This is a genomic window from Pseudomonas sp. PS02288 (genome assembly GCF_029959715.1).
Lineage (GTDB): Bacteria > Pseudomonadota > Gammaproteobacteria > Pseudomonadales > Pseudomonadaceae > Pseudomonas_O > Pseudomonas_O kuykendallii.
In genome coordinates this window covers 1-55,733 of the sequence record NZ_JASCPA010000004.1, presented here as the reverse complement: position 1 = coordinate 55,733, position 55,733 = coordinate 1, and the positions used below count along the sequence as shown (strand labels likewise).

Annotated in this window: 52 protein-coding genes, 2 tRNA genes and 2 pseudogenes; 21 read left to right on the top strand and 35 right to left on the bottom strand. The window is 65.8% G+C overall.

The window, feature by feature from the left end; translation table 11 throughout:
* Positions 1-22: 22 nt before the first annotated feature.
* The 13 genes from QMX85_RS03345 to QMX85_RS03285 all read right to left on the bottom strand — a co-directional run bounded on the left by QMX85_RS03345 (position 23) and on the right by QMX85_RS03285 (position 13,222).
* Positions 23-1,006, bottom strand: a complete 984-nt coding sequence (locus QMX85_RS03345) for a FecR domain-containing protein (protein ID WP_282338786.1) — start codon at positions 1,004-1,006, stop codon at positions 23-25.
* Between the two features lie 5 nt (positions 1,007-1,011).
* Positions 1,012-1,536, bottom strand: coding sequence for a sigma-70 family RNA polymerase sigma factor (locus QMX85_RS03340; RefSeq protein ID WP_282338871.1), 525 nt, complete (start codon positions 1,534-1,536; stop codon positions 1,012-1,014).
* Between the two features lie 156 nt (positions 1,537-1,692).
* A complete protein-coding gene (locus QMX85_RS03335; protein ID WP_282338784.1) occupies positions 1,693-3,426 on the bottom strand; it encodes an ABC transporter ATP-binding protein in 1,734 nt (577 codons plus the stop codon).
* 151 nt (positions 3,427-3,577) lie between these two features.
* On the bottom strand, positions 3,578-4,525 hold the full coding sequence (locus QMX85_RS03330) for an acetamidase/formamidase family protein (protein ID WP_282338783.1): 948 nt from the start codon (positions 4,523-4,525) through the stop codon (positions 3,578-3,580).
* 1 nt (position 4,526) lies between these two features.
* A complete protein-coding gene (locus tag QMX85_RS03325) occupies positions 4,527-6,134 on the bottom strand; it encodes an ABC transporter substrate-binding protein (protein WP_282338782.1) in 1,608 nt (535 codons plus the stop codon).
* 61 nt (positions 6,135-6,195) lie between these two features.
* Positions 6,196-7,122, bottom strand: a complete 927-nt coding sequence (locus QMX85_RS03320) for an ABC transporter permease (RefSeq protein ID WP_282338781.1) — start codon at positions 7,120-7,122, stop codon at positions 6,196-6,198.
* Positions 7,122-7,970 carry an ABC transporter permease gene (locus QMX85_RS03315; RefSeq protein ID WP_090231533.1) on the bottom strand — a complete coding sequence of 283 codons (849 nt, stop codon included), beginning with the start codon at positions 7,968-7,970 and terminating at the stop codon, positions 7,122-7,124. The genes QMX85_RS03320 and QMX85_RS03315 overlap by 1 nt, the downstream gene beginning before the upstream one ends.
* The gene (locus tag QMX85_RS03310; protein WP_282338780.1) at positions 7,967-8,563 is read right to left on the bottom strand and encodes an ANTAR domain-containing protein; all 597 of its coding nucleotides are present in this window, start codon (positions 8,561-8,563) and stop codon (positions 7,967-7,969) included. Before QMX85_RS03310 ends, QMX85_RS03315 begins: the two co-directional genes overlap by 4 nt.
* On the bottom strand, positions 8,560-9,699 hold the full coding sequence (locus tag QMX85_RS03305) for a transporter substrate-binding protein (protein WP_282338778.1): 1,140 nt from the start codon (positions 9,697-9,699) through the stop codon (positions 8,560-8,562). The genes QMX85_RS03310 and QMX85_RS03305 overlap by 4 nt, the downstream gene beginning before the upstream one ends.
* Before the next feature lie 261 nt (positions 9,700-9,960).
* Positions 9,961-10,674, bottom strand: a complete 714-nt coding sequence (locus tag QMX85_RS03300; protein WP_282338777.1) for an LrgB family protein — start codon at positions 10,672-10,674, stop codon at positions 9,961-9,963.
* Positions 10,671-11,033, bottom strand: coding sequence for a CidA/LrgA family protein (locus QMX85_RS03295; RefSeq protein ID WP_282338775.1), 363 nt, complete (start codon positions 11,031-11,033; stop codon positions 10,671-10,673). The genes QMX85_RS03300 and QMX85_RS03295 overlap by 4 nt, the downstream gene beginning before the upstream one ends.
* 9 nt (positions 11,034-11,042) lie before the next feature.
* Positions 11,043-11,555: a DUF934 domain-containing protein gene (locus QMX85_RS03290; RefSeq protein WP_282338773.1), complete on the bottom strand. Its 513-nt coding sequence runs from the start codon at positions 11,553-11,555 to the stop codon at positions 11,043-11,045.
* Positions 11,552-13,222 carry a nitrite/sulfite reductase gene (locus QMX85_RS03285; RefSeq protein ID WP_282338771.1) on the bottom strand — a complete coding sequence of 557 codons (1,671 nt, stop codon included), beginning with the start codon at positions 13,220-13,222 and terminating at the stop codon, positions 11,552-11,554. Before QMX85_RS03285 ends, QMX85_RS03290 begins: the two co-directional genes overlap by 4 nt.
* Positions 13,223-13,541: 319 nt before the next feature.
* Between QMX85_RS03285 and ccoN the strand changes: the two genes are divergently transcribed.
* Both ccoN and QMX85_RS03275 read left to right on the top strand, forming a co-directional pair.
* Complete coding sequence (gene ccoN, locus QMX85_RS03280; RefSeq protein WP_282338770.1) at positions 13,542-14,972, top strand: cytochrome-c oxidase, cbb3-type subunit I; 1,431 nt, start codon at positions 13,542-13,544, stop codon at positions 14,970-14,972.
* A 9-nt stretch (positions 14,973-14,981) separates the two neighbouring features.
* Positions 14,982-15,173, top strand: a complete 192-nt coding sequence (locus QMX85_RS03275) for a hypothetical protein (protein WP_282338769.1) — start codon at positions 14,982-14,984, stop codon at positions 15,171-15,173.
* A 124-nt stretch (positions 15,174-15,297) separates the two neighbouring features.
* Here QMX85_RS03275 and QMX85_RS03270 read toward each other — a convergent pair.
* Positions 15,298-15,374 (bottom strand) — tRNA-Asp (locus QMX85_RS03270).
* A gap of 13 nt (positions 15,375-15,387) precedes the next feature.
* Positions 15,388-15,463, bottom strand: a tRNA-Val gene (locus tag QMX85_RS03265).
* Positions 15,464-15,730: 267 nt separating this feature from the next.
* Between QMX85_RS03265 and rdgC the strand changes: the two genes are divergently transcribed.
* The gene (gene rdgC, locus QMX85_RS03260) at positions 15,731-16,651 is read left to right on the top strand and encodes a recombination-associated protein RdgC (RefSeq protein ID WP_273229572.1); all 921 of its coding nucleotides are present in this window, start codon (positions 15,731-15,733) and stop codon (positions 16,649-16,651) included.
* 72 nt (positions 16,652-16,723) lie between these two features.
* Positions 16,724-17,665 (top strand): bile acid:sodium symporter family protein, encoded by a 942-nt coding sequence (locus QMX85_RS03255; RefSeq protein ID WP_282338767.1) that lies wholly within the window; start codon positions 16,724-16,726, stop codon positions 17,663-17,665.
* 245 nt (positions 17,666-17,910) lie between these two features.
* On the opposite strand, the gene QMX85_RS03250 is transcribed toward QMX85_RS03255, so the two are convergent.
* Both QMX85_RS03250 and QMX85_RS03245 read right to left on the bottom strand, forming a co-directional pair.
* The gene (locus tag QMX85_RS03250) at positions 17,911-19,092 is read right to left on the bottom strand and encodes a CaiB/BaiF CoA-transferase family protein (RefSeq protein ID WP_282338765.1); all 1,182 of its coding nucleotides are present in this window, start codon (positions 19,090-19,092) and stop codon (positions 17,911-17,913) included.
* A 159-nt stretch (positions 19,093-19,251) separates the two neighbouring features.
* Positions 19,252-20,565 carry a dicarboxylate/amino acid:cation symporter gene (locus QMX85_RS03245; RefSeq protein ID WP_282338764.1) on the bottom strand — a complete coding sequence of 438 codons (1,314 nt, stop codon included), beginning with the start codon at positions 20,563-20,565 and terminating at the stop codon, positions 19,252-19,254.
* 324 nt (positions 20,566-20,889) lie between these two features.
* Between QMX85_RS03245 and QMX85_RS03240 the strand changes: the two genes are divergently transcribed.
* From QMX85_RS03240 to QMX85_RS03230, 3 genes are all read left to right on the top strand, one after another.
* The gene (locus tag QMX85_RS03240) at positions 20,890-21,885 is read left to right on the top strand and encodes an AraC family transcriptional regulator (protein WP_282338763.1); all 996 of its coding nucleotides are present in this window, start codon (positions 20,890-20,892) and stop codon (positions 21,883-21,885) included.
* 77 nt (positions 21,886-21,962) lie between these two features.
* On the top strand, positions 21,963-22,754 hold the full coding sequence (locus tag QMX85_RS03235; protein ID WP_282338762.1) for a dienelactone hydrolase family protein: 792 nt from the start codon (positions 21,963-21,965) through the stop codon (positions 22,752-22,754).
* Between the two features lie 90 nt (positions 22,755-22,844).
* The gene (locus QMX85_RS03230) at positions 22,845-23,564 is read left to right on the top strand and encodes a 4'-phosphopantetheinyl transferase superfamily protein (protein ID WP_282338761.1); all 720 of its coding nucleotides are present in this window, start codon (positions 22,845-22,847) and stop codon (positions 23,562-23,564) included.
* Positions 23,565-23,573: 9 nt separating this feature from the next.
* Here the strand turns inward: QMX85_RS03230 and QMX85_RS03225 are convergent, their stop codons facing one another.
* The 3 genes from QMX85_RS03225 to QMX85_RS03215 are packed head-to-tail and all read right to left on the bottom strand — an operon-like array spanning position 23,574 to position 26,501.
* Positions 23,574-25,184: an ATP-binding protein gene (locus QMX85_RS03225; RefSeq protein WP_282338870.1), complete on the bottom strand. Its 1,611-nt coding sequence runs from the start codon at positions 25,182-25,184 to the stop codon at positions 23,574-23,576.
* A gap of 23 nt (positions 25,185-25,207) precedes the next feature.
* Entirely contained in the window at positions 25,208-25,747 is a 540-nt protein-coding gene (locus QMX85_RS03220) for a GNAT family protein (protein ID WP_282338760.1), read from the bottom strand.
* Between the two features lie 40 nt (positions 25,748-25,787).
* The gene (locus QMX85_RS03215) at positions 25,788-26,501 is read right to left on the bottom strand and encodes a winged helix-turn-helix domain-containing protein (protein ID WP_282338759.1); all 714 of its coding nucleotides are present in this window, start codon (positions 26,499-26,501) and stop codon (positions 25,788-25,790) included.
* Positions 26,502-27,182: 681 nt separating this feature from the next.
* Between QMX85_RS03215 and QMX85_RS03210 the strand changes: the two genes are divergently transcribed.
* The 7 genes and pseudogenes from QMX85_RS03210 (at position 27,183) to QMX85_RS03180 (ending at position 35,403) form a co-directional block, all read left to right on the top strand.
* On the top strand, positions 27,183-30,074 hold the full coding sequence (locus QMX85_RS03210) for a ribonucleoside-diphosphate reductase subunit alpha (RefSeq protein WP_282338758.1): 2,892 nt from the start codon (positions 27,183-27,185) through the stop codon (positions 30,072-30,074).
* A gap of 401 nt (positions 30,075-30,475) precedes the next feature.
* Entirely contained in the window at positions 30,476-31,723 is a 1,248-nt protein-coding gene (locus tag QMX85_RS03205) for a ribonucleotide-diphosphate reductase subunit beta (RefSeq protein WP_282338757.1), read from the top strand.
* Positions 31,724-31,785: 62 nt separating this feature from the next.
* Positions 31,786-32,367: a hypothetical protein gene (locus QMX85_RS03200; protein WP_282338756.1), complete on the top strand. Its 582-nt coding sequence runs from the start codon at positions 31,786-31,788 to the stop codon at positions 32,365-32,367.
* Positions 32,368-32,378: 11 nt separating this feature from the next.
* Positions 32,379-33,119 (top strand): DUF4145 domain-containing protein, encoded by a 741-nt coding sequence (locus QMX85_RS03195; RefSeq protein ID WP_282338755.1) that lies wholly within the window; start codon positions 32,379-32,381, stop codon positions 33,117-33,119.
* A gap of 277 nt (positions 33,120-33,396) precedes the next feature.
* Positions 33,397-33,531: pseudogene (locus QMX85_RS03190) on the top strand (transposase); the annotation flags it as partial.
* 166 nt (positions 33,532-33,697) lie between these two features.
* Positions 33,698-34,231, top strand: coding sequence for a transposase (locus tag QMX85_RS03185; protein WP_282338753.1), 534 nt, complete (start codon positions 33,698-33,700; stop codon positions 34,229-34,231).
* Between the two features lie 710 nt (positions 34,232-34,941).
* Complete coding sequence (locus tag QMX85_RS03180) at positions 34,942-35,403, top strand: Bro-N domain-containing protein (protein WP_282338752.1); 462 nt, start codon at positions 34,942-34,944, stop codon at positions 35,401-35,403.
* A 484-nt stretch (positions 35,404-35,887) separates the two neighbouring features.
* On the opposite strand, the gene QMX85_RS03175 is transcribed toward QMX85_RS03180, so the two are convergent.
* Positions 35,888-36,631, bottom strand: coding sequence for a class I SAM-dependent methyltransferase (locus tag QMX85_RS03175; RefSeq protein ID WP_282338869.1), 744 nt, complete (start codon positions 36,629-36,631; stop codon positions 35,888-35,890).
* A gap of 205 nt (positions 36,632-36,836) precedes the next feature.
* On the opposite strand from QMX85_RS03175, the gene QMX85_RS03170 reads away from it, so the two are divergent.
* Both QMX85_RS03170 and QMX85_RS03165 read left to right on the top strand, forming a co-directional pair.
* On the top strand, positions 36,837-37,532 hold the full coding sequence (locus QMX85_RS03170; RefSeq protein ID WP_282338751.1) for a GNAT family N-acetyltransferase: 696 nt from the start codon (positions 36,837-36,839) through the stop codon (positions 37,530-37,532).
* 500 nt (positions 37,533-38,032) lie between these two features.
* Positions 38,033-40,027: a U32 family peptidase gene (locus tag QMX85_RS03165; protein WP_282338750.1), complete on the top strand. Its 1,995-nt coding sequence runs from the start codon at positions 38,033-38,035 to the stop codon at positions 40,025-40,027.
* A 168-nt stretch (positions 40,028-40,195) separates the two neighbouring features.
* Here QMX85_RS03165 and QMX85_RS03160 read toward each other — a convergent pair whose 3' ends face one another.
* The 4 genes from QMX85_RS03160 to QMX85_RS03145 all read right to left on the bottom strand — a co-directional run bounded on the left by QMX85_RS03160 (position 40,196) and on the right by QMX85_RS03145 (position 43,657).
* Positions 40,196-40,507, bottom strand: coding sequence for a hypothetical protein (locus tag QMX85_RS03160; RefSeq protein ID WP_282338749.1), 312 nt, complete (start codon positions 40,505-40,507; stop codon positions 40,196-40,198).
* Between the two features lie 219 nt (positions 40,508-40,726).
* A complete protein-coding gene (locus QMX85_RS03155) occupies positions 40,727-41,572 on the bottom strand; it encodes a CAP domain-containing protein (protein ID WP_282338747.1) in 846 nt (281 codons plus the stop codon).
* A 120-nt stretch (positions 41,573-41,692) separates the two neighbouring features.
* Complete coding sequence (locus tag QMX85_RS03150) at positions 41,693-42,883, bottom strand: sugar transporter (RefSeq protein WP_282338745.1); 1,191 nt, start codon at positions 42,881-42,883, stop codon at positions 41,693-41,695.
* 342 nt (positions 42,884-43,225) lie between these two features.
* Positions 43,226-43,657, bottom strand: a complete 432-nt coding sequence (locus QMX85_RS03145; protein WP_282338744.1) for a hypothetical protein — start codon at positions 43,655-43,657, stop codon at positions 43,226-43,228.
* 235 nt (positions 43,658-43,892) lie between these two features.
* Between QMX85_RS03145 and QMX85_RS03140 the strand changes: the two genes are divergently transcribed.
* Positions 43,893-44,174: a peptidylprolyl isomerase gene (locus tag QMX85_RS03140; protein ID WP_282338743.1), complete on the top strand. Its 282-nt coding sequence runs from the start codon at positions 43,893-43,895 to the stop codon at positions 44,172-44,174.
* Positions 44,175-44,252: 78 nt separating this feature from the next.
* Here the strand turns inward: QMX85_RS03140 and QMX85_RS03135 are convergent, their stop codons facing one another.
* Entirely contained in the window at positions 44,253-44,561 is a 309-nt protein-coding gene (locus tag QMX85_RS03135; protein WP_282338740.1) for a putative quinol monooxygenase, read from the bottom strand.
* Between the two features lie 182 nt (positions 44,562-44,743).
* Between QMX85_RS03135 and QMX85_RS03130 the strand changes: the two genes are divergently transcribed.
* Both QMX85_RS03130 and QMX85_RS03125 read left to right on the top strand, forming a co-directional pair.
* Positions 44,744-45,184 (top strand): DUF3597 domain-containing protein, encoded by a 441-nt coding sequence (locus tag QMX85_RS03130; RefSeq protein WP_282338738.1) that lies wholly within the window; start codon positions 44,744-44,746, stop codon positions 45,182-45,184.
* Between the two features lie 85 nt (positions 45,185-45,269).
* Positions 45,270-45,689, top strand: a pseudogene (locus QMX85_RS03125) (NUDIX domain-containing protein); the annotation flags it as partial.
* A 213-nt stretch (positions 45,690-45,902) separates the two neighbouring features.
* Here QMX85_RS03125 and QMX85_RS03120 read toward each other — a convergent pair.
* The 4 genes from QMX85_RS03120 to QMX85_RS03105 all read right to left on the bottom strand — a co-directional run bounded on the left by QMX85_RS03120 (position 45,903) and on the right by QMX85_RS03105 (position 48,540).
* On the bottom strand, positions 45,903-46,730 hold the full coding sequence (locus tag QMX85_RS03120; protein ID WP_282338736.1) for an inositol monophosphatase: 828 nt from the start codon (positions 46,728-46,730) through the stop codon (positions 45,903-45,905).
* Positions 46,731-46,818: 88 nt separating this feature from the next.
* The gene (locus QMX85_RS03115) at positions 46,819-47,382 is read right to left on the bottom strand and encodes an NADPH-dependent FMN reductase (protein ID WP_282338734.1); all 564 of its coding nucleotides are present in this window, start codon (positions 47,380-47,382) and stop codon (positions 46,819-46,821) included.
* 281 nt (positions 47,383-47,663) lie between these two features.
* Complete coding sequence (locus QMX85_RS03110) at positions 47,664-48,239, bottom strand: GNAT family protein (protein ID WP_282338732.1); 576 nt, start codon at positions 48,237-48,239, stop codon at positions 47,664-47,666.
* Positions 48,240-48,360: 121 nt separating this feature from the next.
* A complete protein-coding gene (locus tag QMX85_RS03105) occupies positions 48,361-48,540 on the bottom strand; it encodes a hypothetical protein (RefSeq protein ID WP_090231789.1) in 180 nt (59 codons plus the stop codon).
* 457 nt (positions 48,541-48,997) lie between these two features.
* On the opposite strand from QMX85_RS03105, the gene QMX85_RS03100 reads away from it, so the two are divergent.
* Positions 48,998-49,819, top strand: a complete 822-nt coding sequence (locus QMX85_RS03100; RefSeq protein ID WP_282338731.1) for an HDOD domain-containing protein — start codon at positions 48,998-49,000, stop codon at positions 49,817-49,819.
* A 70-nt stretch (positions 49,820-49,889) separates the two neighbouring features.
* On the opposite strand, the gene QMX85_RS03095 is transcribed toward QMX85_RS03100, so the two are convergent.
* Together QMX85_RS03095 and QMX85_RS03090 are read right to left on the bottom strand one after the other, a co-directional pair.
* Complete coding sequence (locus tag QMX85_RS03095) at positions 49,890-50,186, bottom strand: hypothetical protein (RefSeq protein ID WP_090231791.1); 297 nt, start codon at positions 50,184-50,186, stop codon at positions 49,890-49,892.
* Between the two features lie 271 nt (positions 50,187-50,457).
* Positions 50,458-51,531, bottom strand: coding sequence for an NAD(P)-dependent alcohol dehydrogenase (locus tag QMX85_RS03090; protein WP_282338727.1), 1,074 nt, complete (start codon positions 51,529-51,531; stop codon positions 50,458-50,460).
* Between the two features lie 320 nt (positions 51,532-51,851).
* On the opposite strand from QMX85_RS03090, the gene QMX85_RS03085 reads away from it, so the two are divergent.
* Complete coding sequence (locus QMX85_RS03085) at positions 51,852-52,196, top strand: DUF2025 family protein (protein ID WP_282338726.1); 345 nt, start codon at positions 51,852-51,854, stop codon at positions 52,194-52,196.
* 26 nt (positions 52,197-52,222) lie between these two features.
* Here QMX85_RS03085 and QMX85_RS03080 read toward each other — a convergent pair whose 3' ends face one another.
* The 3 genes from QMX85_RS03080 to pqqA form a co-directional block, all read right to left on the bottom strand.
* The gene (locus tag QMX85_RS03080; protein ID WP_282338725.1) at positions 52,223-53,911 is read right to left on the bottom strand and encodes a NahK/ErcS family hybrid sensor histidine kinase/response regulator; all 1,689 of its coding nucleotides are present in this window, start codon (positions 53,909-53,911) and stop codon (positions 52,223-52,225) included.
* A complete protein-coding gene (ercA, locus tag QMX85_RS03075) occupies positions 53,895-55,058 on the bottom strand; it encodes an alcohol dehydrogenase-like regulatory protein ErcA (RefSeq protein ID WP_282338724.1) in 1,164 nt (387 codons plus the stop codon). The genes QMX85_RS03080 and ercA overlap by 17 nt, the downstream gene beginning before the upstream one ends.
* Positions 55,059-55,289: 231 nt before the next feature.
* Positions 55,290-55,361, bottom strand: a complete 72-nt coding sequence (pqqA, locus tag QMX85_RS03070) for a pyrroloquinoline quinone precursor peptide PqqA (protein ID WP_090231798.1) — start codon at positions 55,359-55,361, stop codon at positions 55,290-55,292.
* Between the last annotated feature and the right edge of the window lie 372 nt (positions 55,362-55,733).

The window sequence follows — 55,733 nt, the reverse complement described above, 5'->3', positions numbered from 1 at the left end:
GCCCTGCGCTGCAAACACCCGATCACGCCGGCTCGAGGCTGCCCCACCAGGGCGTCATCCACTCCAGCCGAACCGGCAGCGCCGCCGCGATCAGACGCAGCGCCTGGTCGGTATCGTTGAGCGGGAAGGCACCCATCACCGGCAACCCGGCGACGGCCGGGTTGCAGCCCAGGTGGCCGTGGCGATAGCGCGACAGCTCCTGCACCAGTTGCCCCAGCGGCATGTCCTCGGCGGTCAGCACGTGGCGAATCCAGGATTCGCCGGCACTCAACGCGGGGGCCGGGGCGCCGATCGCCGCGGCGCTGAATTCGACCCGCTGCCCGGCACCGACGATGCTCGTCGCGCCGCTGGCGGCGGTGTGCACTTCCACCGCGCCCTGGTAGACATTCAGCCGCGTCGTCTCGCCCAGCTGGCGCACGGCGAAGCGCGTACCCAGCGCACGCAGCCGGCCATGCTCGGTATCCACGAAGAACGGACGCTGCGGGTCCTTCGCGGTATCCACCAGGACTTCGCCGAAGTGCATGCGCAGCAGACGCCGCTCGGCGCTGAAGTCGGCGTCGATGGCGCTCAGCGCACCGAGCCAGAGGTGCGAACCGTCGGCCAGCAGGGTTTCGCGGGTTTCGCCGACACCGGTGGCGAAGTCCGCGCCCCACGCGGTGACCAGCCTCGGCAGCGGCGTGCCGCGCCAGGCGCCCCAGCCCAGCAGCGAGCCGCTGGCGAGGATCATCAGCGTCTTCAGCCCCTGGCGACGACCCAGGCGGGCAGGATCGCCGACGCGCCGCAAGACCCCGCTGGACTCCCGCGCGCCCTCCCCCTGCAACGGCGCGAAACGCTGGCCGACGCGCTCGACGTAACGCCAGGCGTCGCGATGCTCGGCGTGCTGGTCGAGCCAGCGCTGCCATTGCTCGCGCAGCTGCGCGCCGCCGTTCTCGTCGTGCAGCGCGACGTACCACTGCGCCGCCTGCTGCAGGCTGGCGTGGCTGAGTTTGCCGTCGGGGCTGTGCATGGCGGTCATTCGATCAACAGCCCGTCCAGCTCGGCTTCCAGCAACGCGCAGTGCAGGAAGGCCTGAGCCAGGTACTTCTTCACCATGCGCTCGGACACGCCCAGCTCCACGGCGATCAGCCGGTACGGCATGCCGTCGAGCTGCGCCAGCAGGAACGCCTGGCGCACCCTGGCCGGCAGGCTCAGCAGCATGGCGTCCACCTCGTGCAGGGTTTCGACGATCAGCGCGCGTTGCTCGGGCGAGCCTTGCAGGTGCTCGGAGCGACCCGCCTGGCTTTCCAGCCAGGCCTGTTCGAGCTGGCGGCGACGCCAGTGATCGATGCACAGGCCGCGGGCGATGGTGGCGAGATAGGAACGCTCGCCGCTGCTGCCGTCGAAGGTGCCCGGCCGCAGCATTACGCGGACGAAGGTGTCCTGCACCAGGTCGGCGGCATCGAAGGCATTGCCGAGACGGCGCTGGAGAAAACCGTGGAGCCAGCGCGAATGGCTGAGATAGAGCGACTGCGGCGTTGAACCAGGCATCGGGGGCATCGAGAGCACGGTAATGTCCGGCGCAATGCGCCTAAGGTGCGGATGAGAATTAATTTCAAATGTACCCGAAGCGATGCGATTCCGGCAAACCATGACGAAAAAGGCGGCGGTGCCTTTCCGGTCACCGCCGCCTCGTTCATCCGGACGTTGAAGGTTTCAGCCCACCGCCACCAGGTGATCCACGTCCTGCTGCCGGTACTGCTGCGGCGGCGCGACGTAGCCCTTGGGCTTGATCGGGTCGGGCACCTGGATTTCCCGCAGCAGCGCCTTGAAGTCGCGGCGCTGGTCGACGTCCGGGATCGGCACCGCCGACAGCAGGCGCTGGGTGTAAGGATGCTGCGGGTTGCCGAGCACCTGGTCGCGACGGCCGATCTCGACGATCTGCCCGCAGAACATCACCGCCACCCGATGGCAGATGCGCTCCACCACCGCCATGTCGTGGGAGATGAACAGGTAGCTGAGGTCGTGCTCGCGCTGCAGGCGTTCGAGCAGTTCCAGCACCTGGGCCTGCACCGACACGTCGAGGGCCGAGACCGATTCGTCGGCGACGATCACCTTCGGGTTCAACGCCAGGGCGCGGGCGATGCAGATGCGCTGGCGCTGGCCGCCGGAGAACATGTGCGGGTAGCGCTGCATCGCCTCTGCCGGGAGGCCGACCTGCTCCAGCAGCTCGGCGACCCGCGCATGGCGTTGCTGACGGTCGCCCTTGCCGTGGATCAGCAGCGGCTCGCCGACCAGGTCGAGGATCGTCTTGCGCGGGTTCAGCGAGGCGTAGGGGTCCTGGAAGATCATCTGGATGTCCTGGCGCACCTCGCGCAGCGCCTCGCCGCCGATGCCGTTCAGCTCGCGGCCGAGCAGCTTCACGCTGCCCTCGAAGGGCAGCATGCTGAGCAGCGCCTTGCCGGTGGTGGACTTGCCACAGCCGCTCTCGCCGACGATGCCCAGGGTTTCGCCCTGGCGCAGGCGGAAGCTGACGTTCTCCACCGCGTGCACGTTGCGCGCCGGCTCGAACCAGCCGCCGCGCAGCGGGAAGCGCACCTGCAGTTTGTCCACCTCGAGCACCACCGGGCGATCCTCGCGCGACTCCGGCAATCCGGCGCTGCCGAGCACCGGCACCGCCGCCAGCAGCTTGCGCGTGTAGGCGGCCTGCGGTGCGGCGAAGAGGCTGCGCACCTCGGCGCGCTCCTCCATCAGCCCCTGGTTCATCACCACCACTTCATCGGCCATCTCGGCGACCACGCCCATGTCGTGAGTGATCATCAGCAGCGTGGTGCCGAACTGCGCCTGCAGCTCGCGCATCAGCTCGAGAATCTGCGCCTGGATGGTCACGTCGAGCGCGGTGGTCGGCTCGTCGGCGATCAGCACGCGCGGCTTGCAGAGCATCGCCATGGCGATCATCACCCGCTGGCGCATGCCGCCGGACAGCTCGTGCGGATACTGCGCGAGGCGCTTGTCGACCTGCGGCACGCGCACCGCGTCGAGCATCTGCCGCGCCCGCGCTCGGGTTTCCTGGCCGCTCAGCGCCTCGTGCCGGCGCACCGTCTCCTGCAACTGCCGGCCGACCGTCATCAGCGGGTTCAGCGAGGTCATCGGCTCCTGGAAGATCATGCCGATGTCCTTGCCGCGCAGTTCCTGCATCTGCCGGTCGGAGCAGCCGAGCAGGTCGCGACCCTCGAAGAGGATCGCGCCGCTCGTCACGCTGGCGGCCTTCGGCAGCAGGCCCATGATCGCCAGCGAGGTCAGCGACTTGCCGCTGCCGGATTCGCCGGCGATGCACAGCGTCTTGCCGGCGTGTAGGGCGAAGCTCAGCTCGCTGACCACGCGCCGGGGCCCGAAGTCGATGGACAGTCGCTCGACCGACAGCAGCGGTCGCATGGTTTCGGCGGTCATCCCACCCTCCTTCGAGGAGCAGCTACAAGATCGGCGAGCGAAGGCAAGACAAGGCGAAATGGTCTGAAAAAGCGCAGTTGACGTGCAGTCAATGAGCATTTTGAAGGCCATTTCAACGCCGTATTGCCGAGCGCAGCCATTTTGTAGCTGCTCAGTTGAACACCACTTTCGGGAAGTAGAAGGACACCACCCAGTTCGGCAGGTCGACCACTTCGCTGATACGCAGATCGCCGCACACCGAGCAGAGCATGTAGGCCTGTTCGGCGGGCATGCCGTGATCGCGGCAGAGCCAGTCGACGGTGCCGGCGACGGCCTGGCGCGCCGCCTCCATGAGGTCCGGGCCGATACCGGTGAAGGCTTCGTAGCCGGCGCTGTCCAGGTGCCGGGTGACCGGCCCCGGCGTGCTGAAGCGCGGCATCGCCAGCGGCGTGGACTTGATCAGGTCGAGCTTGACCACCACGTCCATGGCCGACTCGATGGCCGTGCCACAGACCTCGCCATCGCCTTGCGCGGCGTGGGTGTCGCCCATGGAGAACAGCGCGCCCTCCACTTCCACCGGCAGGTACAGCGTGGTGCCGGCGGCCAGGTCGCGAATGTCCAGGTTGCCGCCGACGCGCCGCGGCGGCACCACCGAATGCAGGCCCGGCGCCGCCGGAGCGACGCCGATGGTGCCGGCGAACGGCTTCAGCGGCACCTTGGCGAACCGGCCGAACGCCGCGGGCGCGAGGCCCTCGGCGTCGTAGTTCCACAAGGCCAGGGCCGGCTCGGTGAACTGGTCGGCGAGCAGCCCGAAACCGGGGATGTTCGCCGTCCAGCCGAAGCCGCAGGGCTTGAAGCTGTCGATGGTCACCTTGAGCACGTCACCCGGTTGCGCGCCCTCGACGAAGATCGGCCCGGTCACCGGGTTGATCCGGTCGAACGGCATGCTCGCCACATCGGCGACCTTCGATTGCGGGGTGAAGTAGCCGGCCGAGGAATCACGGCACTCGAACTGCAGCTCGCTGCCCGGCGCGACGCGCGCGACGGGCTCGAAGGCGTTGTCCCAGCCGAAGTGGCTGTGCACGCTGTGGATGGTCTTGATCAGGCAGTTGTTGCACATCTCACTTCACCCCGATGTAGTCGTAGTTGACCGGCACGTGCACCGGGTCGACGTACAGCGCGTCGTCGCCGCCCATCCGCGCCGAACGCACGGTGAAGCGTTGTTCGTTGAAGATGGGCACCCAGGGCGCGTCGGCCATCACGTCGGTGAACACCTTGCTCCACAGCGCGATGCGCTCGGCCTGCTGCTCGGGCTTGGCCATCGAGTCGGCGCGCTTGGCTTCGGCGTCGAGCGCCTTGTTGCAGTACAGCGCCCAGTTCCAGCCGCCGGAGACCGCGCCTTCGCAGCCGAGGATCGGCCCGTAGAAGTTCGACGGGTCCGGGAAGTCGGCGATCCAGGCCATGCCGCCGGACCAGACCATCGGTGCCTGGTCCTTCTCGCTGCCGGCGGCGATCACGTTGGCCTGGGCCAGCGACTTGATCTGCGCGCGGATGCCGATCTTCGCCAGGTCCTGCTGGATCGACTGGGCGATGCGCGGCTGCGGGTCGGTGTTCATCACGTACAGCTCGGTGTCGAAGCCCTTCTCGAAACCGGCCTCGGCGAGCAGCTTCTTCGCGCCCTCGACGTCGTAGGGATAACCCTTGAAGCCGGAGTCGTAGCCGGGCATCGCCGGCGGCAGCGGCTGGTTGGCCGGCTTCGCCCGGCCGTTAATCAGGCGCACCACGCGGTCCTTGCTGATCGCCATGTTCACCGCCTGGCGAACCTTGAGGTTGTCGAACGGCGGCAGCGTGGTCTTCAGCGTCAGGTAGCCGGTCTGCAGCTGGTCGCCGGTGACCACCAGGCCCTTCTGTTTCGGGTCGTTCTTGAACTGCAGGAACTGCGCGGGCGGCACGCCGTCGCCGGCGATGTCCACCTCGCCCTTCTGCAGGCGCAGCAGCGCCACGGTCGGGTCCTGGCCGATCTCGAAGCGGATGCCGTCGAGATAGGGCACGCCGCTGCGGTAGTAGTTGGGGTTCTTCTTGAAGATCAGTTGCTGGCCGAGCTTCCACTCCTGCAGCTCGAAGGCGCCGGAGCCGACCGGGTGCTTGCCGAAGTCGGCGCCCCACTTCTCGACGGCTTCCTTCGGTACCACCGAGGCGAAGTTGATCGCCATGATGTGCAGGAAGGTGGCGTTTGGCTGGCTCAGCTTGATCTTCACCGTGTAGTCGTCGGGCGTGGTCACGCCGGCCAGCGTCTCGCTCTTGCCGCCGGTGACGTCCTCGTAGCCGACGATGGAGGAGAAGAAGCCGGCGCCCGGGCTCTGGGTCTTCGGATTGACGGTGCGTTCCAGCGAGTACTTCACGTCGGCGGCCTTCATCTCGCGGCCGTTGTGGAATTTCACGCCCTTCTTCATGACGAAGGTGTACTCGGTGCCGTCGTCGGAAACCGTGTAGCGCTCGGCCAGCGCCGGGACCAGTTCGGTGCTGCCCGGCTTGTAGTCCATCAGGCGGTCGAAGAGGCTCTTGATCATCGACCAGTTCTGCCAGTCGTAGCCGATGGCCGGATCGAGGGTGGCGACGTCGTTCTGGTAGGTGACGACCGCTTCGCCGCCATGTTGAGGCTCGGCGGCCAGCAGGTTGCCGGCGAACAGGGTGGCGGCGATGGCCAGGGAAAGTGCCTTGCGTTTCATGTGCTGCAGCCTCTCTTCTCGTTCAAAAGGACGCCCGCCAGACGAGGCAGACGGAAGTAACTCAGTGCTTCTTCACATCGATTCGCGGGTCGACCAGCGGGATCACCAGGTCGGCCAGCAGGTTGCCGAGGACGATGGCCACCGCGGACACCGTGGTCACGCCGACGATCACCGGGATGTCCACCTGCTGGATCGCCTGCCAGGCGAGCTGGCCGATGCCCGGCCAGCCGAACACCGACTCGACCACCACCAGCCCGCCCATGAAGATGCCGATGTCGATGCCGACCATCGGGATCACCGGCACGATGGCGTTCGGCAGCACATGGCGGAACACCACGCGCACCCGGCTCAGGCCCTTGGCCCGCGCGGTGCGGATGAAGTCCTGGTGGAGCACCTCGATCATCGAGGAGCGCACCATCCGCGAGTACCAGCCGCTGCCGAGGATGCCCAGGGTCAGCGCCGGCAGCAGGATGTGACGGAACTCGCCGTAGCCGCCCATGGGGAACCAGTCCAGGCGCACGGCGAAGAAGTAGAGAAACAGCATCGCCGCGATGAACTGGGGCGAGGACACGCCGACGAAGGAAAAGGCCATCAGCAGGCGGTCGATGAAGCTGTCGCGCCTGAGCGCGGCGACGATGCCCAGGCCGATGCCGATCAGCAGTTCGAAGGCGATGCCCAGGCCCATCAGTTGCAGCGAGGGCACCAGCCGCGCGCCGATCAGCTCGGAAACCTGCGAGCGCTGGATGAACGAGCGCCCGAGGTCGCCGTGCAGCAGGCCTTTGAGGTACTGGAAGTACTGCTGGTAGAACGGCAGGTCGAGGCCCAGCTGGTGACGGATGTTGGCGACGATCTCCGGCGTGGCGCTGCGCCCGGCGATCTGCCTCGCTGGGTCGGCCGGCAGCATGAACAGCAGCAGGTAAGTGATCAGCGTGACGCCGAGCAGGATCAGGATCGAATAGACGACGCGGCGGGCGACGAAGGCGAACATCAGCTTCTCCCCTTGAGGGTCGGGTCGAGGGCATCGCGCAGCGCATCGCCGACCAGGTTGAACGCCAGCGACAACGCGACGATGGCCGCGCCGGGGAACAGCACCAGCCAGGGCGCCGAGGTGAAGTAGGTCTGGCTCTCGAAGATGATGTTGCCCCAGCTCGGCGTGGGCGGTTGCACGCCGACGCCGAGGAACGACAGCGTGGCTTCCAGCAGCACGGTGGTGGAAATCCCCAGCGTGGCCCAGACCAGGATGGTCGGCAGCAGATGAGGCAGCAGGTGCGAGAAGAGGATGCGCAGGCGGCTGGCGCCCAGGGTGCGCTCGACCTCGACGAAGTCCCGCGCGGCCAGCGCCACGGTCTCGGAATAGATCACCCGGGCGATCTGCACCCAGTTCACCATGGCGATCACCAGCGCGACGATCCATACGCTGGGTTGGAAGATCGCCGCCAGGGCGATCGCCAGCAGCAGCGCCGGGAAGGCCATCATCAGGTCGGTGAAGCGCATCAGCACGCTGCCCAGCCAGCCGCGGACGAAACCGGCGGTCAGCCCGACCAGGGTGCCGATCAGCACGGCGATGCCGTTCGCCAGCAGGCCGATGAACAGCGAGGTGCGCGCGCCGTAGAGCAGCCGCGAAAGCAGGTCGCGCCCGAGCAGGTCGGTGCCCATGCGGTAGGTGGCGTCCGGCGGCAGCGGCGCGCCTTCCAGCGACAGACCCTCGATGAACTGTTCGGACGGGTCGAAGGGCGCAGCCCAGGGGGCGAAGATCGCCAGCAGCACCACGGCGACGATAAACAGCAGCGAGATCGCCACCGACGGCCGTCGCAGCAGGGTTTTCAGCGTACTCATGAACGCCCCTCGTGGCGGTTAGCAATGGCGGCGCCGACCAGCTCGGCGCAGATGTCCTCGAGGCTGCGATTGAGCTCCATGGACAGCTTGCGGAGGTGCTCGTAGGCGCGGTTCTCGTCCAGCTCCCCCTCGACCATCAGCCGCGCCAGGGCCTGCGCCACCAGGCGCCGGCTGGCCACTTTCTCGGCCAGCGAACGGCTGCGCTGCTGTTCGGCGGCAAGGCGCTGGCGCAGCCCGATGGCCATCATCAGCGTGGTGTACACCGAGCCCTGGGTGATCGGCTTGTTGAGCATCGCCGTGGCGCCCAGCTCCAGCGCGCGCTGGATCTGCGACAGCGTCTCGTGCTGGGTCAGGGCGATGATCGGCAGGCCGGCGGCGTTGGCCTGCTCGACGATGCGCGGGCTGGCGAAGTGGTCCAGCTCGACCACCAGCGCGAGGACCTGCTCCAGCGCCTGCGGCGCGTCGGCCTGCAGTGCCTGCGAGGCGATGCCCAGACGCTGCAGGCTCTTCTGCAGCGCGGCCAGGCTGCGTTCGTCGCAATCCACCAGCAGCAGGCTCGCGCTGCCGAATGACGGGCGTTTGCTCAGGCTCATCGGATGATCCTCAGGTGCGGGCGCAGCGCCGTGCCGGGCGCTGCGCGAAACGGTTCGAGATCGGTCGCGGTGAGGTACGGATCGGCCTCCTGCATCAGGGTTTCGGCCTCCAGGACGGAGAAACGTTTGCCCTTGAGTTCGGCGATGTAGCTGGGCAGGCAGGCATGGTTGTTCTGCGCGGCGATCCGCAGCTCGCCGAGAATGGTCGCCACCGGCGCCGCGTAGAGCGCCTGGCAGACCGCCTCCGGGGTGTCGTCGCCGCTGCGCTGGCAGGCCTCGGCGAAGAGGTGCACGGCGGCGTAGGCGCAGGCGTAGTAGTGCGAATACGGGTGCAGCCCGTGCAAACGGCGCTGGCGCTGGCTGAAGGCCGGGTCGACCTCCTCGAAGAACGGTCCGCAGGAGAGCAGCCGCAGCGCGCGCATCTCGCCGACCCCGACCAGCTCGCCCTCGGTGAGGTTGCAGCTCAGCACCGGCAGGTTCAGGCCGCGGGCCAGGCAGGCGGCGTCCAGCTGGCGGAGGAAGGCGTGCGACGAGTCGCCGACCAGGTTGTTGAGGATGAACGCCGGCGGCGCCTGCAGCAGCGCCTCGACCACCTCGGCGAAGTGGGTTTCGCCCAGGTGGAAGTACTTCTCGCCCAGCACCTCGCCCTGCGCCACGCCGAGCACTTCGCGGGCGATGCGGTTGCTCTCCCAGCCCCACACGTAGTTCGAGCCGATCAGGTAGGCCTGCCTGCCGAACGCCTGCAACGCGTGGCGCAGCAGCGGGATCAGCGTCTGGTTCGGGCAACCGCCGAGGTAGAGGACGTTCTCGCTGCTCTCGAAGCCTTCGTAGGGGCATGGGTACCAGAGCAGCGTGCCACGCTGTTCGAGGTCGGGAATCAGCTCCTTGCGGCTGGCCGAGGTGATCGGCCCGAACACATGGCGGAGGCCTTCGCGATGCAGTTCGCCGAGCGCCTCGGCGTAGCGCTCCAGGCGTCCCTCGGGGTTGAGATGGCGCAGGCGCAGGTCGAAATCGAACGCCTGGCTCCGGTTGATCTCGGCGACCGCGTGTTCGATTCCCGCCAGGGCGTTCCGCCCCATGTGCCGGTAGGTGCCGCTGGTGGACAACAGGGCGCCGAAGGTCACTGTGCCGCGCATTATTCGCTCCGCAAAAAAAAACCTGAACGACCGTCGGAGGACAGTCGTTCAGGCTTCGTTACCTGTGCGCATCGAGGCGCTTGTGGGTTAAAGGCTGACAGGCCGGAGGCCCTGCTTTGCAATCACTGTAGAAAGATCCGTGCCAGGTTGTCACACCCGGCGTGATTTCTGGCGTCGGCCATCGGCCAGGCTGTGCCAGTGCCGCCAGCCTGCACCAGTATGGCGCAGCGACCCGAGCGATGCGCCGTCAGGAGGCACCACTCAGTAGAAACGCAGCAGCGGCAGCAGCAGCGCGATGAGGATGCCCACCAGGCTCATCGCCAGCGCGGCGAAGGCGCCGCACTCCTCGCCCTCCTCCAGCGCACGGGCGGTGCCGATGGCATGGGCGTTTATGCCGTAGCTCAGGCCGCGCGCCGCCGGATGGTCGACGCCCGCCCAGCGCAGCAGCGTCGGCCCCAGCGCGGTGCCGACGACGCCGGTGAGCATCACCAGCACCGCCGCCAGCGAGGCGTTGCCGCCCAGTTGCTCGGCCACCAGCATGGCGATCGGCATGGTCGCCGAACGCGGCGCCAGGCTCATCATCACCGACAGATCGGCGCCCAGCAGCCAGGCGATCAGCAGCGTCAGCGCCACCGTCAGGCTGCCGCCAACCAGCACGGTGATCAGAATCGGCCAGAACAACAGGCGGATGCGCCGCAGGTTGCGATACAGCGGCACCGCCAGGGCGACCGTCGCCGGACCGACCAGGATCGCCAGCGGCGCGGCGCCGGCGCGGTAGTCGGCGTAGTCGATACCGCAGACCAGCAACGCCCCGACCACCAGGATCACCGAGACCATCACCGGCTGCAGCACCAGCCAGCCGCTGCGCCGGTACAGCGCGTGGGCCAGCTGGAAGGCGATCAGGGTCAGCGCCAGGGAGAACAGCGGATGGCCGATCACCGCGCGGCTGGCGGCGTGCCAGTCGACGGCGCTCATCGCGATTCCTCGCGCTGCTCCAGGCGCCGCGTCAGGCGCTGCATCAGCCAGCCGCAGAACGGCACCGTGATCAGCAGCGAGATCACCAGCGCCGCCGAGATCGCCAGCAGGTTGCCGAGCAGCACGCGGCCGCTGTCGACGATTCCCGCCGCGGCCGGCACCAGCAGCAACGGCAGGTACAGCAGCAGCCCGCTGGCCGCCTGGTTCAGCGGCTCGCCCACCTCGCCGCGCAGCAACAGCAGGGCGAACAGCAGCAACATCCCGATGATCGGCCCCGGCAGCGCAGGTAACAGCAGGGCGTTCAACGCACTGCCGAGCAGTTGCAGCAGCACCAGCCAGGTCAGGCCTCTTAGCAGCATGGGCAATCCTCAATCACGGCGGCGGAACAGCGGCCGGGGTTCGATGGCGGAGCGGCCGTAGAGCACGCTCATCCCGGCCAGTCCCTTGAGTGCATCCTGCGCCGACTTGTCCTCGCGCACGGCGAAGGCGTCGAAACCGCACTGGCGCATGTGCGCGAGCTGGTCGCGCAGCACATCGCCGATCGCGCGCAACTCGCCGCTCCAACCCAGGCGCGTGCGCAACAGGTACGCCTGACTGTAGCCGCGTCCGTCGCGGAAGCTGGGGAAGTCTATGGCGATCAGCGGCAGCACCGCCAGCCAGGGCTGCAGCACCTCGACCTCGTCGTCGGGCGCCAGCCACAGGCCCTGCAGGCTGAAGCGCTCGCCCCGCAGCACCACCTCGTCCTGCGCCGCGCGCCAGCCGGCCAGCGGCAGGATCAGCCGCCCGGAAGGCCACGTCGCCGGGATTTCGCGCAGCAGTTGCCAGGGATCGTCGTCGCTCACGCGGGGCTGGCCCTCGACCAGCCGGATCAGGTTGTTCATGCCGGCACCGCCCGTTGCCGGTAGACGCATTCCTTGAACGGCTCCAGACCGATGCGCTCCAGGGTATCGACGAAGCGCTCTTCGCTCTCGCGGTAGGCGAGGTAGGTGCCGACCACCTTCTCGATCACCTCGGGAATGTCCGCCGCGTCAAACGACGGGCCGATCACCTTGCCCAGCGCGGCGTCACGACCCTGGGCGCCGCCGAGGGTGACCTGGTACCACTCGCTGCCGTTCTTGTCGACGCCGAGGATGCCGATGTTGCCGATGTGGTGGTGGCCGCAGGCGTTCATGCAGCCGGAGATGTTCAGGCTGATCTCGCCGATGTCGTGCAGGTAGTCGAGGTCCTCGAAACGCTTCTGGATCGCCTGCGCCACGGGGATCGACTTGGCGTTGGCCAGCGAGCAGTAGTCGCCGCCCGGACAGGCGATCACGTCGCTGAGCAGGCCGACGTTGGGCGTCGCCAGGCCCGCTTCGCGCGCCAGCAGCCAGAGGGCGTGCAGGTCGCGCTTGCGCACGTCGGGCAACACCAGGTTCTGCTCGTGGGCGATGCGGATTTCCGCGAAGCCGAAGCGCTCCGACCAGTCCGCCACGGCCTCCATCTGCGCCGCATGGACATCCCCCGGTGGCGCCGCCGCGCCGGGCTTGGTCGACAGCACCACGGACGCGTAACCCGGCACCTTGTGCGGGCGGACGTTGTGCTCGACCCAGCGGGCGAACGCCGGATCGCTCGCCAGTTGCGTGCCGAAGGCCAGATCGACGCTGCCCAGCGGCTGGTACTCCGGCGTGCGGAACGAGCGCGCGACGCGCTGGTATTCGGCGTCGGTCAGCTCGGCCGGGCCGTCCTTGATCTGCTGCCACTCGCGCTCGACTTCCTCGGCGAACGCCTCGATGCCCAGCGCTTTGACCAGGATCTTGATCCGTGCCTTGTACTTGTTGTCGCGCCGGCCGTGGCGGTTGTAGACCCGCAGCACGGCTTCGACATAGGACAGCAGGTGGCGCCAGGGCAGCGCCTCGCGAATCGGCTGGCTGAGGATCGGGGTGCGCCCGAGGCCGCCGCCGACCATCACCCGCAGGAGCATTTCGCCGTCTGCACCGCGATAGACGTAGAAGCCGATGTCGTGCATGCGGATCGCCGCGCGATCCTCCAGCGACGAGCACAGGGCGATCTTGAACTTGCGCGGCAGGAAGAGGAATTCGGGGTTCACCGTCGACCACTGGCGAAGGATTTCCGCCAGCGGGCGCGGGTCGATGATCTCGTCGGCGGCGACGCCGGCGAAAGCCTCGGTGGTGATGTTGCGCACGCAGTTGCCGGAGGTCTGGATGGCGTGCATGTCGACTTCGGCGAGGTGCTGCAGGATGTCCGGGGTCTGCGCCAGCTCGATCCAGTTGAACTGGATGTTCTGCCGCGTGGTGAAGTGCCCGTAGCCACGGTCGTAACGCCGGGCGATCAGCGCCAGCGTGCGCAACTGCGTGGCCGACAGCGTGCCGTAGGGAATCGCCACGCGCAGCATGTAGGCATGCTTCTGCAGGTACAGGCCGTTCTGCAGGCGCAGCGGAAGGAACTCCTCCTCGCTCAGCTCACCCTCGAGGCGGCGCGCCACCTGGTCGCGAAACTGCGCCACGCGTTCGTGGACCAGCGCCCGGTCATAGTCGTCGTACAGGTACATCCTGAGCATCCTCGCTACGTGCACCACACGCGACGCCGGCAGAACGGCTGCGCGGCCTCGGGCGGTGGGAACGTGACTATGCCTGCGCCGGCGAACGATAAAACAGCGGCAGATAAACCTGAAAAAAGCGGATCAGATGAAAAATTACAGTGCCACTCTGATAAGCAGACTCGACTTGACGATCCATCCCGGCCGCGACTGTCGCCCAATCATCTGATCCGTATTTCGATGATTTATCTGAGTCTGTTTAGTCAGCCGCGATCTTTCTACATTGGCGCCCCATCGGCCCCGAGAGGCCAGCTCGCAGAAAGGTCCCGCCATGCATGCCGCCACATCCTCCCCACAGGCCTACAACTACAAGGTCGTCCGCCAGTTCGCGGTGGCGACCGTCGTCTGGGGCGTGCTCGGCATGGCGCTGGGCGTTTTCATCGCCTCGCAGCTGGTCTGGCCGGAGCTGAACTTCGACACGCCATGGCTGAGCTTCGGCCGCCTGCGCCCGCTGCACACCAGCCTGGTGATCTTCGGCTTCGCCGGCAGCGCGCAGTTCGCTGCGAGCTACTACGCAGTACAGCGCACCTGCCAGGTCCGGCTGTTTTCCGACGGCCTGGCGAGCTTCACCTTCTGGGGCTGGCAGGCGGTGATCGTGATCCTGCTGGTCACGCTGCCGCAGGGCCTGACCACCACCAAGGAATACGCGGAAATCGAGTTCACCGGCGCGGTGTGGATGGCCATCGTCTGGGTCGCCTACGCGGTGGTCTTCTTCACCACCCTGGTGCGCCGCACCACGCCGCACCTGTACGTCGGCAACTGGTTCTTCGGCGCCTTCATCCTGGTCATCGCGATGCTGCACATCGTCAACCACGCGGCGATTCCGGTGAGCGCGTTCAAGTCCTACTCGCTCTACGCCGGCGCCACCGACGCGATGGTGCAGTGGTGGTACGGGCACAACGCGGTGGGGTTCTTCCTCACCACCGGTTTCCTCGGGATGATGTACTACTTCGTCCCCAAGCAGACCGGCCGCCCGGTGTACTCGTACCGGCTGTCCATCGTGCATTTCTGGGCGCTGATCAGCCTGTACATCTGGGCCGGCCCGCACCACCTTCACTACACCGCGTTGCCGGACTGGGCACAGAGCCTGGGCATGGCGATGTCGATCATTCTACTGGCGCCGAGTTGGGGCGGCATGATCAACGGGATGATGACGCTCTCCGGCTCCTGGCATAAGTTGCGCACCGACCCGATCCTGCGCTTCCTCGTGGTCTCGCTGGCGTTCTACGGGATGTCCACCTTCGAGGGTCCGATGATGGCGATCAAGACCGTCAACGCCCTCTCCCACTACACCGACTGGACCATCGGTCACGTGCATGCCGGCGCGCTCGGCTGGGTGGCGATGATCACCTTCGGCTCGCTGTATCACCTGATCCCGCGGGTCTACGGCCGCGACGGCATGCACAGCACGGCGCTGATCAACCTGCACTTCTGGCTGGCCACCATCGGCACGGTGCTCTACATCGCTTCGATGTGGGTCAACGGCATCACCCAGGGCCTGATGTGGCGCGCGGTGAACGAGGACGGCACCCTCACCTACTCCTTCGTCGAGGCGCTGCAGGCCAGCCATCCGGGCTTCATCGTGCGCATGGCCGGCGGGCTGTTCTTCCTCAGTGGCATGCTGCTGATGGCCTATAACGTCTGGCGTACCGTGCGCGGCGCATCGCCCGAGCGGGTCGACGCCTTCGCCCATTCGGCCTGAGGATCAACCATGACGGAATGGCTGTGGAGCCTGGCGGTACTGACGCTGTTCTACCTGGCGGTGCAGCTCAGCCTGCGCGGCCGCAGCGCCGAAGACATCGACGAGGCGACGCAGCTGCCGTTCGCCGATGATCCATACCTGCAACAGCGCATGCGCTGGCAGGCCAGCCGCGAACGCGAACACGGGAAAGAGCGCAGGTAACGAAGCGCCGGGCTCACGAGGCCGGCGCGAGAAGAAAGGAGTTTGCGCAAGGCAGAAACGAAAAAAGCGGCCAATGGCCGCTTTCTCGTAGCTTCAAGGTGTTCAGTGGGCCTTGAAGCGAATATGGCGCAGCGGACGGGACTCGAACCCGCGACCCCCGGCGTGACAGGCCGGTATTCTAACCGACTGAACTACCGCTGCGCATTACCTCGAGTGGTGGGTGATGACGGGATCGAACCGCCGACCCTCTGCTTGTAAGGCAGATGCTCTCCCAGCTGAGCTAATCACCCTTGCTCTCGAAGTGGGGCGCATTCTAGAGAGGCATCCCTACCTTGGCAAGTCCTTTCAGTAATTTTTTTTTGCTTCTTTTCCAATGGCTTAGCAAAACGGCCGGCGACGGGCGAGTTTCCTCCCTGGAGCTCTTCACCCGGCGTTCGGCGCGCCGGCTGCCACCGGGGATTTCCCCGGAACCGGCAGGCGGACAAACACCTTTGTGCTTGGCCTGAACCGCGCGGAACGGAATAATGGGCGTTTTGCGTCTGGAGAGACTCCCTGCCATGTGGTTCCGCAACCTGCTCGTCTATCGCCTCACCCAGGACATTCCCCTCGACGCCGAAACCCTGGAAACCGCCCTCGCGGAAAAACTCGCACGCCCCTGCGCCAGCCAGGAAATCGCCACCTACGGTTTCATCCCGCCGTTCGGCAAGGGCGATGACGCGCCGCTGGTCCACGTCAGCCAGGACTTCCTGCTGGTCGCCGCACGCAAGGAAGAGCGCATCCTGCCGGGCTCGGTGGTCAAGGACGCGCTGAAGGACAAGGTCGACGAGATCGAAGCCGAGCAGATGCGCAAGGTCTACAAAAAGGAACGCGACCAGATCAAGGACGAGATCGTCCAGGCCTTCCTGCCGCGCGCCTTCATCCGCAAATCCGCCACCTTCGCCGCCATCGCGCCCAAGCAGGGCCTGATCCTGGTGGACGCCGCCAGCCCGAAACGCGCCGAAGACCTGCTCTCCACGCTGCGCGAAGTGCTCGGCTCGCTGCCGCTGCGCCCGCTGAGCGTGAAGGTTGCACCGACCGCCACCATGACCGAATGGGTCAAGACCCAGGAAGCCGCCACCGACTTCTATGTGCTCGACGAGTGCGAGCTGCGCGACACCGAGGAAGACGGCGGCGTGGTGCGCTGCAAGCGCCAGGACCTGACCAGCGACGAAATCCAGCTGCACCTGTCCTCCGGCAAGCTGGTGACCCAGCTGTCCCTGGCCTGGCAGGACAAGCTGTCGTTCGTCCTCGACGACAAGATGGTGATCAAACGCCTGCGCTTCGAAGCCTTGCTGCAGGATCAGGCCGAACAGGACGGTGGCGACGAAGCCCTCGGCCAGCTCGACGCCAGCTTCACCCTGATGATGCTGACCCTGGTGGATTTCCTGCCGCAGCTGTTCGAAGCCCTCGGCGGCGAAGAACTGCCCCAGGCGGTCTGATCCACGGCACGCCGGGCGCCCAGCGCCCGGTAGCGGCTCGCTATAACAAGAACGTCCCGAGGTTTCTTCCGCATGCGCGCCCTTGCCGCCCTCAGCCGCTTCGTCGGCAACAGCTTCGCCCTCTGGGTGCTGGCGTTCGCCCTGCTGGCGTTCTTCTTCCCGGATGCCTTCAAGCCGCTCGCGGTGGCCATCGTGCCGCTGCTCGGGCTGGTGATGTTCGGCATGGGCCTGACGCTAAAGGCCGCGGACTTCGCCGAGGTCGTGCGCCACCCGTGGCGCGTGCTGCTCGGCGTGGTGGCGCATTTCGTGATCATGCCGGGCATGGCCTGGCTGCTCTGCGCGCTGCTGCAGCTGCCGGCGGAAATCGCCGTCGGGGTGATCCTGGTCGGCTGCTGCCCGAGCGGTACGGCGTCCAACGTGATGACCTGGCTGTCGCGCGGCGACCTGGCGCTGTCGGTGGCGATCGCCGCCGTCACCACCCTGCTCGCCCCGCTGCTGACGCCGGCGCTGATCTGGCTGCTGGCCTCGGCCTGGCTGCCGGTGTCCTTCGCCGCGCTGTTCTGGTCGATCCTGCAGGTCGTGCTGCTGCCGATCGCCGTCGGGGTGATCGCCCAGCGCCTGCTCGGCCCGCGCGTGCAGCGGGTCGAGGAGGTGCTGCCGCTGATTTCGGTGGTCAGCATCGTGATCATCGTCGCCGCCGTGGTCGCCGCCAGCCAGGCGAAGATCGCCGAATCCGGCCTGCTGATCATGGCCGTGGTGATCCTCCACAACGGCTTCGGCTTCCTCCTCGGCTACTTCACCGCGCGCCTGTTCGGCCTGCCATTGGCGCAGCGCAAGTCGCTGGCGCTGGAAGTCGGCATGCAGAACTCCGGCCTCGGCGCGGCCCTGGCCAGCGCGCATTTCTCGCCCCTGGCGGCGGTACCCAGCGCGCTGTTCAGCGTCTGGCACAACATGTCCGGCGCACTGCTCTCGACCTGGTTCCGGCGCATGCCGGAAGACGCCGAAAAGCGCTGATCGCCAGGCGCAAGGCTTGGGTACTCGACTCCGCCTGGTGGGTTATGCGGGCGATGATTCGAGGTAAGCCCTCGGCTCCGCCGGTGCCGCTAACCCACCCTACGTTTTCGCGTTCATCCGCAAGAATGTCTGGAACCGCTACAGAGCCGTAGGGTGGGCTTCAGCCCACCGCCGCCCTCAGGCATCGGCGCATCGCGTGGGCTAAAGCCCCCCCGACGCCTCCCCCCCCCACCGCCAAGAATCCGTCAGCCCAGCGCCCCGCTGCTGCGCAGCACCTCGATGTGCTCCGCCGCGTAGCCCAGCTCGCGCAACACCTCGTCGGTATGCGCTCCGAGCGCCGCACCGATATGGCGTGGCTCGGGCAGACCGGCGGAAAACCTGATCGGGCAGCCGATCTGCCGCTGCGCCGGCGCGCCTTCGCGCGGCACCTCGACCACCAGCTCGCGCGCCTTGATCTGCGGATGCTCGACGGCCTCGGAGAGCGGCAGCACCGGCTCGACGCAGGCATCGACGGCGGCGAACAGCGCGCTGCACTCGGCGAAGTCGCGGCGCTCGATCTCGATGGCAATCTCGCGCTTCAGCGCCCGCTGCACGTCGGGGTCCGGCGACAGGCCGCGCGGCGCCAGCTCCGGCCGGCCGAGCGCTGCGCAGAAGGCCTGCATGAATGCCGGCTCGAGGCTGCCGACGGAAAACCAGCGGCCATCGCGGGTGCGGTAGTGGTCATAGAAACTGCCGCCGTTCAGCGCCTGGCTTTCCAGCCCGGGCTCGACGCCGCAGGCGAGATAGCCGGCGCCGGCCATGCCATTCAGGGCGAATGCGCAGTCGGTCATGCTGATGTCGACCTGCTGCCCTTCCCCGCTGTGCTGGCGCTGGATCACCGCGGCGAGCAGCCCGAGCGCGCCATGCAGCGAGCCGCCGGCGAGGTCGGCGACCTGCATGCCCAGCGGCAGCGGGCCGCTGTCGGCGCGCCCGGTGTAGCTGGCGAGGCCGGACAGCGCCAGGTAGTTGATGTCGTGCCCGGCGCGCTCGCGGTACGGCCCGGTCTGCCCGTAGCCGGTGATCGAGACATAGATCAGCGCCGGATTTACCGCCTTCAGCGCGGCGTAGCCGACGCCCAGGCGATCCATCACCCCGGGACGGAACTGCTCGAGGACGATGTCGTAGTCCAGCACCAGGCGCTTGACCAGTTCCACCGCCTCCGGCCGCTTGAGGTCGAGGCCGATGCTGCGCTTGTTGCGGTTGAGGTAGGCGTGGCTGGCCGAAGTGTCGCCGTCGTGCGGCGGCAACGCGCGAACCAGGTCCAGCCGCCCGGGCGATTCCACGCGCAGCACCTCGGCGCCCATGTCGGCCAGCAGCAACGAGGCGAACGGCCCCGGCAGAAGGGTGGAGAAATCGAGGATCTTCAGTGACGACAGCGGTCCTTTCATCCTGGCTCCATTTTCTTGTTGGTCTGCCTGCAGCGTAAGGGTGGCGGGCGATGCGCTCAATGACGCCAGCGCTCGAGCCGATTGACGCAATCCGCCAGGCGAAAAAAAGCCCGCCAGGCGGCGGGCTTTTCATTGAGCAGCGCTCGAAAGATACGCGACTCAGACCTGCAGTGCCTTGCTCTGGTCGGGCGTTTCGCCCAGCAGCTCGTCCGGGGTGCCGCGACCGTGCAGCTCGTCGTCCAGGGCTTTCTCGTCCAGCTGCTTGCACCACTTGGCGACGACGATGGTCGCCACGCCGTTGCCGACCAGGTTGGTGAGCGCGCGGGCTTCGGACATGAAGCGGTCGATACCGAGGATCAGCGCCAGGCCTGCAACCGGCAGATGACCGACGGCGGACAGGGTGGCGGCGAGCACGATGAAGCCGCTACCGGTGACGCCGGCGGCGCCCTTGGAGGCGATCAGCAGCACGATCAGCAGAGTGATCTGGTGGCTGATATCCATCGGCGTGTCGGTGGCCTGGGCGATGAACACCGCGGCCATGGTCAGGTAGATGGAGGTGCCGTCGAGGTTGAACGAGTAACCGGTGGGGATCACCAGGCCGACCACGGACTTGTTGGCGCCGAGTTTTTCCATCTTGGCGATCATGCGCGGCAGCGCCGATTCCGAGGAGGAGGTACCCAGCACGATCATCAGCTCTTCACGGATGTACTTGATGAACTTGATGATGCTGAAACCATGGGCGCGGGCAATGGCGCCCAGCACCACCAGCACGAAGAGCAGGCAGGTGATGTAGAAGCAGGCCATCAGCTGACCCAGCTGCACCAGCGAACCGACGCCGTACTTGCCGATGGTGAAGGCCATGGCGCCGAAGGCACCGATGGGCGCGACCTTCATGATCACGTTGATGATGTTGAAGAAGATGTGCGAGATGCGCTCGATGAAGTCGAACACCGGACGGCCGCGCTCGCCCAGGCGATGCAGGGCGTAGCCGAAGAGTACGGAGAAGAACAGCACCTGGAGGATGTCGCCGTTGGCGAAGGCGCCGACCACGGTCCCCGGAATCACGTTCATCAGGAAGTCGATGGTGCTCTGCTTCTCGCCGGCAGCGGCGTAGGCCGCGATACCCGAGGTGTCCAGCGAGGCCGGATCGACGTGCATGCCGACGCCGGGCTGGGCGACGTTGACCACGACCAGGCCGATGATCAGGGCGATGGTGGAAACGATCTCGAAGTACAGCAGCGCCATGCCGCCGGTCTTGCCGACCGCTTTCATGCTCTGCATGCCGGCGATGCCGGTGACCACGGTGCAGAAGATGATGGGGGCGATGACCATTTTGATCAGTTTCACGAATCCGTCGCCCAGCGGCTTCATCGCCGCGCCGGTCTGCGGATAGAAGTGGCCGAGCAGAATGCCGATGGCGATTGCCACCAGGACCTGGACATAGAGACTTTTGTAGAAGGGCTGACGAGTCATGGAAGGTTCCCGGGCGTCGCACTGCCTGGAGCAGCGCACACCTCTGACTGAGGTTTTATGATTGTTGGCCCCGGGCGCGCCGGGTGTCAGCCTTATCGCAAGCGCTGTGCCAATTCCTCATCAAGCCTTTTCCCCTTTAAATTCAACGACTTAATAAACAATAACTGCCGCCTGCGCGTTTGGAGATGGCGGAAACCCGCCCTTTGCCTGGCGACAACCCGCCCGGATGGCGGCTTTTCGCCACTCGCCCTCGCCAGGCCGCCACGCTTGTGAGGCATCCGGTCGCGCTCTACCATCGGCGCGCACCGGAACGAGGGAAGCGCCTTGCGCGAACGCACGATTTCCAATCATTTCGTCCGCGCAGCGCTGCGTGGGGTGGAACGCCGCGGCCTGGCGCCCGACGCCCTGCTGCTCGGCGCCGGCATCCCGCCGGCGCTGCTCAAACAGCCGCGTGCGCGCATCGCGCCGGAGCAGTTCGCCCGCCTGGTGCAGTTGCTCTGGGAAGTGCTCGACGACGAATACCTCGGCCTCGGCAACCAGCCGAGCAAGCGCGGCACCTTCGCCATGATGGGCCACGCCATCATCCATTGCCGCAACCTGGAAAAGGCCCTGCAGCGCGGCGCCCTCTTCTATGGCCTGTTCCCCGGCGCGCCGGGCATCCGTCTGCAGCGCGAGGGCGAGCAGGTTCGCCTGTCGGTGGACGCCATCGGCGACTGGGACGCCGAGCACTTCCTGCTGGAAAGCCTGCTGGTGATCTGGCATCGCCTGGGCAGTTGGCTGATCGGCCAGCGCATCCGCCTCGATGAAGTGACCTTCAGCTATCCGGGGCCCGCGCACCACGCCGAGTACGACCTGCTGTTCCCCTGCCCGCATCGTTTCGAGGCGGCCGCCAACAGTCTGCTGTTCAACGCCCGCTACCTGGCCATGCCGCTGCTGCAGGACGAGCGCACGCTCAAGCGCTTTCTCCTGCATTCGCCGGCCGACCTGCTGGCCAGGCCGGATGGCGGCGACAGCCTGACCAGCCGCATCCGCCGCCTGCTCGGCCGCGAGTGCGAACACTGGCCGGACCTCGACAGCATCGCCCGCCAGTTGCACATGAGCCCGCAGACGCTGCGCCGCCACCTGCACGAGGAAGGCACCAGCTTCCAGGAACTCAAGGACCACTTGCGCCGCGACCTGGCGATCTACCAGTTGGGCAGCGATCTGCCGATCCAGCGCATCGCCGAGCGCCTGGGCTTTTCCGAGCCGTCGGCGTTCCATCGCGCGTTCAAGAAGTGGACCGGCCTTACCCCGGGCGCCTACCGCGCGCAGGAAAGCTGAGCCGTCGCCAGGCGCCTCGCTTCACAGGCGCGGCATTTCGACCTAGGCTTGGGCGCTCGACAACCAAGGAACCTGCCATGCGCACTTGCCTGCTCGGCCTGCTGATGCTCTTCAGCGGCCTCTCGTTCGCCGCCATCAAGACCCAGGAAATCCCCTACGAAAGCGCCGACGGCACCAAGCTCATCGGCTACTTCGCCTATGACGATGCCATCGAAGGCCCGCGCCCCGGCGTGATGGTGGTTCACGAATGGTGGGGGCTGAACGACTACGCCAAGCGCCGCGCACGCGATCTCGCCGGCCTCGGCTACGCCGCCCTGGCCATCGACATGTATGGCGGCGGCAAGAACACCGAGCATCCCAAGGACGCCCTCGCCTTCATGCAGGCGGCCACCGCGGATGCCGCGGCGAGCAAGGCGCGCTTCCTCGCCGGCCTCGACCTGATCAAGGCGCAGCCGCAGACGGATGCCAAACAGATCGCCGCGATCGGCTACTGCTTCGGCGGCAAGGTGGTGCTGGACATGGCCCGCCAGGGCGTCCCGCTGCTCGGCGTGGTGAGCTTCCACGGCGCCCTGGTGCCGGCCGTCCCGGCGACCAAGGGCAGCATCAAGGCGCGCATCCTGGTCGAGCACGGCGAGGCCGACAGCATGGTCACGCCCGAGCAGGTCGCCGCGTTCAAGGAAGAGATGGACGACGCCGACGCCGATTACGATTTCGTCAGCCTGCCCGGCGCCAAGCACGGTTTCACCAACCCCGATGCGGACCGCCTGAGCCATGGCGAGCACGGCGGGCCGGACATCGGCTATCAGAAGGAAGCCGACGAGAATTCCTGGGCCGACATGAAATCCTTCCTCAAGGGGGTGTTCGATTAGCCGCCGCGCCACCACCGGCCCGCGCCCGCCGCGGGCGCGGTTTTCGCAAACAGGTCGCCGCCGGCAACCAGGCTGCGGCAGAATAGCCGCATGACTTCCTACTCCCCCCGGCTTCCCGCCTGCTGCCCGACACTGACCGCCGACTGGCCGTTTCCCACCGTGCTGCCCGGCCTTTCGCTGGTGAAGGCCGCGTTCGATGCCGAGCGGCTCGAACTCGCCGACTTCGCCCGCTGCGGCATCGTCCCGCCCTCGAACATCCTCGGCGCCATCGCCAAGCGCAAGGCCGAGTTCCTCGCCGGGCGCCTGTGCGCGCGCGAAGCGCTGGCACATATGCGCGGCAGCGCGGAAACGCCGAGGGTGGCCGAGGACGGCGCGCCGCAGTGGCCAGCCGGCACCTGCGGTTCGATCACCCACAGCAAGGGCTGGGCCGCCGCTATCGTCGGTGAAAGCCAGCGCTGGCGAGGCCTTGGCCTGGACGCCGAAGTGCCGCTCACCGACGTGCGCGCGCAGCGCCTGTGCAGCGAAATCCTCACCGAGGCCGAGCAGCAGCGCCTGGCCCCCGGCGACTGCTCCCTCGCGGTAACGCTGACCTTCTCGCTCAAGGAATGCCTGTACAAGGCGCTCTATCCGCTGGTGCACAAGAACTTCTATTTCCAGGATGCCGAAGTGCTGCGCTGGGACGAGCAGGGCCATGCGCGCCTGCGCTTGCTCAAGACGCTCTCGCCGGAATGGCACGTTGGCGTCGAACTGGACGGCCAGTTCACCCTGGTCGACGGGCGCCTGCTCAGCCTGGTGGCCGTCGAAGCCTGACCTTGCGCGCTACGGCGTGCGCTCCTCCTGCTCCTGGCGCAACGGCCAGACCAGGCTGAAACAGGCGCCGCCAAGGCTTTCGCTGCGACCGATCTGGGCGCGGCCGGCGTGCCAGTAGATGATCCTGCGAACGATCGAAAGCCCCAGGCCATGCCCGCCCGACGCGCGGGTACGGCTGTCGTCGAGGCGCAGGAAGGGCGTGAAGATGCGCTCCCAGGCGTCCTCGGGAACACCGGGGCCGTCGTCCTCCACATCTATACGGCAACGCCGCGGCCCCGCCCTGAAACTCACCCGCACCCGAGACTCGGCGTGGCGCAGGGCGTTGGTCACCAGGTTCTGCAAGGCGCGGTGCAGATAGCGCGCCTCGGCCTCCACCCGCACGCCCACCGCGCTGGGCGCGTCGCGCTCCAGCCGCACCCCGGGGCGCAGCGGAGCCAGCTCGCCGATCACCTGGTCGAGCAACGCATCGATGTCCAGCAGCTGGAAATTCAGCGCCGGCGAACCCTGCTCCAGGCGCGCGTAGGTGAGCATCTCGTCCACCAGGCGGTCGAGGTCCTGGATATCGCCGTCCATGCCATCCATGTACTTGCGCCGCGCCTGTTCGGTTTCCGCGTCGCCGATCATCTCCAGGCCGAAGCGCAGCCGCGCCACCGGCGTGCGCAGCTCGTGGGACACCGCCCGGACCATCTCGCGCTGCACCGACAGCAGCCGCTGCAGATGTTCCGCCATGCCGTTGAACGCCGCGGCCAGGCGCCCCACCGAATCGGCGCCGCCGGCCGGCACGCGCGCCTCCAGGTTGCCGCCGGCGATACGCGTGGCGGCCGCCTCCAGGCCGCGCAGGCGCTGCTCCAACTGGCGCACCAGCAGGTACACGGCGAGCCCGATCAGGCTCAGACCGAGCAGCCCGATCAGCATCAGCAGCTGCGGCGGATAGGGATTCATCTGGTACAGCGGGCCGATTTCCAGCAACCAGGGTGTGTTGACCATGCCGGCGAACACGCGGATCGAATCGCCGCCCTTGCCCAGCGCCATCACCGTGTCGCCCTCGTCGATCCGGCGGCGCTGGTCGGCGTCCAGATCGGCACTGTCCAGCGGGCGCAGGCTGAGGTCGAAACCGAACTGCTTGGCCTGCTTCAGCTCGGCCAGCCGGCTCGGCTGCTCGGCCGGCGGGTAATGCACCAGCTCGTCCATCAGCAGGTAGACGGTGGCGCGCGCCAGTTGCTCGCTGATCTGCCCGACCTCGCTGGTGAGCATCACCCCTTCGGCGTCGCTGATCAGGCTGAAGATCTTCGCCGCGTGCGGCCCGGTCTGCTCCACCAGCACCTGGCCGTGCAGCAGGCGGGCACGCTCGCGGCTGTCCAGCGAGGTGTCGAGCAGCGGCTGGATCTCCAGCGGAATGCCCAGCAGGCGCCCCCACAACGCGGTGGAACGGCGGCGCTCGACGTCGCTCATCGGCGCCAGGTTGTCGGCCATCAGGCGGAAGGTGCCGCGCGCGAGGTTCTCGCGGTACTGGTCGCTGCGCACCTTGTTGACCAGATGCACCGTCGCGAAGCCGAGCAGCGCCACGAGGACGATGGCCGCGAGCATGCCGCCGTAGATGCGCAGGAAGATCGAGTTCAGCGCGGCGCCCCGCCGCGCGCGGCTCACGACCACGGATCGCTGCTCAGCAGGCCGTAGTGTTCGGTGTCGATGAAGCGCTCGTCCTTCAGCTCGCCGTCGCGGCGCGTGCCCTCATGGCGGAAACCGACGCGTTCGAGCAGGCAGCGGCTGGCGAGGTTGTCGGTATCCACCACCGCCTCGATGCGATGGATGCGCATGGCGTCGAATGCATGCCGCAGGATCGGCGGCAGGCATTCGCTCATCACGCCGCAGCGCCAGTGTTCGGGCATCAGCCAGTAGCCCAGCTCGATGCGCCGGTGGCTCGGCGACCAGTCGTTGAAGCCGCAGGCGCCGATCAGTTGGTCCGGCGCCTCGCGAAAGGCGATGCCCCACCAGAGCCCGCTCTGCTGTTCCTGCAGGTCGCGGTACCAGTCCATCTGCGTCTGGGTTTCGTCCAGCGAACGGTAGGACACGCCGTAATAGCGGATCACGTCCGGGTTGGACAGCCCGCGGAACACCGCGTCGATGTCGCGCTGTTCGATCTCGCGAAGCAGAAAGCGCGCGGTAGTGAAGGTGGGAAACATGGCACAACCTCTTCTGGGCCTGTCCGGCGTATCGAGCAGCCTAGCGCATGTCCTCGGCCGCCTCGCGGACGAACAGGTAGCCCTTGCTGCGCACGGTCTTGATCAGCCGCGGATGCATCGGATCGTCGCCGATCTTCGGCCGGATTCGCGAGATGCGCACGTCGATGGAACGATCCTGGCCGTCGTACTCGATGCCGCGCAAGGCATTGAAGATTTCCTCGCGCGAGAGGATGCGCCCGGCATTGAAGGCCAGCAGCCAGAGCAGGTCGAACTCGGCGCTGGTCAGCTCGATTCCGCGCCCGGCCAGCCAGGCCTCACGCATCGCGTTGTCGATCACCAACGGGCCGAACTCCAGGCGCCGCTGGTTCTCCGCGACGGGCTCGGCGCTACCCTCGCGGCGGCGCAGCAGGGCGCGGATACGCGCCAGCAGCACGCGCGGGCGCACCGGCTTGCACACGTAGTCGTCGGCGCCGGTTTCCAGGCCCTGCACTTCGTCCATGTCGTCGGTGCGCGCGGTGAGCATGAGGATCGGCCCGTCGAACTCGCCGCGCACCTTGCGGCAGATGCTCAGGCCGTCCTCGCCCGGCAGCATCAGGTCGAGCACCACCAGCGCCGGGCGCTCGCGAAGAATGCGTGCCGCCGCCTTGGCCCCGTCGGCCTCGATGGCGACGCTCAAGCCGTGGCCTTCCAGGTATTCGCGGGTCAACTCCGCCAGCCGCCGGTCGTCTTCGACGATCAAGATGTCCTGCTGCACCACGCTCTCCTCAGGGCTCCGGCTGACCGGATCGGCCGGCATTGTAGCAACGCCGCGGGGCGGATACAGGCAACGCTGTAAAACACAAGATGTAGTGGTCGCCTCGTCGAAGAAAAAAACTTCTGCCTGCGTAAAATCACCGCTGAGGCTCGACAGGCGGCGCAGCCCACCAACCACGCTGCCTGCGCCCGGTTACCCACGTTCCACCCACAATCCACGCACACGTTATCCACAGGTTTTGCCGGTTGATCAAACGCCCCTGACGCTCTATCTTGTATGCCGACAAAACAAACCCACTACATCTTGGGTTTACAACGAAGCCTTGCACTATTCAAGCGGTCCCGGAACGAAGCGTCGTACAGCCTCGGAATCCGCAGGCCGAAACGCTTTTCAGCAACCCTTTCGGCCGTTATCAGAAGGCCGGACCCTGAGTCAACGGCATTCTCATGCCGTCAGCGGTCGTAGTGTCGGCCCAATCGGGCAACACTAGGGGTTGTGGTCGCGAGCGTACCCGCGACCAAGGACTTACGAGCCAGGAAGGCACTTGAGTCGCGCCTTTTTCCTGCTCCGATCGTGTTTTCCACCGGTTAGCTGGCTGTACCGGGCGGAGAACGCATTTGGTTAAAAAGCGAACAGACGCGACGACAAGTGTCCAAACCAATTAGAAACGTGGAGACCCTCATGCAGATCGACACCCCACACGAGAAACCGCAGGCCACTGCTCCCCAAGCCGTCGAAGGCTCGCAGGACCTGAGTTCCACCGCCCCCGGCCAACTGCGCGTGATCAAGCGTAACGGCACCGTCGTCGCCTACACCGACGACAAGATCACCGTGGCCATCACCAAGGCGTTTCTCGCTGTGGAAGGCGGCACCGCCGCCGCCTCGTCGCGCATCCACGACACCGTGCGCCGCCTGACCGAGCAGGTCAGCGCCACCTTCAAGCGCCGCATGCCGTCCGGCGGCACCATCCATATCGAAGAGATCCAGGATCAGGTCGAACTGGCCCTGATGCGCGCCGGCGAGCAGAAAGTCGCCCGCGACTACGTGATCTACCGCGAAGCCCGCAGCCAGGAGCGCAAGCGCGGCGTCGCCGACGCCCCGGCCGTGGCCCACCCGAGCATCCGCGTGACCAAGGCCGACGGCAGCCTCTCGCCGCTGGACCTGGGCCGCCTGCAGACCATCGTCCGCGAAGCCTGCGAAGGCCTCGCCGAAGTCGATGGCGCACTGATCGAAAAAGACACCCTGAAGAACCTCTACGACGGCGTCGCCGAGAAGGACGTCAACACCGCCCTGGTGATGACCGCGCGCACCCTCGTCGAGCGCGAGCCGAACTACTCCTACGTCACCGCCCGCCTGCTGATGGACACCCTGCGTGCCGAAGGCCTGGGCTTCCTCGGCGTGGCCGAGAGCGCCACCCACCACGAGATGGTCGACCTGTACGCCAAGGCGCTGCCGGCCTACGTCGACAAGGGCGTCGAGTTCGAGCTGCTCGACCCGAAACTGAAGACCTACGACCTGGCCAAGCTGGGCGCCGCGATCCAGCACGAACGCGACCAGCAGTTCACCTACCTGGGCCTGCAGACCCTCTACGACCGCTACTTCATCCACAAGGATGGCGTGCGCTTCGAGCTGCCGCAGATCTTCTTCATGCGCGTCGCCATGGGCCTGGCCATCGAAGAACCGAAGAACCGCGAAGAGCGCGCCATCGAGTTCTACAACCTGCTCTCGTCGTTCGACTACATGTCCTCGACGCCGACCCTGTTCAACGCCGGCACCCTGCGTCCGCAGCTCTCCAGCTGCTACCTGACCACCGTGCCGGACGACCTGTCGGGCATCTATAGCGCCATCCACGACAACGCCATGCTGTCCAAATTCGCCGGCGGCCTGGGCAACGACTGGACTCCGGTGCGCGCGCTGGGCTCCTACATCAAGGGCACCAACGGCAAATCCCAGGGCGTCGTGCCCTTCCTGAAGGTGGTCAACGACACCGCCGTCGCGGTGAACCAGGGCGGCAAGCGCAAGGGCGCGGTCTGTGCCTACCTGGAAACCTGGCACATGGACATCGAAGAGTTCATCGAGCTGCGCAAGAACACCGGTGACGACCGTCGCCGCACCCACGACATGAACACCGCGAACTGGATTCCCGACCTGTTCATGAAGCGCGTCTTCGACGACGGCCAGTGGACCCTGTTCTCGCCCAGCGAAGTACCCGACCTGCACGACCTCACCGGTAAGGCCTTCGAGGAGCGCTACGAGTACTACGAAGCCATGGCCGGCTACGGCAAGATCAAGCTGCACAAGACCATCGCCGCCAAGGACCTGTGGCGCAAGATGCTCTCCATGCTCTTCGAGACCGGCCACCCGTGGCTGACCTTCAAGGACCCGTGCAACCTGCGCAGCCCGCAGCAGCACGTGGGCGTGGTGCACAGCTCGAACCTCTGCACCGAGATCACCCTGAACACCAACAAGGACGAGATCGCCGTGTGCAACCTGGGTTCGGTGAACCTGGTGAACCACATCGTCGACGGCAAGCTGGACCTGGCCAAGGTCGAGAAGACCGTGAAGACCGCCGTGCGCATGCTCGATAACGTCATCGACATCAACTACTACTCGGTGCCGCAGGCGAAGAACTCCAACTTCAAGCACCGCCCGGTCGGCCTCGGCATCATGGGCTTCCAGGACGCGCTGTACCTGCAGCACATCCCGTACGCCTCCGAAGCCGCCGTCGAGTTCGCCGACAAGTCGATGGAAGCCATCAGCTACTTCGCCATCCAGGCCTCCTGCGATCTGGCCGACGAGCGCGGCAGCTACGAAACGTTCCAGGGTTCGCTGTGGAGCAAGGGCATCCTGCCGCTGGACTCGCAGCAGATCCTCATCGAGGCGCGTGGCCAGAAGTACATCGACGTCGACCTGACCGAGTCGCTGGACTGGGCGCCGCTGCGTGCCCGCGTGCAGAAAGGCATCCGCAACTCGAACATCATGGCCATCGCACCGACCGCCACCATCGCCAACATCACCGGCGTGTCGCAGTCGATCGAACCGACCTACCAGAACCTCTACGTGAAATCGAACCTCTCGGGCGAATTCACCGTGATCAACCCGTACCTGGTCCGCGACCTCAAGGCCCGCGCCCTGTGGGACTCGGTGATGATCAACGACCTGAAGTACTACGACGGCTCGCTGCAGCAGATCGAACGCGTTCCGCAGGAACTCAAAGACCTGTACGCCACCGCCTTCGAAGTGGAAACCAAGTGGATCGTCGACGCCGCCAGCCGCCGCCAGAAATGGATCGACCAGGCCCAGTCGCTGAACCTCTACATCGCCGGCGCCTCGGGCAAGAAGCTCGACGTGACCTACCGCATGGCCTGGTACCGTGGCCTGAAAACCACCTACTACCTCCGTGCCCTGGCCGCGACCAGCACCGAGAAATCCACCGTGACCACCGGCAAGCTGAACGCCGTATCCAGTGGCCAGGTGGAAGGCCTGCAGGCTGCCCCGGCAGCCGAGCCGAAGCCGGCGCCGGTGCCGCAGGCGTGCAGCATCGATAATCCGGACTGCGAAGCCTGCCAGTAAGTAGGTAATCCGCGGCTCCCAGAGCGGACCCCGCGTCGTTGCGCGGCGGTCCGGCCCCCATCACGTACAGACGTACGCTCAGGGGCTCCGAACCGCCACGCGCCTAGCGCTGCCTCGCTCTGGAAACCGCTCGCTCCGCAGGGAGACCCCTCTCCCATTTATGGGAAAGGGCCGGGGAGAGGGGAACCCGGCGGCGACCGAACACCGCGACACACCCCACCCGCTCGCGCCGACGACATAGCGCCGAGCCGCTTTTTACCCCCTCGCCCATTCATGGGAGAGGGCCGGGGAGAGGGAAAATGGCAGCGCCGCCCTCCTCCACATTTTCGACGTTTTTGCGTGCACCAAACGCAGTACACATTTTCGACCGGCACCGTCCGGTCCAAGCAGGAGAAACTGCCATGCTGAGCTGGGACGAATTCGACAAACCCGAAGAAGGCGCCGCCAAGGCCGCCGCACCGCAACAGGCCGGTGCCGACATGAGCCTGGAGAAACTCGACAGCGTGGGCGACGCCGCCGCGAGCGAAGCGCGCGCCGTCACCGCCGATGACTCCGAAGCCGTCGCGCGGGCCAAGGCCGCGCTGGACGAGCTGGACATCGTCGAAGGTCTCACCGACCTCGAAGGCTCTGCCGCCCGCGTCCAGGTCGACGAGAAGCGCATGATCAACTGCCGCGCCGACCTCAACCAGTTGGTCCCCTTCAAGTACGATTGGGCCTGGCAGAAGTACCTCGACGGCTGCGCCAACCACTGGATGCCGCAGGAAGTGAACATGAACGCGGACATCGCCCTGTGGAAGAGCCAGGACGGCCTGACCGAGGACGAGCGCCGCATCGTCATGCGCAACCTGGGCTTCTTCTCCACCGCCGACTCGCTGGTGGCGAACAACCTGGTGCTGGCCACCTACCGCCTGATCACCAACCCCGAGTGCCGCCAGTACATCCTGCGCCAGGCCTTCGAAGAGGCGATCCACACCCACGCCTACCAGTACTGCATCGAGTCGCTGGGCATGGATGAAGGCGAGATCTTCAACATGTACCACGAGATTCCGTCGGTCGCGAAGAAAGCCGCCTGGGGCCTCAAGTACACCCGCTCGATCTCCGATCCGAAGTTCGAGACCGGCACCGTCGAGACCGACAAGCAGTTCCTCAAGAACCTGATCGCCTACTACTGCGTGCTCGAAGGCATCTTCTTCTACTGCGGCTTCACCCAGATCCTCTCCATGGGCCGCCGCAACAAGATGACCGGCACCGCCGAGCAGTTCCAGTACATCCTGCGCGACGAATCCATGCACCTGAACTTCGGCATCGACATGATCAACCAGATCAAGATCGAGAACCCGCACCTGTGGGACGACGCCATGAAGGACGAAGCCCGCCAGATGCTGCTGCAAGGCACCCAGCTGGAAATCGAATACGCACGGGACACCATGCCCCGCGGCGTACTCGGCATGAACGCCGCGATGATGGAGGACTACCTCAAATTCATCGCCAACCGCCGCCTCTCGCAGATCGGCCTGAAAGAAGAATACCCAGGCACCACCAACCCGTTCCCATGGATGAGCGAGATCATGGACCTGAAGAAAGAGAAGAACTTCTTCGAGACGCGGGTTATCGAGTATCAGACGGGTGGGGCTTTGAGCTGGGATTGAGTAACGAAGACGGGCCTATTGACCGCGAGCCTTGTACCTAGCATTTACTGAGGGAATAGCAAGTGAGTAGTAACGAAGCCAGGTTTCATCTTTCTATCCGTGACGGAATCTTTGAGATTACTGGTTCCGAAGGGTTCGTCTCCGAGCAAATCAATATCTTCAAAGAAGCCATCTTGGACACTTTGACGAGGAGAACGGTTGACGCCCCCATCGTTGAGCATCAACCGTCGCCCCCGTGCCCCCAACTTCTGCTAGAGGCGCCAGCAGAGGAAGAGCCTGCATCCGCGAATCCATCCGATACGTACAATCGGGTTCTTCATATGGAGGGCGATCAGGTTAGGGTGCTTAAACGGATCCCCGGCGGCACTCTTGCGAAAAAAACAGTTAATGCTGCACTGGTCTACCTTTGGGGAAAACGGTCTCTAGGCATTAACGAAGTCCCCATGCAAGAAATCAGACAGCTTTGCCAAGAACAAAGCTGTCTTGACGCCTCAAACTTCGCCGGAATCCTTAAAAACGCAAAGGAATTTATTCTTCTGGATGGGAAAAAAGGTTCCTCATCCAAAACATGCAAGCTGACTATTCCAGGTGTAGAAGAGGCTGGAAAACTGCTAGCACAGTTGAATGGAAAGCCCAACGAATAGGAACCTAGCCCTTGAAGCTAGAAGTTTTCGCCAATATCGCAAAACTACACGACAGAACCGAGCTTGAGAAAGCTGAATATCTCGCTTTCTACTTTTCGGAAAACAAGGATCAATCTGAGATTGAGGCCAAAGACCTTAGCGCAGTATTAACTGCGCTAGGTTTTGCCCGACCAAACTTAAGCCGTCTACTATCGAAGATTAGAAAATCACGGTCGTTTGTTAAAGGAGTTCAAGAAAACTCTTTTCGCCTAGCCCCTAAAAGACGAAGTGAAATAAAGCTTGAAATTCCAGACATAACAGACATCGAAGAAATTATTTCCGACGACTCGATCCTTCCAGAAATACTTTTCACGAATACCGAAAGACCTTACCTGATAAAAATTGCTCAACAAATAAACTCATGCTACGAAAATAATTTATTTGATGCCTGCTCCCTCATGATGAGGCGCCTGTTAGAAATACTACTAATTCATTGCTTCGAAGAAACTGGGCTAAGCGAGCAAGCCAAAGACCAAGAAGGCAATTACAACAACCTGAAGACACTAATCAACAAAGCAACGTCAAGAAAAGAAATCGGTCTATCTCCTGAATCAAAGAAAGACATTGACTCCTATCGGGAGCTCGGCAACCTATCAGCGCATCGCATAAAATATAACTGCCGGAAAAGCGACATCAAGAACGTTCGCATAATCTATCGAGCGCTAATTGAAGAACTTTTATACATAGCAAAACTAACACAACACCCGCTGTAGCGAGGTAGCCTGGACCTCCGCTACGCGTGGATCGCCGCCCGGTGGACGGCCACCCCGTGGAAAGACTTCGTAATCGTAGGGTGCGCCATGCGCACCATGGAGGCCGGCGCGATGGTTGTGGTGCGCGCGGCGCACCCTACGGGTTCAGGCCTTCACGCTGGCGAACAGCGCATTCCCCGACGTCGCGCCCCAGGGAATCAGCGGCATAGGGTGGACAGCGCTTTATCTGTCCACCGTTTTACGGCCCCAGACCAACACTGCTCACGGATGAGCCGCCATGTCCCGCTACCGCCGCGCCCGGGTTCCCGGCGCTACGTACTTTTTCACCGTCAATCTGCGCAATCGCAAAGGCGATCTGCTCACGCGCCATATCGCCCTGCTGCGGGAAACGGTTCGGATAACCAAAGCGAGGTAGCCCGGACCTCCGCTCCGCGTGGATATCTACCCCGTGGAAAAGGCTTCGCCATTTCCACCCTACGTTGACAGACGTAGGCGCGTCGGCGGCGTAGGGTGGACAGCGCTTCACCTGTCCACCGTTTCACGGCCCCAGACCACACCCTGCTCACGGATGAGCCGCCATGTCCCGCTACCGCCGCGCTCGAGTTCCCGGCGCTACGTACTTCTTCACCGTCAACCTGCGCAATCGCAAAGGCGATCTGCTGACGCGCCATATTGCCTTGCTGCGGGAAACGGTTCGGATAACCAAAGTCCGCCATCCCTTCCATATCGATGCCTGGGTGGTGCTGCCCGAACACATGCATTGCCTGTGGACGCTGCCCGAGGATGACGCCGATTTCGCGCGGCGCTGGAAGGTGATCAAGCAGCTGTTTTCTCGCGGTCTCGATGCAACCGAGCCGCTCTCCCCCGTCCAACGGGTCCGCGGCGAACGCGGCATCTGGCAACGGCGTTATTGGGAACACCTGATCCGCGACGAACTCGATTACCAACGCCATGTCGATTACATCCATTTCAATCCGTTGAAACATGGGCACGTCACCCGCGTGCGCGATTGGCCGTATTCGAGTTTTCACCGGGCGGTCCGGGACGGGATTTATCCGCTGGATTGGGCGGGTGGTAACGATGAGGGCGAAACGGGGTGTTGGGGGGAATAGGCGTTCGGATTGGGACCGGGAGCGTGGATGGCCACATCATGAATGGCCACCGCGTGGAAAAGGCTTCGCCATTTCCACCCTACGTGACTGTTTCTAAAACACAAATCTCACAGACGACGCCATACGCCCCGTCAGGAGGCCGAGTGGAATCGTTGTGTAGGGGGTTGAGCGGCATGGATGCCGCGAGAGCCGCGATGGGCCAGGGATGGCCCTTCGCGGCGGGCCCCTGGAACGACGATGAAACGAGGGAACCCGACGAAGTCGGGCCGGATGCCAGGGGCAAGACCTCTTGGTTACTTCTGGGGCGCTTGCCAGAAGTGACCCGCCGTAAGGGCGGAACCGGTATAGGCAACAACATAGAGGCAGCGAGGTAGCCCGGACCTCCGCAGGGCGCGGTTCTCTACCCCGTGGAAAAGGCTTCGCCATTTCCACCCTACGGAGCTAATACCCCGCCGTCCTTGACCGCTTCCGTACAGCTCCCTACCCTGACGACGGCGCCTAAGAAACGCCTTGCCAGAGCGGTATACCGCACCCGATAGCTATGCGGCTTTTTTGCGTTCGCGGCCTTGCCACGTCCGTAGAAAAACTCCGTGCTGTCGGGAGTGGGCTAATACAAGACCCGAAAGGGAAATACGTCCGGCCCGTCTCTGGTGGGTTTCTTAGCTCCCGACTCCAATCAAGCCCTAAGAAAGCTTCCAGAGGTAATGGATATGCCAACTCAATCAGCACTCCCCGCCATACCCGCCCTCCCCGGCGAAACCCTGATCCCCCAAACATTCACCCGCCACCGCCGCCAACTACGCGCCCTGCTCCTCGAACCGCACTGCTGGTTCAGCGCCCGCGACCTGGGCCGGCTGATCGGCCAACCGCACCTGGAAGAACGCGTTACACGTACTCTGGATGCCGACCAGTTGCTCGATGCGGTGCTGCTCAACACCCACGGCCAACCGGAGACGACCCGGCTGATCAGCGAATCCGGCGTGTACGCCGCGCTGATCCACTACTACCACCCGGAAAACCGCTGCATTCGTCGCTGGCTCAGCGCCGACGTAGTTCCGGCGCTGCGCGAGGAAGAGCCGACGAACACTCACCGCCCGCGCCGCGAAAGCCGCCAGGGTTTGTCACTGCTGCACTGGCAAGGCGATGTATGGGTGCCATACCGGCCCGGTTAGCCCATAGGGCGGATTCCGCGAGGTAGCCTGGACACCTCACCGGTGGAAAAGGCTTCGCCATTTCCACCCTACGATTCCATGCGCACCATGAAGGCCGGCGCGGTGGTTGCGGTGCGCGCGGCGCACCCTACGGACTCGGGCCTTCACGCAGGCGAACAACGCCTTCCCCGACGCCGCGCTCCAAGCGAGGTAGCCTGGACTCCGCTCCGCGCGGAAAAGGCTTCGCCATTTCCACCCTACGATTACGTAGGGTGCGCCATGCGCACCATGGAGGCCGACGCGGTGGTTGCGGTGCGCGCGGCGCACCCTACGGACTCGGGCCTTCACCCAGGCGAACAACGCCTTCCCCGACGCCGCGCTCCAAGCGAGGTAGCCTGGACTCCGCTCCGCGTGGAAAAGGCTTCGCCATTTCCACCCTACGTAATCGTAGGGTGCGCCATGCGCACCATGGAGGCCGGCGCGGTGATTGCGGTGCGCGCCGGGCTCAGACCTTCACGCAGGCGAAAAGCGCATTCCCCGACGTCGCGTCCCAAGGAATCAGCTTCTCGTAGTCGTGCTCCAGCACATGCACCTCGAAATACGGCGCCAACAATTCCTGCAACTCGGCGAAGCTCACCGCCACCATCGGGTGTTCGTCGTTCCAGACCTGGGTTTCGCCGGCCACCGTGCGTTCGATGCGCAGCCGCAGCGATTGCCGCTCGCCCTCGCCGCTGTAGTGCCAGCCGGAGCTGAAGCCGAACAGGCCGTCCACGTGGTGGGCGCTGTGGGAGACGAAGGAAGCGTTGTCGATCATCCGCCTGTCGACGGCGTTGAAGCAGAACACCCCGCCGCGCTCCAGCGCGCCATGCGCTTGGGAGATGCAGGCCTTTAGCCGGTCGATGCTGCCGCTGTAGTGGATCGAATAGAGGAAACAGGTGATCAGGTCGAGCGGCTCGCTCACGCTGAACCCGCACATATCCTGCAAGGAGAACCGGGCTTCCGGGCAGCGCTGGGCGGCGCGATCCAGCATCGGCTGGTTGATGTCGAGGCCGCCGCTGCGGTAGCCGGCGTCGATGAAATGGCGGACGTGCGGCCCGGTTCCGCAGGCCAGGTCGAGGTGGCGTCTGCCGCCGTTGCCGAACAGTTGCTGCAAGCGTTGGACGCATTGGCTTTGCGCGCGATAGTCGATATCGGCGCACATCAGATCGTAGTAGCCCGACAGGTCGGTATAGAGCGCGTTGCCGGGCATGGGGGTCTGGATTCGGGCGGAAATGAGGGCGCGCATCATAGCCCAGCGCCGGCGCGGCATGGGTTTTCCCGGCAGGTGGGATGGCCTTGGCGGATGGAAGTCCGCCTCGTGGTGACACCCAGTAGCGAGTGATCGGGATGATCGACCGCCCAGCCGCTACAATGCCGCACCGACCCGCCCTCGCCCGCCCGGAGCCCGTTCGCCGATGTTCACCCTCGTACACCTGGACAACCCGCCGCCGGAATCGCTGAAGAGCCAGGTTCTGCAGATGGTGGTGAATTACTTCAGCGACATCAGCCCGGTGGCGCTGACGCCGAGCAATCCGCTGTTCCAGCTCTACCAGTACGTGATCGGCTACGAGGTCCACCTCTACCTGCAGGCGATGGACGCCGCGCAGGAGACCCGCGCCCGGCTGATCCTGGCGCTGGACGATGCGGACCCGTCGCAGGTGCTGGGCTTCGCGCTCTACCTGCCGGCGAAGGATGACCCGCAGGCCTGCACGCTGGTCTACACCGCGGTGCAGGCCAGCCACCGCCGGCGCGGGATCGCCCGGGCGATGCTGCAGCACATGAGCGCACGGCATCCGCATGCCGAGCTGGCCTGCGCGGCGGGCAAGGTGCCGATGTTCGAGGCCATGGGCTTCCAGGTGCTGGCGGCGCGCGGGCCGCAGGTGCTGATGAACGCCTGGAACCACGCCTCGGACGGCCTGGTGGCGGTGCAGGACCTGGAGCCGATCTTCCAGAGCAAGGAGGTCCGGCAGATCCATGCCTACCTGGTGCAGCAGCACGGCAAGAAGGCCATGGGCGACGCCGAGAAGAAGCGCGACCGTCTACTCGACCAGATGGCCGGGCAAGCCAAGGCGCTGGTCGAAAATCGCCTCGGCGCGCGCCGCCTGCATTGAGTGGCCCGGGCTGCGCGCATAGCCCGATGGAACTCGGTGCGCGCGGAGCACCGTACGGAAGTGCGTGCGACACGCAGCCCCGTCACTCCCGGAGACCGTAGGGTGCGCCATGCGCACCGATGCATTTCTCCGATGCTCACCCGGTGCGCGCGGCGCACCCTACGGGACGTGCGTGCCACACGACGCACAACTCCGTCACTGCCGGCGACCGTAGGGTGCGCCATGCGCACCGATGCATTTCTCCGATGATCACCCGGTGCGCGCGGCGCACCCACCGGAAGTGCGTGCCACACGATGCGCAACTCCGTCACTGTCGGCGATCGTAGGGTGCGCCATGCGCACCGATGTATTTCTACGGTGATCGCCCGGTGCGCGCGGCGCACCCTACGGGGTTGCTTTCAGAGTGGGCGCGGCTCCTCCTGTCACGCAACATCCCCAAGCCGCCGTCGCCCGGCTAAAATGCGCGGCTACCGTGCCACGCCTGATAAAAGAAAACGCCCATGTCCTTGCCCAAGCATCATCTGGAACTGCTCAGCCCCGCCCGCGACGCGGGGATCGCCCGCGAGGCCATCCTGCATGGCGCGGACGCGGTGTACATCGGCGGGCCGAGTTTCGGCGCGCGACACAATGCCGAGAACAGCGTCGCGGATATCGCCGCGCTGGTGGAGTTCGCCCACCTGTTCCACGCCCGCGTGTTCGTCACCCTCAACACCATCCTGCATGACGACGAGCTGGAGCCTGCGCGCGCGCTGATCCACCAGCTCTACGATGCCGGCGTCGATGCGCTGATCGTGCAGGACATGGGCGTGCTAGAGCTGGACATCCCGCCGATCGAGCTGCACGCCAGCACGCAGACCGACATCCGTACCCTGGAGCGGGCCAAGTTCCTGTCCCTGGCCGGCTTCTCGCAGCTGGTGCTGGCCCGCGAGCTGAACCTGCAGGAAATCCGCGCGATGGCCGACGCGGTGGATTCGGCCATCGAGTTCTTCATCCACGGCGCGCTCTGCGTGGCGTTCTCCGGGCAGTGCAACATCTCCCACGCGCAAACCGGGCGCAGCGCCAACCGTGGCGACTGCTCGCAGGCCTGCCGCCTGCCGTACACGCTGAAGGACGACCAGGGCCGCGTGGTCGCCTTCGACAAGCACCTGCTGTCGATGAAGGACAACAACCAGAGCGCCAACCTCGGCGCGCTGGTGGATGCCGGCGTGCGCTCGTTCAAGATCGAGGGGCGCTACAAGGATGTCGGCTATGTGAAGAACATCACCGCCTACTACCGCCAGCAACTGGACGCACTGCTCGACGGGCGCCCGGATCTGGCGCGGGCGTCCAGCGGGCGCACCGAGCATTTCTTCCTGCCCGATCCGGACAAGACCTTCCACCGCGGCAGCACGGACTACTTCGTCAGCGAGCGCAAGGTGGACATCGGCGCCTTCGATTCGCCGACCTTCACCGGTCTGGCGGTGGGCGAAGTGCTCAAGGTAGGCAAGCGCGACCTGATCGCCAGCACCACCGAGCCGCTGTCCAACGGCGACGGCCTCAATGTGCTGGTCAAGCGTGAGGTGGTCGGCTTCCGCGCCAGCGTGGTCGAGCAGTTGCAGGCCTTCGAGGAAGACGGCGCGCCGCGCTGGCAGTACCGCGTCGAGCCCAACGAGATGCCCGCCGCGCTGCGCCAGCTGCGGCCGAACCATCCGCTCAACCGCAACCTCGACCACAACTGGCAGCAGGCGCTGCAGAAGACCTCCGCCGAGCGCCGCATCGCCGTGCGCTGGCAGGTGCAATGGAGCGAGGCACGCCTGGAGCTGACGCTGAGCAGCGAGGACGGCGCGCAGGTCTCCCTCGGCCTCGACGGCCCCTTCGGTGCGGCGAACAAGCCGGAGCAGGCGCTGGAGCAGCTGCGCGACGGGCTGGGCAAACTGGGCACCACGATCTACCACACCGAGGCGGTGGAGATCGTCGCGCCGCAGGCGTTCTTCGTCCCCAATTCGCAGCTCAAGGCGCTGCGCCGCGACGCCATTGAGGCGCTTACGGCGGCCCGCGTCGCCCTGCATCCGCGTGGCGGGCGCAAGGCGGTGAGCACGCCACCGCCGGTCTACCCGGAGGCGCACCTGTCGTTCCTCGCCAACGTCTACAACCAGAAGGCGCGGGACTTCTACCACCGCTACGGCGTGCAACTGATCGATGCGGCCTACGAGGCCCACGAGGAAACCGGCGAGGTGCCGGTGATGATCACCAAGCACTGCCTGCGTTTCTCCTTCAACCTCTGCCCGAAGCAGGCCAAGGGCGTCACCGGCGTGCGCAACAAGGTCGCGCCGATGCAGCTGGTGCACCAGGACGAAGTGCTGACCCTGAAGTTCGACTGCAAACCGTGCGAGATGCACGTGATCGGCAAGATCAAGGGCCACATCCTGGATCTGCCGCTACCGGGCGCCAACCGCAACGTGGTCGGCCAGATCACCCCGGAAGACCTGCTCAAGACCATCCGCAAACCGGCCTGACGACGCCCTCTTCCACCGGGGTGAGGTGCCCGCCGGAGGATTGGGCGCTCCAGGGCTTTTGCCGCGACGACTCCTTCACTCCCACCCTGTCCGGAGGGAGAGGGAGACAAACCCGCGCAGGTGGACAACGCGAGGCTTGTCCACCCGCGGACCTGACGGTTACGCCTGTCACCACTGGCCGGAGAACACGCAGGCCAGCGCTTCCCAGCCGCTGAAGGTGTACCAGGGCGATGGATCGGCGCAGCTGGTCTTGAGCATGGCCAGTTGCACGCCCGCCCCGGTCGTCGTGGGGGCTGCATCTGCCGAGGCGAAGACGTCCGCAGCCGGAGCGGAAAGGGTCGGTTGCGTGATTGCCAGCGTTTCACTGCGCATCTCCACCGTGAGCGGCGAGCGCGCGCTGTTGGCCTGGGCGGGAATCACGGCAGCGCTGAGTGCAGTCAGGGACAGGCCGACGAGCAGGGTTTTAGCAGCGTTTTTCATGATGAATCCTTCTTGTTAGGCAGGGCCGCACCAACGCGGCGACCAGCCCACGCTATGGCAGGCCCGTGCGTCGTCCAATAGGACAGGTGAACTAGTGGCACTTCGCAGGCACTGGCCCCTGGTCCCCGCAGAATGCCCGGATTGGCGCCGGGCGCACCACGACAGGCGCGGCGCAAGCAGGCAGGGAAAAAACGTTGGAAAACGCGGCACCGAACTGGATCAGGGCGCGCCGAACACCTGGGTCCAGTAGATGCCGGCATCGCTGCGTGGGTCCACGGCGTAGGCGGCGCCCATTTCGCTGAAGGCCGGATTCATGATGTTGGCGCAATGCGCCGGGCTGGCCAGCCAGCCGTCGACGATGGCCTTGGGCGCGTCGTCGCCGGCGGCGATGTTCTCGCCCAGCGCGCTCCAGGTGTAACCGGCGCGCAGCGCACGCTCGTCGGCCTGGCTGGAATCGCTGCCGCGGTGGGAGAAGAAGTTGCCGTTGGCCATGTCGCGGCTGTGCGCCAGCGCCGACTCGGCCAGCGCGGCGTTCCAGGCCAGTGGCGCCGCCGCGGCGAAGTTGATGCCGCCGCATTGCCGGCCCTGCCCGCGGGCCGTGTTGACCAGTTCCAGCACCGCCCGCCCCGCCGCCTCCCAGTCGCCCAGGCCGCCGGAAAGCAGCGGCCGCGCCAGCACCACGCGCCAGTCGCTGGCGCTGTGTGACACGCCGACATCGATGTATTGCGCCCCCAGCAGTTGCGCACAGAATTTCTGCCGCAGTGCGCTCATCGCCGCCTCGGCGCTGTCCGGCCCGGACAGGCGAATCAGCTGCAAGGCCGCCGCCGGGTAGCCGTTCTGGCTGAGTGCCTGCTGCAGGTCGTCGATATCGGTCGCCGTCGGCGCGGCCAGGCGCAGATCGAGCGACAGCGGCCCGACCGCCACCGTCTGCGCCGCGCACCCCTGCGGCTCGGCGCGGTAGGCGTTGATCAGCGCCAGCAACTGCGCCTCGTCGTCCGCCTGCGCGGCACCCAGGTTCAGCAAGCCGGCCAGCATAAGGCTGAAACAGATCAGGCATCGGCGCATGGAGACTCCTTCGAGATCGAGAGGGCTTTGCATCATGCGTGAGGCGGTGGCTGCCGTCACCGTCGGGAGCGGATGCAGCGAAGAAGGTGGAAGGTCGCAACGACCTTCCACGCCAGGCGACTACAACGCCGTCGGCCGGAACGGGCGGATGAAACGGTAGCTGGTGAAGCAGCAGAGCATCAGCCCGCCGAGGGCGAACAGGCCGCCAACGGTGCCGATGTTGGCCAGCCCGAGGTGGGTGCTGACCAGGCTGCCGAGCAGCGCGCCGCCGCCGATGCCGACGTTGTACAGGCCCGAAAGCAGCGCCATCGCCACGTCGGTGGCGTCGGATGCGAGGTTGAGCACCTTGGCCTGCAGCGCCAGGCCGAAGCACATGATCGAGATGCCCCAGACCACGCTGAGCACGGCGAGGACAGAAGCGTTGTGCGCGGCCGGCAGCAACAGCAGCAGGCATAGTGCCAGGGCAAGGATCGCGGCGATGATGAAGCCTTTCGGGTAGCGCGCGCTGTAGCGGCTGAACAGCAGCGAGCCAAGGATGCCGGCGCCGCCGAAGAGCAGCAGCAACACGGTGGTCAGGTGCTCGCTGAGGTGGGCGACGGTCTTGGCGAAGGGCTCGATGTAGCTGTAGGCGGTGAACTGGGCGGTTATCACCAGCACGGTGAGCACGTACAGCGCCACCAGCGCTGGACGTTTGAACAGCAGCGGCAAACTTTTCAGCGAACCGGAATTCTGGCTCGGCAGCAGGGGCAGGTACTTCATCAGGCAGAGCACGGTCAGCGCGGAAATCACCGAGATCGCCATGAAGGTGGTGCGCCAGCCTAGCGCCTCGCCGAGCACGCGGCCGAGTGGAATGCCCAGCACCATGGCCAGCGAGGTGCCGGTGGCCAGCAGGCCGAGCGCCTGCACCTGCTTGCCCTGGGGCGCCACGCGCACGGCCAGTGAGGCGGTGATCGACCAGAACACCGCGTGGGACAGCGCAATGCCGATGCGGCTGAATACCAGCGTGGTGAAGTTCCAGGCAACGCTGGACAGCAGATGGCTGAGGATGAACAGCCCGAAGACGAGGCCCAGCAGGCGGCGCCGCTCGATGTTGCGGGTCAGCAGCATCATCGGCAGCGAGGTCAGCGAGACCACCCAGGCGTAGATGGTGAGCATCAGGCCGACCTGGGTAGGCAGCATGTTGAAGCTGGCGCCGATATCGCTGAGCAGCGCCACCGGGACGAACTCGGTGGTGTTGAAGATGAACGCGGCCAGAGCCAGCGCGATCACGCTCAGCCAGGACCCGGCAGCGGAATTCAGGGGGGTGTTCATGTCGGCGATGTCTGACGCTCGTGGAAGGCTCGGCCCGCCGCCAACGCCCGATCTGGGGACCGGCGACACGCAGCGAGGAACGTTCGGGGAAGAAATCCGGCGGCCCGTTCGCCCCCACGGCAGACATCGCCGCCCGGCCGGATCGAAAGAGCCGGCATGGCTGCGAGTGCGCATCGGGAAGCGTGTGGAAAACGGTGAGGCAGGAGGGCAACGGCGCGGATTCTACGCCCGGCCCGCCCCCCTCAACAATGAGGACTTCAGGCCTTCTGTCGCCTTTTTCGGAGTGCCTGAACGATGCATCGCGAGGCGCCTGATCCACCTCGCGATGCGCGCCGGTGGTTTCTATTTCTGGAAGTAGTTTCTGGCGTGATCCTGCTCGGCGGGAGTCGGCTTGTAGCTCACCCAGGGGTCGTTGGCGTTGCGCTTGTAGCGGACCACGCCGTTCTCCACATCGAACTCGTAGTACGGATAGACCTCGCGCAGGTTGTAGAACATCGCCGGAGCGAAAAACAGGATATCGGCGGCCAGATAGCCACCGTTGAATTTCAACGGGATCAGGCCGTACATGGGCTCCATCCCTTGTTTGGTGGCCTTGAAGCGGTAGTGACCGAAGCTGGTGGCGTTGTAGGTTTTCTTGACCGGGCTGCCGAGGGCCAGCGGAGCCTCGTCGTTGACCGCCACGGTCAGCTGCGGGTCGGTCGAGCGAAGCGAAGTGGTGGCCGTGCAGGCACTCAGAAGAGCAGCGAGAGGAAGTGCGAAGAAGCTGGCTTTCATGATCATTCCATTGAGTCCATCGGGAAGTGACGGACAGCCGTTGCCTCAGGCGTTTCCTGATTCGACCGGCCATCCGTGGCGGGGCGCGAGTATAGGGCAGCGAGAAATGGAGGGCCAATAGCTATCCCGGCGGATGATCGACGCCCGCTGCGTTACCTTCCGTTCCTCCCGCGACGCTTGAACAACCCGGCAATTCCGGTAGCCTCGGCAGTCCATTAAAAAAGGAGTACCCCCAATGGCCCGAGCCACTGCCCGCCACATCCTGGTTGCCAGCGAAGCCAAGTGCAACGAACTGAAAGCCGCCATCGAGGGCGGTGCCGACTTCGCCCAGGTCGCCAAGGACAACTCCACCTGCCCGTCCAGCCGCCAGGGCGGCGACCTCGGCTCGTTCGGTCCCGGCCAGATGGTCAAGGAATTCGACAACGTCGTGTTCAGCGCGCCGATCAACGTCGTGCAGGGCCCGGTGAAGACCCAGTTCGGCTATCACCTGCTGGAAGTCACCAGCCGCCAGGACTGAGTCCACGGCCGCGCGTTGCAGCCACACGCTGCAACGCCACCCTCTCGCCGCGGCGTCCTGCATCGGCCTGTTTCGCCCTCATTGCGCCGCGACCGGATTGAAGAAGCGAACCTTCACGTCCTCCGCCAGCAACGATTTCGACCCCTCCTTGAACGCCAGGTAGTGCGACGTTCCCTTGTGCTCGTCGAACGCCGCGCGGTCGCGATAGACCTCGTGGAACATCACCTGATCGCCGCAGTTCTCCGGCAGGAGGATGTCGAACGCCAGGCAGCCCTCTTCCTTGTCCAGCGCGCCGCCGGCGTCGATTTGGCCGAAGGCGAGGAAATCGGCGAGCGTGCCGGGTTTGAGGGTGAACTCCGCGATGACGACGAATGGCTTGGCTGACATGTCTTTCTCCGATTGAAATCCGCTTCGCGGGGCCATGCAGGATAACGCCTGCCTGCGGTTTGGCCGCGCAAGACGTCAGACCACGACGGCGAGGCCGAGGTTGCCGGCACCGTCCGTCCTGCCGCTGAATCCCCGTCGGTGGCGCGCGGTCCAACCTGCACACCCACTCACGAGGAAGCGCCATGGGACTGCTCAGCTCCATCCTGGAAAAACTCGGCATCGGCCACCACGACGAGGTGCCCAGTCTGAAGGTCGGCCCGGACGATTCGATCATGGATTCGGGCGGGCCGACCGCGGCCTCCAACGCGACCACCGCGCCCGGCCAGTCGCCGGCGCAAAGCACCACGCCAGTGAGCGCCACGCCGGTGGATGTCTCCGCCCGGCTCAACGAGATGGCCGCGCAGCAAGGCGAAACGCTCAATTGGCGCACCTCCATCGTCGATCTGCTCAAGCTGTTGGGTCTGGACAGCAGCCTGCAGGCGCGCAAGGAACTTGCCACCGAGCTGGGTTGCCCGGCCGACAAGATGGCCGACTCCGCGCAGATGAACATCTGGCTGCACAAGGCGGTGCTGAACAAGCTCGCCGAGAACGGCGGCAACGTTCCCGCGGACCTGCTGGACTGAACGTCCGGGCCGGCCAACGCCGGGCTGGACTTGCCGGGCTCCCCGTTTAGAATCGCCGTCCCGATGACCTCGCGACGGCAGCCCGATGGCCAAACTCCATACTCTGATGATCTCGGCGGCCTGCCTGCTGGACGCCGACGGCCGCCTGCTGCTGGTGCGCAAGCGCGGCACCTCGGCCTTCATGCTGCCCGGCGGCAAGCAGGAAGCCGGCGAAGACGCCCTGGCGGCGCTATGCCGGGAACTGCAGGAAGAGTTGGGCCTGACGTTCGCAAGCAGCGCCTTCACCGCGCTGGGTCGCTTCGAAGCGCCCGCCGCCAACGAGCCGGATACCTGGGTCCGCGCCGAGGTGTTCACCGGCGCGCTGGACGAGCCCGTGAGCGTGGCCGCCGAGCTGGATGCGCAGCGCTGGCTGGTCCGCGGCGAACCCTGGCCAGACGACCTGGCGCCGCTGCTGCGTCTTCAGGTATTGCCGGCGCTGTGGCCGGCTGCCGAGCAGCCCATCACCACGCGCCAGGACTTCCACCGCCAGCATGCCGACGCTGCACGCCGCGAGGCCGAGCGCCTGCTCGCCGAACGCGCCGCCTGGGGCCCGCGCTGGCCCGCCTGGGTCGCCACCCAGCTCTATGCGCTTAGCCCTGCACCTTATGCGGCGATGGTGCGTCGCGAGCTGGAGCGGCTGGCTGCCGAGTGATCCGGCAATCCGCGTGAACGAGCCTGTTCAATCCCCGTCCAGCGACGGCCCGATCAGCGCGGCGAGCTGTTCGTAGACGCCGGGCGCGGCCACCAGGTAGGGATTGCCGTCGAGTAGGCCGTTGTTGCGGAAGAAGTCGTTGCGGCGGCCGCCGGCTTCCTGCACCAGCACCAGGCCGGCCAGGCAATCCCAGCTCTTCAGTTCGGTTTCGTAGTAGCCGATCAGCCGGCCGGCGGCGACGTAGGCCGTCATCAGCGCGCCGGAGCCGTTGCGGATGAACATCCCGCCCGAGGACAGCAGCCCCTGCAGGAAGGGAATGAAATGCGCCTTGCCGCGCGGGTGGAAGGTACCGACGCCGGTCAGCCCTTCGCTGACCTGGCGTGCGGCGCTGGCGCGGATCGGCGTGTCGTTGACGAAGGCTCCGCGGCCGAGGCAGGCGTGGAATAGCTCATCATGATTGGGATCGGCGATGGCGCCGAGGGTCGGCTCGCCGTCGACCATCAGCCCGATGGACACGCACCAGGCGTGCAGGCCGTTGACGAAGCAGGCGGTGCCGTCGATGGGGTCGATGACCCACAGGCAGCGCGCCTGCAGATCGGCCGCACCGCCCTCCTCGCCGAGCAGTCCGTCCTCGGGAAACTCGCGGGACAGCTCGGCGCGGATGTACTCCTCGATCTGCCGGTCGGCGATGCTGACCATGTCCTGCTGATCGCCGCCCTTGTGCATCACCGTCAGCGCCTCGCGGTCGCGGTAGAACGCCATGCCGCGTTGCGCCGCCGCCAGCGCCACGCGCTTGACCGCGGCGTAGCGGGCATCGAGGTCGACGTTCGGGGGGATTCGTGGGGCAGTCGGCATTGCGGTTCCTCGGGTGGCGGGACGGAGCGACAGCCTACCGCCCGCCCCGCTGTTCACCAAGCCGGCTGGCATCGCGCGGGCGGGCCGGTCAGCCCTTGCGCGCCAGGTCGGCCAGCGCCTTGAGCTGCCCGGCGATGAAGTCGCGGGTGCTCTGGTCGGTGAGTTCGCCGGTCTTCTCGTCGACCTTGCCGGCCACCTGGCCGACCATCACTTCCGGCTTATTCAGCACCTGCGCGTTGAGGAAGACGAACACCTGGCGCAGGTGATACTGCGCCCGCGCGCCGCCGAGCATGCCCGGCGAGGCGCTCTGGATCGCCACCGGTTTGCCGGAGAACGGCGTTTCCGGCAGGCGCGACAGCCAGTCGATGGCGTTCTTCAGCGCGCCCGGCACCGAGTAGTTGTACTCGGGCATGACCACGATCACCGCGTCGGCCTCGGCGATCGCCTTGCCCATCGCCAGTACCGCCGGCGGGAAGCCTTCCGCCTGCAGGTCCGCGTCGTAATGCGGGAAATCGGCGATAGAACCCAGCGCTTCGACACTGACGCCTTCCGGCGCCAGCGCCGGCAGGGCGCGCGCGATGATGCCGTTGAACGAGCCGCTGCGAAGGCTGCCGAGCAGCGTGACGAAGCGCAGGGTGCGGAGGTTTTCCATGGCGTTGTTCCTCGATTGGAAGGGTTCGATGGCGGGAGTGACACTGTGCACTGGGTAAGCGAAGCGGCGCCCGGCGCGCGCGGCGGATGCCAGGAGCAGCGTTCACCCACACAGGATAATGCCGCAGAGACGCCTGGCGCCTCTGCGGCAGTTGCCGGCTCACTTCAGTCGTATGGCCTTTAGTGCGCAGGCGTCGTCGCCTGGCGCTGCGAATGCTCAGCGATCACCGTCGGCAAAGCATCGCAGTGGTCCTAGCTCCAGAGGACATGGCGATGCCTGTCCTACCCCCCTGAGACTAAGCGCTCTGCCCCCAGCGGAAAATCGGACTTGAGCAGGGCGTAGAGCAGGATATCGATGAAGGCATCGCCCTTCCTCATCGCCTCGCGCTGGCAGCCCTCGAACCGCATGCCGAGCTTCTGCAGCACCCGCTCGGAGGCCAGGTTGTGGCTGTAGCACTCGCCGTAGATGCGGTTCAGTTCCAGTTCGGCGAAGCCGTAGGCAATGATCGCCCGTGCCGCTTCAGTGGCGTAGCCGCGTCCCCAGAACGGTACACCGATCCAGTAGCCAAGCGCCGCGCGTCGGTGTTTGCGAGAAATCCCGGCCAGACTCATCACGCCGACGATGACCTTCTCGCAGGTTATCGCCAGGCTTATCTCCTTTCCGTCGGCGAATGCCGGGGCGAGGCCTCCGATCCAGCCCTGCGCATGCTGCAGATGATAGGGATGCGGCAGCGTCGAGGTGGTCGCAGCGATTGCAGGGTCGCTGGCCAGCGCTTGAATCCGCTCGGCATCGCTCATCTCCAGCGGCCGCAACAGCAGTCGCTGCGTATGCAGGATGGGCAGGGGCGCAGCCGTCACTTGACGACCTTAGGATCGTCGGCGCTACGCCGGCGCAAATGCGTCTGGCAGTAGAGGCCAATGGGCTTGCCTTCATCGTCATTGAAACTGATCCGCACCCTCCGGGCCGTGCCACGAACCATCAACTTCCTACCCTTGAGCGATTGCGACGAAATCCCCCGTTCACCAGTTGGCGCTGCACGCCTGGCACCAGCACGATGCTGATGTTGCGCCGGTCGCCGTAGTCGTCCTGAAGGTTCAAGTACACCCACTCGCCGGGCTGACCGACCGCGCGGATGCTGAACAGGAAGTTGCCGCTCACGCCCTTCTCGGGGTTGGCGGCGGCGTAGGCAATGCTCTCGGGGACGTGTATGTCGCTGTAACGGATGGATGGCGTGTGCTCGCATCATCAGAGGCAGGACCAGTACGGCGAGTCGTGAGAGCTTCATATTTCATTCCTGCATGCAGTGATGGCATCGAACCCGTCCAGACCTGTTGCCTTGCCCACGGATATGTCCGAAAGGCTCGCTCCAGGCAATTCCACGCAAGCAGAATGTGCGAACCAAGGGAGCCTCCAGAAATTAGCAGCGAAGACAGGAATACATCAACAACGTATTAAATATCCCCAGAAACGAGGGAATCCATACGCTCGCCCAAGTCAGGAATCACCTGCCGAACACAGCCATTCGGCGTTTCCCCACGCCTGTAGCCGAATGGCGCTGGTATGCATGGCATCTGCACCTATTCTTGAGCTAACGCACCCGCCCTGGAGACATCCTATGGACATCGATTCACTGTTCGCCGAGCTGCATAACCTGCCCAGCGTGCCGAAGGTGGCGCAGGACCTGATCCAGCAATTCGACAATCCGTCATCCAGCCTGGACAGCGTGGCGCGCAACATCGAGCGTGACCCGGTGATCGCCGCCAAGGTGTTGCGCCTGGCGAATTCGGCACGCTTTCGTGGCTCGCGGGAATCGGCGAGCATCGAGGACGCGGCCATGCGCCTGGGCTTCAACACCCTGCGCACGCTGGTGCTGGCGTCGGCGATGACCGGGGCGTTCAAGGCCGATCCCACGTTCGATCTCAAGGGGTTCTGGGCGGGAAGCTTCCGCGTCGCCAGCGTCTCTCGGCTGCTGGCCAAGCTCAGCGGCAAGGATCCCGACACCGCCTTCACCTGCGGGATGATGCACAACATCGGCGAGCTGCTGATCCAGACCGGCGCCCCGGAGTTCGCGGCGAAGATGAACGACCGGCAGAACAACGCCTCCAGTCGCGCCGCGGAAGAGAACCTGCAACTCGGCTTCGGCTATCCCGAGGTGGGCGCCGAACTGGCGCGCCGCTGGCAGCTGCCGAAGCTGATCCAGACCGCCATCGCCTACCAGGGCCGCCCTTCGCAGGCGCCGAACGATTCCGAGTACGCGCGCATCGTCGCCCAGGCGACGATCATCTGCGACGTAATCGCCAGCCACGGCGGCATCGGCGCCGATGTCGGCCAGGAGCTTTCCGGGCCGCTGTTCGCCGGGCTAGACCTGGACAAGCTGCTGGCGGACCTCCCGGCCGTGCTCGAGGCTGACAAGGCCTTCACCGAACTTCTTGGCTGAGCGATGCAAACAAGGAGCCCGCGTCCCGCCCTGGCCTGGCCTGGCCTGGCAGGTCGCGGGCTCGTTCGTTTCAGCGGCGCCAGTCGTCACGACCGTGCTGGCGATGTGCGGGAACCGCCACGTAGCGCACCGGCTGCGGACGGTACGCCAGCGGACGCGGCGGCTGCCGGTAGGACAGCTCGCGGCGCGGCGGGTGGCGGCGATGCTCGTGGTCGTCATCCGAATCGGAGAGCACCGCAACCAGAACGGCGCCCACCGCGGCACCCGCGAGTGCGGGAACGATGTCGCTCTGATCGAATGCGGACGCGCCGCCCGCGAACACCAGGCATCCGGCAAGTGCACTGACCTGGAAGAATCGGCTGATCATGGACTTCTCCTCGTGGGGAAAGGGTTGCTCCCCTGCAACCATCCGACAACGCCACTGCGTCAGCCGGTGTCAGCCGTAAGTAAGGGGAAGGTAAACCTGCGATGCGCTCGGTCGGGCGGCGCACGCCCCGCGAAGCGATCTTGTGATTAGCGGTCAATCGGGCCGAAGAGCGCATCGCCCTGCTGCCGGATCGCCCGCGTTTCGCGCTGCCGGTTCTTGCCGCTGAAGTCGCCCGGCGACAGGGCCGCCGGGCATACGGCGAAGCACGGGATCAGGGCGTGATCGCCACCTTCATCACGCCGTCGCGCTGGTTGGCGAAGAGTTCGTAGGCCTTTTCGATGTCGTCCAGCTTGTAGCGGTGGGTCACCAGAGGCGTGAGGTCGACCCTGCCCGACGAGATCACTTCCATCAGCCGGCGCATGCGCTCCTTGCCGCCCGGACAGAGCGTGGTGACGATCTTCAGGTCGCCGAGGCCGGCCGCGAATGCGTCCAGCGGGATGCGCAGGTCGGTGGAATAGACGCCGAGGCTGGACAGCGTGCCGCCTGGACGCAGCACGCGCAGCGCGGCTTCGAAGGTGGTCTGGGTGCCCAGTGCCTCGATCGCGACATCCACCCCGCGGCCATCGGTGAGCGCCATGATCTGCGCCACCGGATCGCCCTGGCGGAAGTCGACGATGTGGCTGGCGCCGAGCTGGCGGGCCACTTCCTGGCGCGTCGGCAGGGTGTCGACGCCGATGATGGTGGTGGCGCCCTTGAGCCTGGCGCCCGCCACGGCGCACAGGCCGATGGGACCGAGGGCGAACACCACCACGGTATCGCCGATCTGCACCTTGCCGCTCTCCGCGCCGGAAAAGCCGGTCGACATGATGTCCGGGCACATCAGCACCTGCTCGTCGCTCAGGGCATCCGGCACCGCGCCGAGGTTGGCCATGGCGTCGGGCACCAGCACGTATTCGGCCTGGCAGCCGTCGATGATGTTGCCGAACTTCCAGCCGCCGGTGGCGGTGAAGCCATGCTTGCTGGCCGGGCCGTCCTGCGAGGCGCAGCCGCACAGGCAGGCGAAGCTGTGGCCGCTGGGGGTGATGGCGCCGGCGATCACCCTTTGCCCCTCGCTGAACCCGACGACCGATGAGCCGAGCTTCTCGATGATCCCGACCGGCTCGTGGCCCACCGTGAGGCCCTTGGCCACCGGGTACTCGCCCTTGAGGATGTGCACGTCGGTGCCGCAGATAGTGGTCGTGGTGATACGGACCAGCGCATCCAGCGGCCCCACCTCGGGGATCGGCTTGTCCTCGAGAACGATGCGGTTCTTCTCGACGAAGACGGCGGCTTTCATTTTCGGCATGACGTTTCCTCCTGAAATGTCCAGCCAGAGTAGACCAGCGATGTGACCGGCAGCGTCGCGGTGTTCCCGCCGTCCGCAGCGGACAGCCGCCGGAGAAACCGGCTCGACCGGAGAGGTGAGGCATATGGACGCGGCGTCGGCAGACGCGCCTGGCCCGACGAGGGTGTGGCGCTGCGCTAGGGCGCACGGATGAGAACCATAGTCATCCACGCCGCCGCGTTTGCTGGCAGAATCAGCGGCGTTTTCCCTGCACCTCCGCCCAGACGGAGGGCGGCGCCCCGCGTGTAAACCATCGAATCGACATCCAGCGAGGTTTACCCATGAGCATCACTTCCGCCGACATCTGCCACGCCGCCGATCAGCTCAACGGCTTCGTCGGGTTCAACACCAAGACCGGCAAGCACATCGTCCGCTTCAGCGAAGACTCCTTCGGCATGGATGTCGCCGAGGAGAGCATCACCCCGGCGTGCGAGTTCGTCTGGCGCGAAAAGGACGAACAGGTGATGAACCTGAGCCGCGCGCGCCTGCAAATCCTCCTCGAACAGAACGTCAACGATCGCCTGAACGTCAGCGAACCGCTGCTGGCCTACATGCGCCGCCAGGAACTGCCGGAAATCGCCGCGCAGCGGCGGCTCAAAACGGTCGAAGGCACGACGGCGAACTGACCCCAGGGCAAGACGGCGCTCGGCGGCTACGGCGCGGCCTCACCGAGCATCTGGCTGAGCACCGCGCGCAGCTTGCCGGGCTTCAGCGGCTTGTTCAGCAGCGGCGCGCCGAGGTCCTGCAGGTGCTGGCGGCATTCGCTGCTGCGGTCCGCGGTGATCATCACCGCCGGAATCGGCGCGTCGAAATGCACGCGCAGGGCCCTGACTACCTGGCAGCCGAGCACGCCGTGGTCGAGGTGGTAATCGGCCAGGATCACCTCCGGCGCGCGACCGTCGAGCTGGCGCAGGGCGCTGTCCTGGTCGAGAGCGGTGACCACCTCGCAGCCCCACTGTCCGAGCAGCGCGGCCATGCTGTCGAGAATGCTCGATTCGTTATCCAGCACCAGCAGTCGTCGCCCCGGTAGCGGGTCGCCGATCAGCGGGCGGCGCAGGCTGTCGCCACGCGGCGCCTTCACCGGCGCCGTTGCCATTGGCACGTCGATGCTGAACACCGAGCCCCTGCCCGGCCAGGAGCGCACGCGCACCGGGCAGCCGAGGATACCGGCGATGCGGTCGACGATCGCCAGGCCCAGGCCGACGCCCTTGCGCTCGGCGGCACGGCCGACGTCCAGCTGGTTGAACTCCAGGAAGATCGCATCGAGCTGGTCCGCCGGAATCCCGCGGCCGCTGTCCCACACCTCCAGGCGCACCCTGTCGCCACGCCGCCTACAACCGAGCAGGATGCGCCCGCTCGGGGTGTAGCGGCACGCGTTGCTGAGGAAATTGCGCAGGATGCGCGAGAGCAGGCGGATGTCGGTGCTTACCGTCAGCGGCGCGATGCGGGCGCGCAACTGCAGCCCGGCGGCCTCCGCCACGCCCTGGAATTCCGAGACCAGCGGCGCGAGCAGTTCGTCGAGGCTGTAGACGTCCAGGTCCGGCTTGACCGCGTGGTGGTCGAGGCGGGAGATATCGAGCAGGTCGCTGAGCAGATCCTCGGCGCCCTCCAGCGCCTGGTGCGCGCGCTCCACCAGGCCGTGCTCGGCCGCCGGCAGGGTCCGCTCGCGCAGGGTCGAGACCAGCAGCCGCGCAGCATTCAGCGGTTGCAGCAGGTCATGGCTGGCGGCGGCGAGGTACTTGTCCTTGCTGCGGTTGGCCGCTTCGGCGGCGTCCCGCGCCTCGCGCAGCTGGCCGTTGAGGGTCTGCAATTCCGCGGTGCGCGTGGCGACGCGCTGTTCCAGCTCGTCGTTGAGGGTCTGCAGGCGCTGCTGGGCAAGGATGCGTTCGGTGATGTCGGCGACGAAGCCTTCCACCAGGTCGTCTTCCTCGGGCTTGAGCAGCAGGTTCATCAGCACGTCGACATAGCTGCCGTCCTGCCGGCGCAGGCGCGTTTCATAGCCGAACAGGCCCTGCCTGGAGCGCAGCGTTTCGCGGATGTACGCCAGCTCCTCGTGGCCGCCCTCGAACAGCTGCTCGGCGAGGTCGCTGAAGGCGGGCAGAAGGCTCGGCTCGGCATACCCGAGCATGCGCGCCAGCGCCGGATTCGCCGCGCGCAGGCCGCCGCCCAGGTTGGCCTGGAAGATGCCGTGCACGGCGTGCTCGAACAGCCATTTGTAGCGGTTGCGCTCGGTTTCCAGCTCTTCCAGGCGGGTCAGCAGTTCCGGGTAGTGGCTCTTGCGCGCCGAATGGCTGCCGAGGCCGAGCAGCGCCTGACGCTGCTCCTCAGAGGGCCTCGGCATAGACCACTTCGACGTCGCGCTGGCTGGACTCGCGCGGGTTGGTGAGGATGCACGGGTCCTCCATCGCATGTCGCGAGAGGAACGGGATGTCGCTGCTGGAAACCCCGTGCAGCGCGAGCGTCTCGTTGAAGCCGACGGCCTGCTTGAAGGCGATCAGGTGCTCCACCAGCCTCTGGCGAATCTGCGGATGGGTCAACCCGCGCACGTCCAGCCCGAGGGTCTGCGCGACCTGGCGGAAGCGCTCCGGCGCGGCGTTGTAGTTGAACGCCACGACGTGCTCCACCAGCGCGGCGTTGCACATGCCGTGGGGCAGGTCGAGGAAGCCGCCCAGGCTGTGTGACATCGCGTGCACCGCGCCGAGGATCGCATTGGAGAACGCCAGGCCGGCCTGCATGCTGCCGAGCATGATCTTCTCGCGCAGGGCGATGTCCGTGGGATTGGCGATCATCTCCACCAGATTGCCGTTGATCAGCCGCATGGCTTCCAGCGCATGAGTATCGGTGAGCGGCCCGCTGCCGGTGGAAACGAAGGCCTCGATGGCGTGCACCAGGGCGTCGATGCCAGTACAGGCGGAGAGGAACGGGTCCATGCTCAGGGTGGTTTCCGGGTCGATCAGCGAAACGTCCGGGACCACCGCCTTGGAGACGATGGAGAACTTCATCCGCTCGGCCGGATTGGAGATGATCACGAACTGAGAGACGTCCGCCGAGGTGCCGGCGGTGGTGGGGATGAGGATCAGCGGCGGGCTCGGCACGCGGATGGTGTCGACGCCCTCGAACTCGAGGATGCAGCGACCGTGGGCGACCATGATGCCGATGCCCTTGGCGCAGTCCATCGGGCTGCCGCCGCCCACCGCGACGATCACGTTGCAGCCCTCGCTGCGGTAGAACTCGGCGCCCTGACGCACTTCCTCCACGCGCGGGTTGGGCGACACCTGGGTGTAGAGGCAGAACTCCAGGCCCTGGGCGGCGAGGCTGGCCTCGATGTCGGCGACCCAGCCGGCGGCTTGCACGCCGGGGTCGGACACCACCAGCACCTTGCGCGCACCGAAGGTGCTGGCGTAGTTACCGACGTTGTGCCGGCAGCCGGCGCCGAAGATGATTTCCGGGGAAACGAATTTACGCAGTTGGCTTATGTCGTGGCGCATGGATCCGCCTGGTTCTTCTTTTATTGGCGTCAGAACCTGTGGGGATTTCGCGAAATCGGCCCGCTGCAACGCAGCAGTCCGACGCAAGGCAGGCCCCGGGCAGGTCCTATGGGTTCTGCGCCCCAGCCTACTGTATTCGTCGGTCTTTTCAATGAGACGTTGGTGGGCGCCGCACTTTCCCGCCGTCCGGTGCCCGGAAGAAGGATGCCCCGGCGAACCGGGGCGAGGTGATCAACGATTGGCGAAGTACATCGTCACTTCGAAACCAATGCGCAGATCGGCGAACGCGGGTTTAGTCCACATGGCATTAACCTCTTCTTGTCGCGTCGGGACATTCCGACACTTCGAGTTAAGCACCCTCGCCGCTCGGCCCGAATGGTACTTTCGGGCCATTGGCGGGCTGCGTTCGTAGCATTTCCGCATTCGTAGGGTGCGCCGTGCGCACCATGAGCCCCACGCTCTGAGATGGACTCGAAACACATCCGCGGAAATCGGGGAGCGGCTCGGTGCGCGCAGCGCATCCTACGGCTGCTGATTACGGCGCGACTGTAGGGTGCGCCGTGCGCACCATGAGCCCCAACGCTCAAAGATGGACTCGTAACACATCCGCGGCAATCGGGGAGCGGCTCGGTGCGCGCGGCGCACCCTACGGTGGCGCTGCGCATAAAAAAACGC

What these genes read in the sequence shown, in the direction of transcription:
- QMX85_RS03345 (WP_282338786.1), bottom strand. Translation starts at nt 1,006, where the DNA reads ATGCACAGCCCCGACGGCAAACTCAGCCACGCCAGCCTGCAGCAGGCG.
- QMX85_RS03340 (WP_282338871.1), bottom strand. Translation starts at nt 1,536, where the DNA reads ATGCCCCCGATGCCTGGTTCAACGCCGCAGTCGCTCTATCTCAGCCAT.
- QMX85_RS03335 (WP_282338784.1), bottom strand. Translation starts at nt 3,426, where the DNA reads ATGACCGCCGAAACCATGCGACCGCTGCTGTCGGTCGAGCGACTGTCC.
- QMX85_RS03330 (WP_282338783.1), bottom strand. Translation starts at nt 4,525, where the DNA reads ATGTGCAACAACTGCCTGATCAAGACCATCCACAGCGTGCACAGCCAC.
- QMX85_RS03325 (WP_282338782.1), bottom strand. Translation starts at nt 6,134, where the DNA reads ATGAAACGCAAGGCACTTTCCCTGGCCATCGCCGCCACCCTGTTCGCC.
- QMX85_RS03320 (WP_282338781.1), bottom strand. Translation starts at nt 7,122, where the DNA reads ATGTTCGCCTTCGTCGCCCGCCGCGTCGTCTATTCGATCCTGATCCTG.
- QMX85_RS03315 (WP_090231533.1), bottom strand. Translation starts at nt 7,970, where the DNA reads ATGAGTACGCTGAAAACCCTGCTGCGACGGCCGTCGGTGGCGATCTCG.
- QMX85_RS03310 (WP_282338780.1), bottom strand. Translation starts at nt 8,563, where the DNA reads ATGAGCCTGAGCAAACGCCCGTCATTCGGCAGCGCGAGCCTGCTGCTG.
- QMX85_RS03305 (WP_282338778.1), bottom strand. Translation starts at nt 9,699, where the DNA reads ATGCGCGGCACAGTGACCTTCGGCGCCCTGTTGTCCACCAGCGGCACC.
- QMX85_RS03300 (WP_282338777.1), bottom strand. Translation starts at nt 10,674, where the DNA reads ATGAGCGCCGTCGACTGGCACGCCGCCAGCCGCGCGGTGATCGGCCAT.
- QMX85_RS03295 (WP_282338775.1), bottom strand. Translation starts at nt 11,033, where the DNA reads ATGCTGCTAAGAGGCCTGACCTGGCTGGTGCTGCTGCAACTGCTCGGC.
- QMX85_RS03290 (WP_282338773.1), bottom strand. Translation starts at nt 11,555, where the DNA reads ATGAACAACCTGATCCGGCTGGTCGAGGGCCAGCCCCGCGTGAGCGAC.
- QMX85_RS03285 (WP_282338771.1), bottom strand. Translation starts at nt 13,222, where the DNA reads ATGTACCTGTACGACGACTATGACCGGGCGCTGGTCCACGAACGCGTG.
- ccoN (WP_282338770.1), top strand. Translation starts at nt 13,542, where the DNA reads ATGCATGCCGCCACATCCTCCCCACAGGCCTACAACTACAAGGTCGTC.
- QMX85_RS03275 (WP_282338769.1), top strand. Translation starts at nt 14,982, where the DNA reads ATGACGGAATGGCTGTGGAGCCTGGCGGTACTGACGCTGTTCTACCTG.
- rdgC (WP_273229572.1), top strand. Translation starts at nt 15,731, where the DNA reads ATGTGGTTCCGCAACCTGCTCGTCTATCGCCTCACCCAGGACATTCCC.
- QMX85_RS03255 (WP_282338767.1), top strand. Translation starts at nt 16,724, where the DNA reads ATGCGCGCCCTTGCCGCCCTCAGCCGCTTCGTCGGCAACAGCTTCGCC.
- QMX85_RS03250 (WP_282338765.1), bottom strand. Translation starts at nt 19,092, where the DNA reads ATGAAAGGACCGCTGTCGTCACTGAAGATCCTCGATTTCTCCACCCTT.
- QMX85_RS03245 (WP_282338764.1), bottom strand. Translation starts at nt 20,565, where the DNA reads ATGACTCGTCAGCCCTTCTACAAAAGTCTCTATGTCCAGGTCCTGGTG.
- QMX85_RS03235 (WP_282338762.1), top strand. Translation starts at nt 21,963, where the DNA reads ATGCGCACTTGCCTGCTCGGCCTGCTGATGCTCTTCAGCGGCCTCTCG.
- QMX85_RS03230 (WP_282338761.1), top strand. Translation starts at nt 22,845, where the DNA reads ATGACTTCCTACTCCCCCCGGCTTCCCGCCTGCTGCCCGACACTGACC.
- QMX85_RS03220 (WP_282338760.1), bottom strand. Translation starts at nt 25,747, where the DNA reads ATGTTTCCCACCTTCACTACCGCGCGCTTTCTGCTTCGCGAGATCGAA.
- QMX85_RS03210 (WP_282338758.1), top strand. Translation starts at nt 27,183, where the DNA reads ATGCAGATCGACACCCCACACGAGAAACCGCAGGCCACTGCTCCCCAA.
- QMX85_RS03205 (WP_282338757.1), top strand. Translation starts at nt 30,476, where the DNA reads ATGCTGAGCTGGGACGAATTCGACAAACCCGAAGAAGGCGCCGCCAAG.
- QMX85_RS03185 (WP_282338753.1), top strand. Translation starts at nt 33,698, where the DNA reads ATGTCCCGCTACCGCCGCGCTCGAGTTCCCGGCGCTACGTACTTCTTC.
- QMX85_RS03180 (WP_282338752.1), top strand. Translation starts at nt 34,942, where the DNA reads ATGCCAACTCAATCAGCACTCCCCGCCATACCCGCCCTCCCCGGCGAA.
- QMX85_RS03175 (WP_282338869.1), bottom strand. Translation starts at nt 36,631, where the DNA reads ATGCCCGGCAACGCGCTCTATACCGACCTGTCGGGCTACTACGATCTG.
- QMX85_RS03170 (WP_282338751.1), top strand. Translation starts at nt 36,837, where the DNA reads ATGTTCACCCTCGTACACCTGGACAACCCGCCGCCGGAATCGCTGAAG.
- QMX85_RS03165 (WP_282338750.1), top strand. Translation starts at nt 38,033, where the DNA reads ATGTCCTTGCCCAAGCATCATCTGGAACTGCTCAGCCCCGCCCGCGAC.
- QMX85_RS03160 (WP_282338749.1), bottom strand. Translation starts at nt 40,507, where the DNA reads ATGAAAAACGCTGCTAAAACCCTGCTCGTCGGCCTGTCCCTGACTGCA.
- QMX85_RS03155 (WP_282338747.1), bottom strand. Translation starts at nt 41,572, where the DNA reads ATGCGCCGATGCCTGATCTGTTTCAGCCTTATGCTGGCCGGCTTGCTG.
- QMX85_RS03150 (WP_282338745.1), bottom strand. Translation starts at nt 42,883, where the DNA reads ATGAACACCCCCCTGAATTCCGCTGCCGGGTCCTGGCTGAGCGTGATC.
- QMX85_RS03145 (WP_282338744.1), bottom strand. Translation starts at nt 43,657, where the DNA reads ATGAAAGCCAGCTTCTTCGCACTTCCTCTCGCTGCTCTTCTGAGTGCC.
- QMX85_RS03140 (WP_282338743.1), top strand. Translation starts at nt 43,893, where the DNA reads ATGGCCCGAGCCACTGCCCGCCACATCCTGGTTGCCAGCGAAGCCAAG.
- QMX85_RS03135 (WP_282338740.1), bottom strand. Translation starts at nt 44,561, where the DNA reads ATGTCAGCCAAGCCATTCGTCGTCATCGCGGAGTTCACCCTCAAACCC.
- QMX85_RS03130 (WP_282338738.1), top strand. Translation starts at nt 44,744, where the DNA reads ATGGGACTGCTCAGCTCCATCCTGGAAAAACTCGGCATCGGCCACCAC.
- QMX85_RS03120 (WP_282338736.1), bottom strand. Translation starts at nt 46,730, where the DNA reads ATGCCGACTGCCCCACGAATCCCCCCGAACGTCGACCTCGATGCCCGC.
- QMX85_RS03115 (WP_282338734.1), bottom strand. Translation starts at nt 47,382, where the DNA reads ATGGAAAACCTCCGCACCCTGCGCTTCGTCACGCTGCTCGGCAGCCTT.
- QMX85_RS03100 (WP_282338731.1), top strand. Translation starts at nt 48,998, where the DNA reads ATGGACATCGATTCACTGTTCGCCGAGCTGCATAACCTGCCCAGCGTG.
- QMX85_RS03095 (WP_090231791.1), bottom strand. Translation starts at nt 50,186, where the DNA reads ATGATCAGCCGATTCTTCCAGGTCAGTGCACTTGCCGGATGCCTGGTG.
- QMX85_RS03090 (WP_282338727.1), bottom strand. Translation starts at nt 51,531, where the DNA reads ATGCCGAAAATGAAAGCCGCCGTCTTCGTCGAGAAGAACCGCATCGTT.
- QMX85_RS03085 (WP_282338726.1), top strand. Translation starts at nt 51,852, where the DNA reads ATGAGCATCACTTCCGCCGACATCTGCCACGCCGCCGATCAGCTCAAC.
- QMX85_RS03080 (WP_282338725.1), bottom strand. Translation starts at nt 53,911, where the DNA reads ATGCCGAGGCCCTCTGAGGAGCAGCGTCAGGCGCTGCTCGGCCTCGGC.
- ercA (WP_282338724.1), bottom strand. Translation starts at nt 55,058, where the DNA reads ATGCGCCACGACATAAGCCAACTGCGTAAATTCGTTTCCCCGGAAATC.